Consider the following 56178-nt stretch of genomic DNA (forward strand, 5'->3'; position numbering starts at 1 on the left):
AAAAAGTACGGTGGCAAGAGCAAGAAGGAAACACCTGTAACCATGTCGAACACAGTAGTTAAGCTTCTTAACGCCGAGAGTAGTTGGTGGGAGACTGCCTGCGAGGGTAGGACGTTGCCGTGCTTTTTTAATATTCCGGCTTAGCTCAGTTGGTAGAGCGCTTGACTGTTAATCAAGATGTCGTCAGTTCGAGTCTGACAGCCGGAGCAAGTAGAGAGGGAGGACCACTGGTCCTCCCTTTTTTTGTTTATAAAAAAGCAAGTTTGGGTAGAGATACTGGCGACGAGACGGTTTGTTTGTGAAAAGACCACGCTTGTGTTTATATTAAGGCAATTGGTTGGAAGGAGGACCTTGAAATGAAAATAGATGTGAATAACTTGGAGTTTGGCATAGAAACTTTTGGTGACGTGGCATACAATAATGAGACACGCAAGCGTTTTACCGATGCTCAATCGCTGCGTGGTGTCATTAAGGAAGGAAAGTTAGCCGATGAGCTAAGAATTGACCATATCGCCTTTGGTGAACATCATAGGAGTGAGTTCTCGATTTCCAGTCCCGAGATTGTCTTGTCCAATTTGGCGGCAGTGACGAAGCAGATTAAACTTGGTACTGCGGTAACCGTACTCAGTACTGATGATCCCGTACGAGTTTTTGAACGCTTCTCTACTTTGCAGGCGCTGTCGAACGGTCGTGCAGAAGTGATGCTGGGACGGGGATCATTTACCGAATCTTTCCCCCTCTATGGGTATAAGCTCGAGGATTATGATGATTTGTTTGATGAAAAATTGATGCTATTTTCCGAGTTGCTTAAGGGCAAGCAAGTCACTTGGAAGGGCAAGCTGACCCAAAGTCTTAATAACGTCACAGTCTATCCAGAGCTGGATGAACCTCTGCCGGTTAAGATTGGTGTAGGTGGCACCCCGGCGTCGATTGTGCGGGCCGCTAACTTTGGCTTTCCGGTCGTATTGGCAATAATTGGCGGCGAACCGACTCGCTTTGCTCCATATGTGGAATTATACGAGCGTACGGCCAAAAAGCTGAACAAGCCGATTTATCCAGTTACCATGCACTCACATGGGATAATAACGGAAAACGATGATGATGCCAGACAATTGGCCTGGGATTATTTGAAGCCTTTTATGGATGAATTGGGAGTCGAACGAGGATGGCCAGAGATGAGCGAAGAGCACTTCAATGCAGAAATTGAGAGTGGTGCATTTTATGTGGGCACTCCCGAAATTGTGGCCCAAAAAATCGCCAAAATGATGCCTGCTGTTGGTACTCAGCGTTTTGATCTAGTCTATGGCGTGGGCGGACAATTACAGGCTGATCGTATTCGGACGATCAACCTTTACGCCGAGGAAGTTATTCCTAGAGTTAAAGAATTGTTGGGGGCCAGCTCGTGACGGCAGAAACAAGTTCAACGTTGTACCCTATCGTTGGCATCCTGGGCGTCGGTAAGTTGGGCAGCGTGTTGGGCCAGCTTGCAGTCCAGGCGGGCTACCCAGTACTAATGGCAAATGATAAGCCGGCAAGTGCAATTAAATTGATAGTAGAAACGATTGTTCCAGGAGCGAGGGCAGTTGAATCGAGCGACTTGTTTGCGAAGAGCAGCCTAGTGATACTGGCAATTCCGCTGAGCAAGTTTCAATCTATTCCAGCTACTTGGGCCCAACATACCATAATAGTTGATGCAATGAATTATTGGTGGGAAAAAGATGGACTCGACAACGTCTATTCGACTCGTGAGTATTCCTCATCAGAACGGGTCCAGCTGCACTTTAAGAAAAGCAATGTGGTCAAGGCTCTGAACCACATGGGTTACCATGACCTGCAGGCTGAAACTCGAAAGCCAAGTGATTCTGGCCGCAAGGCAATTGCGGTGGCAGGTGATAATCGGGAGGCTAATAAGGTCGTGACAGACCTGGTTGACCGTTTGGGCTTTGATCCACTGGATATTGGTCCACTAAAAAACGGTCGGATCTTGGAACCGGGATCGCCACTATTTGGCGCCGATCTACCGCGTAACAAACTGCAAGAACTGGTGGAAAAACAACTACACACACAGGGATAAAATTAGGTGTTTAAACATTTTAGCAAAAATATAATGAAGGAAACTGCTCAGTTTCCTTTTTGAGTTGCCCAAAAGGACAACTTCATTAGTCAACAGGTCGATTATGGCGTGACTTAGAGGCTTTTTAACGTTATAATAGCTACGGATATATTTTAATTAAAGGAGGAAATCTCATGGTAGGAATTGTATTAGCCAGCCATGGTGGTTTTGCCGACGGAATTGCGCAATCAGCGCATATGCTGTTCGGTGAACAAGAGAATTTTGCTCATGTTATCCTGACTCCTGAAGAAGGACCAGATGATATAAAGGGCAAGATGACACAAGCAATTGCTTCATTTGATAATCAAGATGAAGTATTATTGCTAGTCGACCTGTGGGGAGGAACACCATTCAATCAGGCTAATAGCTTGCTTGAGGAACATCCAGCTTGGGCTGTAGTGGCCGGAATGAACTTACCAATGGTAGTAGAAGCGTTAATGCAGCGCATGACTAATCCTGAATCTACTGCTCATCAGATTGCAACTGCAATTGTTGGGCCAGCTAAGGATGGGGTCAAAACTAAGCCATCTGATTTAATGCCTCAAAGTGAGGCTTCTTCTGCTTCAAAGACTGAAGAGTCAGGCAGCAAGAAGAGCATTCCAGAAGGCACGGTAGTTGGTGATGGCCATATTAAAATTGTATTGGCCCGGATTGATTCACGTCTGCTTCATGGTCAAGTTGCTACTGGATGGATTCCAACAATGCACCCTGACCGAGTAATTGTGGTTTCTGATAGTGTTGCCAAGGATGAAATGCGCAAGAGCATGATTCGTGAAGCTGCTCCAGCCGGCGTTAAGGCTCACACGGTACCAATCGATAAGATGGTTGAGATCGCCAAAGATCCACGTTTTGGCAATACGCATGCATTGCTGCTCTTTGAAAACCCAGAAGATGTTTTAAGAGTGGTTAAGGCTGGTGTTGAGATTAAGACGGTTAACGTAGGCTCAATGTCTTACCAAGTCGGCGATGTTAATGCCAACAACGTCTTGTCGATGAACCAAGAAGATGTTGACACTTTCCATGAACTCGAAAAGATGGGCGTCAAGTTTGATGTTCGGAAAGTTCCGACTGACAAGTCAGGCAACATGGACGGAATTTTGGCCAAGGCTCAAAGTTTACTAGACGAACAAAAGAAATAATAGGATAGGAGCAAAAAAATGAATGCTATTCAAATGATTTTAGTTGTTCTCTTTGCCTTCTTAGCAGGTATGGAAGGCATCTTGGATCAATGGGAATTTCACCAACCACTAGTTGCCTGTACACTGATTGGACTGGTTACGGGACACCTGGACCTGGGCGTCATCTTAGGCGGACAGCTGCAAATGATCGCCCTTGGTTGGGCCAACATTGGTGCTGCGGTTGCACCTGATGCAGCGCTGGCTTCAGTGGCCTCAGCCATCATCTTGGTTCAAAGTAACCAGGGTACTAAGGGTATTGGTATGGCTACTGGTATTGCGATGCCACTGGCTGTTGCCGGTCTGTTTTTGACCATGATTGTGCGGACCATTTCAACTGGTATCGTGCACATTATGGACGCTGATGCCAAAAAGGGCAACTGGCGCAAGATTAACATGTGGCAGTGGCTTGATGTCTGTCTGCAAGGATTGCGAATTGCCATTCCTGCCGCCTTATTGCTGGCTATTCCGGCCTCAACTGTTCAGTATTGGCTAGGTCTTATGCCTGCATGGCTGACTGAAGGCATGCAGATTGGTGGTGCCATGGTTGTCGCCGTTGGTTACGCAATGGTAATCAACATGATGGCTAGCCGTGAAGTCTGGCCGTTCTTTACCATCGGTTTTGCCCTGGCAGCAATTCAAGACTTGACCCTAATCGCACTGGGTGCAATCGGCCTGGCAATGGCTGTGATGTACCTGGCCCTAGAGTCAAATGGCGGCAGCAGCAGTTCTAGTTCAGACAATGAAGGTACCGGCGACCCACTCGGCGATATCATTGATGACTATTAAAGTGATATTTAAGAGGAGGATTTTATTATGGCTGATCAAAAAATCAAATTAACTAAAACCGACCGCTTCAAAGTTATGTGGCACTCACAATTCTTGCAGGCTTCATGGAACTATGAAAGAATGCAGAATGGTGGTTTCGCATACTCGATGATTCCAGCGCTGCGCAAGCTCTATCCCAACAAGGATGACATGGCAGCAGCCCTTGAGCGGCACCTGGTGTTCTTCAACGTTCACCCCTACCTGGTTTCACCAATATTGGGTGTTACTCTGGCTTTGGAAGAAGACAAGGCTAACGGCACTGAAGTTGAAGACGAGGCCATCCAAGGTGTTAAGGTCGGAATGATGGGACCACTCGCCGGTGTCGGCGACCCGGTCTTCTGGTACACGGTGCGGCCAATCGTTGGTGCGCTCGGTGCCTCAATGGCGATTCAGGGCAACGTTCTGGGGCCAATTCTGTTCTTTGTTATCTGGAATGCAATTAGACTTGCATTTATGTGGTACACGCAAGAATTTGGCTACCGTGCCGGGTCTGCCATCACTAACGACATGTCTGGCGGACTTCTGCAGAAGGTAACCCGGGGCGCTTCCATGATGGGGATGTTCGTTTTAGGTTCACTGATTGAACGCTGGGTTAACATCCAGTTTACGCCAATCGTTTCAAGGACCCCGGTCCAAAGGGGTGGCTACATCGACTGGAGCAAGCTTCCAGAGGGTGCTAAGGGTATTCAACAAGCCTTAATTGACCAGAGCAACGGTCTGTCTCTGACCAAGTTCAAGGTGACGACGCTGCAAAACAACCTGGATAGTTTGATCCCGGGTCTTGCTGGTCTCTTGTTAACCTTCTTCTGCATGTGGCTCTTAAAGAAGAAAGTTTCACCAATTGTCATCATCATCGGTATCTTCATTGTTGGTGTCGTTCTGCACGTATTGCACGTTCTTTAAAGCAAAATGGTTGAATCAAGCAATACCAAATTTGACTTAACGACCTCTGCCACCTGGTTTCGCGGGATTGCGACCTACGGCAAGGTGATGGTTGGCAATAAGGCGTTTGAGTTTTATAATGACCGCAATATTGCCGACTACGTTCAAATACCGTGGACGGAAGTTACGTATGTCGTAGCTGATGTGCACTTTGGTGGCCGCTACATTCCCCGCTTTGAGCTGCGCACGCGGACCAGTGGCACGTTCATCTTTACAACGCGCAACAACAAGAAGACGCTGCACGCCATGCGTTCTTATGTGCCGGCCGATCATATGCGGCAGGCGCTGGGATTGTGGCAGAAGATTAAGCGCAAGTTTATTCGCAAGTAAAAAAGCAGAAAAAAAGTCTTAGATCATTTTATGGTCTAAGGCTTTTTGCTTAGTTGAGCTCTTTGCGCCGTATTTTGGTCAAAACCGATAGGACAACGAAGATGGCAATGGCTGCAATCATCGCTACCCGGTTGGCTGGCAGGACCAGCAGGAGGACAATCATCAAGATAAAGAACAATAGGGTGATGTAGTCCGAAAACGGGAAGGCGGGCATTTGAAAGTCCGTCAGGTCTTGGGCCCTGGTCTTCTTGCGGTAGGCGATGTGGGTCAGCAGCATCAGGCACCAGATGATAAGGAACATGCTGGTCGAAGTGGACGAGATGAAGTTGAAGGCATTGTCACCAATGATGATAATAACAAGAGGCGCCAGCGCCATCAATCCAGCCGACAGGATCAAAGCATTCTGGGGAAGCTGCCTGCGCAAGTGACCGAAGGTTTGGTTCCACTTGCCCGGGCCGTTGAAGGTCACGGAAAAGAGTAGCCTGCCTGAACTGTAAAGGAAGCTGTTGGTGGAGGAGACGGCCGCAGAAATTACCACGAAGTTGATGATTGAGCCTGCGCTGCGAATGCCGGTAGCTGCCAGCGTTTGGACGAAGGGGCTGGAATTTGTGGAGATTTGGTACCAGGGGATGACCAGCAAAATGGCCACAATCGTCAGGACATAGAAGAGGATAATCCGCACTGGCACCTGGTTGATGGCCTTTTTAATAATCACCTTGGGGTTCTTGGCTTCAGCGGCAGTTAAGCCGACTAGTTCCACGCCAACGAAGCTGAAGATAACCATCTGAAAACCGGCAAAGAAACCACCAGCACCTTCGGCAAAAAAGCCCCCGTGGACAGTTAGGTTGGCCAAGGTAACGGGGCCGACTTGGGTGCGCCCGCCCGTTGCCAGCAGGTAGCCAACCAGCAGGACGAAGGCAATGACCGTCACGATTTTGATAATGGCGAAGCTGAACTCTAGGTTGCCGAAAAGCCTAGCCGACAGCAGGTTGATGAAGAGCAGTACCGGGATAGTAACAAGACCCGGCAGCCAGGTAGGCAGGTGAGGAAACCAGTACTGAAAGTAAATGCCCAGTGCGGTCATTTCCGCCATGCCCAGGCTCACCCAACTGATCCAGTAGAGGTAGCCGGTAATGAAGCCGATGTCCTTGCCCAGGTACTTTTTGATGAAGTCAATGTAGGTGTGCTTGGACAGGTCGGAGACAATCAGTTCGCCGAGGGCGCGCATTAATAAGAATAAAAAGACGCCGACAATGATGTAAATCAGGATGACGCTGGGACCGGCCCGTCTGATGCTGTTGCCCACGCCCAGGAACAGACCCGTTCCGATCGTTCCGCCCAGTGCAATTAACTGGATGTGGGCATTGGACAGTGTGCGCTCGTAGCCGGCGCCTTTTTTATTACTTTCTTCACTCATTAAATCACTCCAAAATCTAATTTTCATATTGAAACTGCATTATTCGATTATAGCATTTGTCCAATATGTTTGACTTATTAACTTACCAAAAATTTATTAATTATAATGCAAGTGTAGATGAAAATGATTAATAAAGTGTAGTATGATAATTGTTGATAAAGGAGGCTCATATGTTTACGAGTGCAAAATTTACGGTTAATGGCTTGAAGGTGGAGTTGGTCTTGCCAGAGCTCAGTCACGCCCAGGCGCTTTTCGAGCTGGTTGCCGGCGACCGCGCCGCCTTGGCCCGCTTTCTGCCCTGGGCAAACGCAATCTCTTCGGTAGAGGACGAGCTTGATTTCATCAAACAGATGCGGCTTGAGACGGCCCGCTACCAGAAGCTGGCCCTGGTCATACTAGTTGATGGCCAAGCGGCCGGGATGGTTGACCTGCACAATATTAGTCTGAAAAATGAGTGCGGTGAAATTGGCTACTGGCTGGGGCGGAAATACCAGGGGAAGGGTATTATGACCCAGGCGGTGAAGCGGTTAGTTGACCTTTCCTTTAGTCAGCTGGGCCTGCACCGTCTCAACCTGCTGGCCGACCGTGAAAATCGCGCCAGCCAGGTAGTCGCAGAGCGCCTGCACTTTAGCCATGTGGCGCTTCTGCTCGTTTTTATTTAATCATCGTAGCCATTGGGGTGGGTCTGGTGCCACTTCCATGCGGTGGCAATGACGTCGTGGACATTTTCATGCTTAGGCGACCATTTGAGGATTGTTCTAGCCTTGGTTGAGTTGGCAACCAGGCTGTCGGGATCACCGCCGCGCCTTGGCCCCATCGTGTAAGGGATGTTGATGCCGGTGACTTCGCGCGCGGCCTGCAGGATTTCCAGGTTGGAGTAGCCGTGTGCGGTGCCTAGGTTGAAGACGTCGGACTTGTTGGTGGTCATGAGGTGGTCAAGTGCCAGAATGTGGGCGTCAATCAGGTCGCTGATTTCAACATAATCGCGGACATTGGTGCCGTCCTTGGTGTCGTAGTCGTCGCCAAAGATGGTTAGCTTGCCGTCGCCGCTGGCCGCACTCTTCAAGATGTTCGGAATCAAGTGGGTTTCAGGTGCGTGGTCCTCGCCGGTGTTGCCATCGCTTGAAGCACCCGCGACGTTGAAGTAGCGCAAGGCAATTGACTTGATGCCGTCGGCTTCATCGGCCCAGTGCATGATTTTTTCCATCATTATCTTGGTCTCGCCGTAGGGGTTGATTGGATTAAGCGGGGAGTCTTCCGTGATTGGCAGCTTCTCGGGCACACCATAGGTGGCCGCGCTGGACGAGAAGACCAGGTAGTTGACGCCCGCATCTTTCATTGCTTCCAGCAGGGAAATCATGCCAGACACGTTGTTGTCGTAGTACTTGAGCGGCTTTTTAACTGATTCGGGCACGAGTGAATAGGCTGCAAAGTGCATGACCGCGTCAATCTTTTCCTTGCGCAGGATTTGACTGACCAGGAACTTGTCCTCGATGTCGCCTTGGTAGAACTTGGCCTTGGGGTCGACAGCCTTTCTGTGACCTGTGTAGAGCGCGTCCAGGACGACCACATTGTTGCCCTGCTCAACTAACTTCTTGACCGCGTTGGAGCCGATGTAGCCCGCGCCGCCCACAACTAATATGCGCATAATTGCCTCCATTTTAAATAGTTCTAGTTAAGTAAATTTTAGCACAAGCGCGTGCACAGGAGGCAATCTTTTTTCTGCTATAATGGATTAGTGGAACTGGTATAGTCAGTTAATAGAAAGAAGTAATTAGATGATTCATAATTCAACAGTCGACCAGCAAGTTGACCACAGGTCGATCCGCAAGTTCAAGGATGAAAGTCTGAATAAGGAGCAACTGGCCACCCTGCAAGCCGTTTTCCAGCATACGGCCACCAGCATGTTCATGCAGAACGCCACGCTCTTGCACGTTACGGATGAAGCCAAGCGGGCCAAGATTAGGGAGTTTTGCGGGCAAAAGTACGTGGGCGCAGAAGGCGACTTGTTTATCTTTATCGTTGACCTCTACCGCAACCAGCAGATTCGCAAGCAGCTGGGCAAGGATGACGGCCGCGTGCACACGACGGATATCTTCTTCCAGGGCATGGACGACACGCTCCTAGCCTGGCAGAATGTGGCTAACGCTGTGGAAAGCATGGGGCTTGGTTATGTGCCGCTAGGTACGATTAATGACCACCCCTTGGCAATGGTAGATGCGCTGGACCTGCCGCCGCTGACCTTTCCGGCACTGGGGATGCAAGTCGGCGTGCCCGACCAGGAGCCCCAGCTCAAGCCCCGTCTGCCGCTGGAATTCACCACTTTTGAAAATGACTATCCGCGCGACTTTAAGGTTGATGACCTCAAGGATTACGACCAGGTTGTAACCACCTATTATGACTTGCGCGATGCCAACCGCCGTATCGACTCCTTTACTAAGCAAATTACGGGCGACAAGTTGAACAACAAGTCCATCGACCGCGACCAGCTGCCAGAGCTGCTCCACAAGCAGGGGCTGTGTCTGGACTGGAAATAGAATAAGATAATGCTGTAAGTAAAAAGGGTCCTGAAAGTTGTTAATTTCAACTTTCAGGACCCTTTTAATTTCAAATATTATTTACCAATACAAAAATCCCTTGTAATGATGCTGTGCCATTTTTTTAGCTACTTTTCGTGAATGGTAGTTTTGGTAGGTAACGCATATTTTTTTACCGTCTACAGTCTTTGCAACTGATAATACTTGATGACCATTGATTTTGGAAACATTGTAAAAAACGCCAGCACGTTGTCCGGTATTAATCTCAGGCGGATCGTTCCATAATTGGATATTAATCCAATTAAGTTTCTTAAACTTTCGATAACCTTTAATATGTTCCTGATGGCTACCCTCAAAATCGGGTTTATCGTGTGGCACATATTTCTTTAATTTCATGACTGCACTAGTGTGTCCATTGTAATCATAATAAATATGGTTATTCTTGGTAAAAGTCATCTTTTGAAAATAACTATCATGTCCATTATTATGGTATGCATACCAAGTGCCACGCATCTTTTTTGGGTAAACGGGTGTGTTGTTTTTGGCTTGAACTGGGCTTGTTGTGTTGCTTGCAACTCCGCTGGCTGCGCCTAAGGTCACCAGTGCTCCGAATGCAATAATTACTTTCTTTAATTTCATTTTTTCTCCTAACTTTCAATTTATCTAAAGTTGACTTTGTATTAGATTAACGGGCATTCACTGCACGAATATAGCGGTTCTTGCCAATCCGGTAGTAGAGCTTATTCTTAATGGAGTAGAGGGCGTTTTTGATCTTAATGGTCGTTCCCTTTTTGAGCTTGCGTTTAGACACGCGCTTGCCCTTGTGATTGTAGCGGTAAGAAGCCTTGCGCAACTTAATCTTGCGCTTTTTACGGATTTTTTTTGGCTTAGGAGCAGTATTTTTATCACTGCTTGGTTTAGAGGCGCTATTATCATTGACATCTATATTGCCAGTCTTTTTAAAGTGCTCTAATGAGGCTCTCAATTTAGCGGTTACTTGGTCAACAAATGACTGTGTTACGCCTACTCCACAAGCTCGATGATATTCAGCCATTAATTTATCGGACACCTTTACATCATTTGCATTATGTGGATCGCCAGCAGTTCCAAATACCCAATCATGATAAGCCTGTTTTAATTCGGTTAAATCAGCATTAACTACATCCTGATTACTGCTATCAACAGGATGAAAATCACTTGAATCTAAATCAGTCATATCAGATGAGCTCTGAACAATGTCCATGCCTTTATCTCTGTCAGGATCACCAACTTGTTGCCATTCACCCGCATTTACATAGGTCTCGGCAATTCGTCCACCACCAAATTGCAAATTTAAATCGCCATTTCCTGCAAGCATTAATGTTAACAAAAATGGCTTACCCGGTTGAGATTTAGCCGGTGTGGTAATGTCACCTGAATATCTAGCAACTTTAGTACCAGCTGGATATACTTTGCCAGATGGTCCCTTCAGTGCATACTTTAATGTGCCATATTGAATCCAGTTGTTATAACCAGCATGGCTAGCACTGGCATTAGCTACCTGGGTGCTGTCATTGACAACCGCAGTTACTCCAACGCTTGTTAAAGCAACAGCGCATAATGCGATTGCGATTTCTTTTTTAATTTCATTTTTTCTCCTAACTGTTAATATGCAAAGCCAGCATAATGACGGTTTTTTAGTTTTTTGGCAAGTTTGGCTGAGTGGTACCAATGCTCGGAACTCCAGAACCCTGCTCCGCCAGCATTAGTTAAAACCCAATGTCCCTTAAGTTTAGAGACATTATAGTGGGCTCCAGCGCCTGCGGTTTGATCCCAGGCATACTGAGTGACCCAGTTGCGACCGCGAACTCGCACCATGGGCTCAAGGAAAGTCCAGTTCCTGGTTTTTTTAGTAGTTTTAACTAGTGCAGGCCTATACTTTGGCTTGCGATGCAAGTAAAGATAAGACTTTTTGCCATTGTTGTCATAAAATATTTCTTTCTTTTTGGTGATAGTCCATTTTTTAACACGATTGGCATCCTTATCAAATTGATACCAAGTTCCGCGCATCTTCTTAGGAAAGACAGCAGGGGCAGCCTTTGCCTGCACGTTAGTGCTGGTTTCGCCCATGATTGCTCCTAGACTGACTAGGGCAATTAGAGCGACCAGAATCTTTTTGATTTTCATTTGTTTTTCTCCACGAATTAGTGTCTTTGGCACTCTTTGTTAGTCTTCGCTCTCTTCAATGCCAATGATTTTGACTTTGGTAGTGTCAAGACCATCAAACATAGAGTCTGAAGTAGACCCAACACCCCAGCCTGTAATATTAATTTCAGTAAGAGACTTAGCACCAGAAAACATGTCAAGCCAGGACTCTGAATCACTTACATCCCAAGAACTTAAGTCTAATGTCTTTAAGCTCTTATCTTTGGCAAACAGATAATCTAAGTACCCAGCTTCGCTACTGTCAACATTGCTAAGACCTGTGATGTCTTCGAGATTGTATAATTTTGAAAACAAATAATCAGACCTCCATGGTAGAGCTATCTCGTTATCGATACTGATGTGCTTAATGTCGCTTGGCTTAAAAATGCGTCTTTTGGAAATATGTTTTTTTGCCTTGTGGATTGCTTGGTATATTGGAGTTTGTCCTAGTACATTATCATTTTTGCCTTCCTTGATATGTAAAGTCTTTGTTTTGACATCGAACTTCAGAATACAATTATTGTCTTCAGAGTATTTACTGATGTTGATGGTCTTCTTACTCTTGGCCTCAACGGTTTGGAGCGTGCCAGACTGCGCGGAAAACGCGGTGGTTGAGACGCCAACCATTGTGACAGCCAGTGCTGCACTGATTATTAATTTACCTACTTTGTGACTATTTTTCATTTTTCTCTCCTTATCAGTATTGCTTTTCCTATACTTGTTGTCTTGATGCAATAATAATTCCCCCTTAAGCTTGAGTACTATGCTGATATTATTATGCATTTTGCATTTCTTTTTATATCATAAATTTTATTGCATTATGCAATGCATATTTATCATCAAATGCTCCATATAATTAACTTGCAGGAGGTGATGAATTTGGCATTCAGAATTAGACCAAATCATAGGGAAACAGAAAACAAGACAGTAAGGTTTCCCCTTAAACTCATTCAACGAATTGAGCAAGCAATCAAAGGTAAAGATGTAACTTTTTCTGGCTTTGTAATTCAGGCATGCGAATATGCGCTTAACAATATGGAAGAAACGCCAAAAGAAAAATAATAATATCACTGTTGCTACATCTTTATTGTACAATTTGTATTGCAATTTGCAATGCAAATTTGATATATAGTATAAAATGAATTGCTTGTGATATAAGCAGTACCTGCCCGGATAAAATCGTCCAGATACGTGGACAAAGATGCTGTTTCAAAATGCTAGTCCCCAAATTAAGCAAAGAGAAAATCATGCATTTGATTGCATGATTTTTCTACTTCTGCTATAATTTAAATGTTGCAAAAAAGCTGATTTAGCTCAGTTGGTAGAGCGTTTCCCTCGTAAAGAAAAGGTCGCCAGTTCGATTCTGGCAATCAGCATAATTTAGATATATTCTTAACCAAGTTAAAGAAACAAATGTTGATATAACAACGTTTAGCTAAAGTAAATAACAACGAATGAATGTTAATTACTTTAAAAAGATGTTTGTCCGACACATGAGTGACACACAAAAAGTGATTGTGTGTCAGAGTTTAATTTCATGATGGACATAAAAGCTGATAGGATAGTGTTTTTAGCTACTTTTATGTGTGTCGGATCAATGATTTTTTAGCTTTACTAAAAGTATTAGTCCCGCTTTGGTAACCTAAAACTAACTGTTTACAATAGGGCTAGTCTATCCTATTGAAGCTGATAATTATAAGCGGTATCATATATGTACCTGCTCAATATCATTGTTTCTCAATAGTAAGAAAAAACCAGTAGTTAACTACTGGCTCATTATTATAGATATTTAATCAATATTTTTGTGAAGGAGAGCAAAATTGAAGCTCAGAAAAGTTACTATTATAAACTAAACTCACAAAACAACAAAATTTTGTTTATAAACTAAACTCATAAAATTTGTCCTTTATTGGAAAAACAAATCCCGGTCTAATAACATTTGTTTAGTGTGTTCCCCGCGTATGCGGGGGTGATCCTCAGTTTAATTGAAAATTTAGATGGGTACGGGAGTGTTCCCCGCGTATGCGGGGGTGATCCTCCTGCGACTAAGACACAATCCGCTTGAAAGAGGTGTTCCCCGCGTATGCGGGGGTGATCCTTTGCTCAAAAATTAGGGTATTCAGTTAATAGAACTCTGCCTGAAGCCGACTACAGTAATACTTTTGGAATTGCAAAGGGAGTCACTGTACCTGCAAAAAAGGAAATATACCTCAATCCTAGCAATACTGGGAGCGAAATGACGACTACTTTAATGCACGAATTAGGGCATGCCCAATTGCACGGCCTGCCTGGTTCTAAAACCAAAGATTTATCACGGCCACTACAAGAGCTACAAGCTCAAATGACTTCTTATTTAGTGGCCCAAAACTATGGCATTGATAATCGGGAGTACACTGTAGACTACATTGCTGGCTGGACAGACAACGGGAAAAAGCTTGACCAATTAAATCCAGAAATGCAAGCAAAAATTCTTTCAAATACCACTAAGGCTGCCGATAGCATGATCAATTTCATCGAAGAGCAGGAAATTGAAAAGAATATTGAGAAGCATACGACATCACAACCACTTTCTCAACTAGAATTGACAACAATATATAATCAATATAAAGGAGGACAAGAGAAAGAAGAAGAGTTAGAGCTTTAATCTATTTTGTTTAACTTTGCCTTGCCTGTACCAATATTTTTTATTTATAATAATTAAATTAAAAAAATATTGACTTTTAATTAGATACATATCATAATATTGGACATACTACATTATTGGAGGTTAATAAAATGGAAAAAAGAAAAGTTATTACTTTAATGTCAAGTATGATGTTATCAGCAGTTTTCCTCACTGCCGCTAAAACGCAAACTGTAGCTGCCGATTCTGTTGAATCTGCTAATAGTGAAAAAGTTACTGATAACACAGTACAAGCTTCTAATAAAGGAGCAGAAGCAAAACAGGCTGCTATAAACACGGCACAAGCTTCTAATAAAGAAGTTAAAGTAAAACAGGATATTAAAGCTGGACAAGTTCCTGATGAAGCCGTTAACCCATTATTACGCTCGATGGCACATACAGCAAGTACAGGATATTTTCCAAAAGAAAAAGAAAAATGGCGCGTATTAGATACAACTACTGGTTCTAATGGATACTTAATGCAAAGCAATAAAGGGCATTATAGATACGTTGTAACTAGATCTCCCACACAAACAGTTTTACATGTAATGAAACAAGGTTGGGGAGATGCTATGAGTAAGGGTTTTGGATTTGGGCATAACTGATGAAAGTGGTTTTATATGAACAAAGAAAAAAGTGAAACTATTTTATTTAATGAAATAAATTATTGTTTACAAGACCTCATTACGACAAAAGAAAGAAAAATATTTCTTAATATAAAAAAGCGTTTAGAAAAAAAAGAATATTTTCCTGCTATAGTTAATTCTCTCAAAATGGAACTAACTCCTCTTGCTATTCGACAAGAGTTATCAGATAACGGAAGAAAGATTTATCGATTATTACTTGATCCACAATTCCCTGCAGACAAGGGATTGGGCATAGGATTAGCAACAATTTTTGGTGGACATGTAGGCTAAGTATTATCATTTATTGTATAAACAGAATATCAACGATTGAAACCTAACAAAAGTTAGGTTTTTTGCTTGGCTAAAAAATGCTCTATTTTGAGACATTTTACCGAAACTTTAGGCAATTTTAGCAGTTTCATTAATTTAATTCTCTGTTGTTCTGAGAAAAATAGCTACGATATTGTAGCAATATGCAATTATTTATTGGGGTCAAGGATCCTCAAAAGTTGTCGATTAGAACAAGAACCAATGACCCAAAAGCAGTTGGCAGCTATGTACGCTAAACAGCAAGACATAATTCAAGATGAAGGTCTAGAACTTTAACAGATATACGCTTCGCATTAAGACACTTCCATAAATGGAATAAATGTTTCCAAATATGGTATAATATATTTAGGAAATAATTTTAGAAATGAGCATTTTAAAATGAGCGCAACAATTACAAAACTACTGAATAATAAACACGTTTCGGTAAGGGAAGTTGCCGAAAAGAGTCACGTTTCAGAAAGTACACTAAGAAAAGCAATTGCTAGGCCTATTGAAGCTTGGTCAATCAGAATTCTTGACGCCTTTGCGGTCGGTTTAGATAAAAGAGCGGGTGATTTATTAAATATGTTAAAACCACAATCATATAATTTAGAAATTGATGATGACGCGCAGACCATTCAGGGCGTCTTTATACCAGATAAAGAAATGTATTTTGAAATCCGGGGAGTAGTAGAAGCTAGTCATTTAGAGGGCTGGAACCCCACTAAGGAGGATATTCAAGCCGTTCTGGACGGAGTTGTAAATCCTGATCCAGAAGAAGTTAAGGAAATTGCTGCAATTTGGGATAGTAACAATGAGTGACTGGATACAAGAAACGTTGTATCCCAACGGCGTTTTAAAAAACAGATATCATATTCGAAATCAACAAAAGCTTGAACAAATAGAGTATTTGGAAGCGACGCGGAGAGCAGCAATTTTTCTCCACTCTAAGCCCCAAATTAAAAATATTCAGGATATTAAAAAGGTTCATAAAATCATGTTTGGCCATTTATATGATTGGGCTGGAAAATACAGACCGGGCAATTTCCAAAAAAACGGCTATGACTTTTTTGACCATTCAAGATTTGGATATGCGGAAAAAAATATTAATAATATTATGCACAATCTGCCAAAAAAGAAAGCCTTAGCTGCTGAGGATTACGCTAAACTATTGGACGAAATCAACTTTATGCACCCGTTTAGAGAGGGGAACGGGCGGAGCTGTAAAGTTTTTCTTTCTGCCTATGCAGCAAACCATGGCCAAGTAATCGACTATCCTCGAAAAAACGAAGAGATGATTAAAGCGCAAATGGACGCTGATGTGGGACGAATTTCAAAATTAATTAAGGTTCAAAATCTTCCTAGCCGGGAGACTGCTTTTACAATATTGGCTAACAAGTATAATAAAGAGCAACAAATATCAGAACAAGATGAAGGACTTGAACTTTAGTTAATCAAAAATATTAGACCTAACGAAAGTTCGGTCTTTTTTACGTAAAATCAATGATAATTACTATCGAATTGAATAAGCATTATGCTGAGAGCGCAATTCTATGGTCAAGTTCATTGATATAACAAGAAATTCTACTAAACAAGTTGACAATAGATTGATTGATTTTTGAAGGACAGCACAGGCTGTCCTTTTTATTTTAGAAAGGAACACCTTGAAATATTTAATACTAACTGAAAAGCCTTCTGCTGCTCGGCACTTTGCGGAAGCTTTAGGAGGTCTTAGCGGCTTTATAAATTTAATACCAGGCGGCTCCGGAACAGACAGCTACGATATTATCGCAGCACACGGACACTTATTGGAACTAAAAGAACCTCATGAAATGGTAGCACCGGAGCTGGTGGGTAAATACAAAAACTGGACTGATTTAGGAAATTTTCCATGGAATCCCAATGATTTCACTTGGGAAAAACATTCAAAAAAAGGCGCCCAAGAGACGCTTAGTCAAATTAAAAAGGCAGCAAATGGTCATGACGCAATAATTATTGCCACTGATGACGATCCTTCGGGAGAAGGTGACGTTTTGGGCCAAGAAATAGTCGATTATATAGGTTGGCATAAGACAGTCCTGCGTGCCTGCTTTGCAGACGAATCGCCGAATTCAGTTAAAAAGGCTCTGGCCACACTTACTGATGTCAGCAATAAAGCAACGTATGGCCAATATCAAAAAGGTCTGGCGCGTGAAAGATTTGATTTCTTATCGATGCAGCTTTCCAGAATTGCATTGATTGCTGAAAGGACTGCCGATTATAATGTTAAAACGCAAAAATTAGGACGGCTTAAGTCAGTCATTATCGGCTTAATCAATTATCAGCTTGAAGCGCGGAAAAACTATGTCAAAAAGCCGTTCTATGAGGTGCGTTTTAAGGATACTGCTAATCATATTTTTAAAAATCCGGATGGCCAACATTATGAGCAACAAGCCCTTGCTAAGCAGGCAACAGCTACCTTGAACTCTTCTGCTATTCAAATTACCAGCGAAACCTCAAAACACCAGACACCACCACAATTACTTGACCTCAGTCACTTATCAGTTATTGTCGGTAAACAAGGCTTTAAGTCTCAACAAGTCCTTAATACCTATCAAAAAATGTATCAAGATAATGTTGTTTCTTACCCTAGGACAGCAGACCGAAAAATTACCCAGGAAGACTTTAATGAATTGCTGCCCCTTGCTCCCCAAATTGCTAAAGCAGTCAACATTGATCCGCAGTTACTAACTCAAACAACCTGTCGGGCAAAGTTTTTAAGTGTTCCCCGCGTATGCGGGGGTGATCCTATGACGGGAAACTTGGAAAATACTATGAGTATGTGTTCCCCGCGTATGCGGGGGGCGATCTCGTTATGAGCTTTTGTTTACCTGTGTTTGTCGATATAGGTCAACAAGACAATGATAAATGAGGCAAATACCAGTGCCACTGCAATCCTTTAAAAAAATCAGTTCCACCAACAGCGATTTTTATTCTAATCAGTTAATTGGTTAACGTTGGGTGCTTTATAAAGTAGATAAAAAAGTCGGTAAAAATATGCTTGCTGTAGTCACTGAATGATTAGTCCTGGAAAATTTAAGCAATAATTAGCAATTGCTAGAATTATTCTCTATCATAGATTTTGAACAATCTAAATTTGCTAAGAAAAAAATGACTTTTAGTTGAGGAGCATGACTTTTGGTTAATTATGATAACGTCTACCGCGAAATGTTAGCACTTTATGGCGCGCAGCACTGGTGGCCGGCAGAAAACGAATATGAAATTATTATTGGGGCCATCCTGGTCCAGAACACGAATTGGCGCAACGTGGATCGTTCATTAGACAATCTGCGCCAACAGGTCGGTTTTAAACCGCAAGCCATCTTGAATCTTTCGCTTGACCAATTAAAAACCATGATTCGGCCCAGCGGTTTTTATAATGCTAAAGCCCAGACAATCCATGCGACGCTGCACTTTATGGCGCAATATGATTTTGACATTGAGCAGATAAATGCAGCTCTGCCAGGGGCTAAATTGCGCAGTAGCCTGCTTCAAATTAAGGGTATTGGCAATGAGACCGCCGATGACATGCTGCTATATGTGTTTGGCAGAGCAGCCTTTATTGCAGATGCTTATGCACGTAAGCTGATCTCGACTTTAGAGCAGCGCGATATTAGCAGGCTTAAATATATGGAAATTAAGGAATACATGGAAGAGCAGTTGACAGAATTTTCTGTGTATGACTTCCAAGAATTTCACGCCTTGATTGATGCTCACAGTGAAGACTATCTGGTGGACCAAAATAAAGGTGTTCAGACTAAGTTGTAAATTATCATTCTCCTGCTAAAAGCCCGCCATACCGGATAAGTATGACGGGCTTTTTGAATATACTTTTTAATTAACTACATTTAGCTTTTGACCATTTAAGAAAGCTTGCAAGTTAGCAATCACAATGCCCAGCAGGCGGTTGCGCGTTTCGCGGGGTGCCCAGGCAATGTGGGGCGTGATGTAGCAGTTCTGGGCCTGAAGCAGTGGGCTGTCTGCTGCTATTGGCTCTTTTTGGGCAACATCAACGCCAGCAGCTTTGATTTTTCTTGCGTTCAAAGCTTGGGCGACATCAATTTCGCTGATAAGGCCGCCGCGAGCTGTGTTAAGCAGGATTACCCCATCCCTCATTTGACTAATTGATTTTTGGTTGATCATTTCAGTTGTTTCAGGCGTCTGGGGCACGTGCAGGCTGATAATATCAGACCGTTGATATAGTTCATCGAGGGTGACTTGCTCTACATATTCAGGAAGGTTGTTTTTTGGCCGGTGATTATAAAAGATCACATTCATTGAAAAAGCGTGACCAATCTCTGCCACCTTTTGAGCAATATTGCCAAAGCCAATGAGTCCCAGTGTCTTGCCCGACAATTCCATTAATGGTTTTGCCCAGAAGGTAAAGTCAGGGTTGCTTGACCATTTTCCTTGGTGGACTATGTCATTATGCAACCCAACGTGGCTAGTAATTTCTAGTAGCAGTGCAAAGGTGAACTGCGCAACGGCTTCGGTGCCGTAAGTCGGAATGTTGGTGACGGGGATGCCAGCTGCGCGAGCAGCCGCTGTGTCAATTACATTGTAGCCAGTGGCAGTTACCCCAATGTATTTCAGGTTTGGTGCCTTAGTGATCACATTCTGCTTAAGCGGTGTCTTGTTGGTCAAGACAATTTCAGCATCGCCAATCCGCTTTAAGATTTCGGCATCATCGTCAACTGGTGTTCGGTCATAAAAAGTACAATCGCCTAACGCTTTAAGACCTGACCAATCCAGATCACCAGGATTGAGCGCATAGCTGTCCAAATTAACTATTTTCATTTTGATAACCTCATTTAGATATTATTATCTTTTATAACAACTAGTTTACTATAATTCTATGTGAAAAAGCATAAAATTATGGTGCTATTTGACAGGCTTTTTGAATAATTTTACAATTAGCAAGTATTCTGTTTTTATTTACAATTAATAAATAGAGAAATGAAAAGTAACAATTTATTGTTTTTAGCAGATATTAAAATAATATCTGCTAGTAGAAGGAGTTATGAATGAAAAAGTGTCCTAAGTGTGGTTCCGCAATGGGAAGCAATGTTAACTTTTGTACAGCTTGTGGGACTGATCTGCGTAAAATAAGTGTGGGTCAAGAATCAGAATATGCACAAAGCAGGCAGAAAGAACCTGGTCAAGTTCAGTCCGGGATGCCCCAATGGTCTGAAGTTAGTCAAAACAATGTTCAAGAGGGGACCAGTCAAAGTAGTCTCAGTAGTTATTGGCAATGGTGCCTTGATTCCTGGAAGAGCCCAGCTAAAAACACAATGCAAGCTGAAAGGTGGTATGGTTGGGTAACTATCTTGATTGAAGATTTATTGATTGTTTTAGGCTTGTATTTCTGTGCTAACACTATTCTTCACGCAGCAATGAGTTTTAGCAATACTTTTGAGCAAGCTGGCCGAGCATTGGATCTAATGGGCTTTTCTTTTAGTATTGTGTTTAAAGTACTGTTTTTTATTTTGCTGTATGAAGCAATTATTATCGGTAGCTATTACCTGGCTCACAAGTTTATTTATAATCGAAATGTAGAATTTTTCGACTTTATTAATCGCGGTGTGCATGCTAGCAACTTAAACCTAATTTTTTCAATAATCTTCTTTTTATTAATGTTGATGGGACCAGGCAGTGTTGCGTTAGCATTAGTTCTATTAGTTCTAATATCATTATTGTTCTCAATGGGACAACAAGTGGTATTACTTGGAGACATGGATGCAAAACGCGACAAAGTTTATGGCTTTTTAATTGCTTTTGGTATTAATCTCGCAGGTATGTTAATTTTGTTTTCACTTCTTTATCAAACTGTTATTGGGCAGATGATGTCCTATAGAGGAATCTAAAAAGGGGGAAAAGAGAATGAGTAAAAGTCAATTTTGTCCCAATTGTGGTCAAAAGATCGATATTAACGCGGAATTTTGTCCTAATTGTGGTAAGCAATTAGCTAAAGCCCAAGCTCCTAAGCAGGAGCGGCGCACCCAAAGAGCCCAAACAGCTAAAGTTCAGCCAGTTGCCACTCAACAAGCTGTTCTTGTTAATAAGAAACCGCCAATGAAGAAGAAAAATAAAATTATACTGAGCTGCGTGGCTGCTTTAGTGGTGATTTTCATTGTCTTTTATGTCTGGGGATCAAACCACTACCAACGCAATAATCAGATTACGCAGATTAATGCTGCACTGAAAAATCCGCGGCAGGGCTTAGCTCAGTATGTTACTTCTGACAATCCTAACGTTCACGTAACTGATGCAGCACTAAGACCTACGCAGAATTATTACGCTGACCATTATGAAGATGCAAACCAAATGGCGGATGCCTTTAAGTACGGCAATGAGTATAAAGACGTAACTTTGGTTAAAAGTGGTAACTACATGTTATTTTTCCCGAAGTACAAGTTGCAGTTCAAAACATATACACCGCAAATTAAGACCAACCATTCTAATTCCAGTATTTATGTGAATGGCCAAAAGTTTGGCGGCATTGATGGTAGCGGTGGGGAATATTATAAGAAGACTACACCACTTTTCCCAGGTAAGTACCACATTGTGGTTAAGTCGATAGCATCAGGCCATGAATTATCGGCTGATAAGAGTATAACGATTAATTCTAATCAGGCCATCAACATGGATATCAAGACTGTGAACTTCGTAGTTAAGAGTATGCCTGGAGCGGCTGTCTATATCAACGACAAGCGGGTTGGAATATTGAACAAGAAAGGTATTAAAACTTTTAAAGAATATCCAGTTACTGAGAATATGAAGATTTTTGTGGAAGCCCAGGTCGATGGCAAAACCATTAAGTCAGATACGGTGGACTACGATAATCTAGGCTTTGATGATGACGATGATAGTAGCAGCAACGTGGTTAGTCCCAAGTGGCCTGGTTTAATTGAAAAAGATGACGCAGAAAGTATTTTGCAAGACAACTTCAATTCTCCAGATGAAGATGCTTTTATCGGTGGGGCTGAGAATAAGGGTTACCAAGACCTGCATACACAAGAAGCTAAATTTAGAAATAGTGATGATATTAATGACTTTTCAATGGAATGTAGTATTGTCTCAATTGCGCCTGCTCCGAATAATTGCAGCAGTGTTACTTATAAGATTACTTATACCTTTGAACATGATGACTATGAACATAAGCAGGTCTTGCTGTATTCAGGTGGATTATTCCACCAAGTTGGTGACGGTGATGACGGTGCCCAGAAGATTAAGTCCATTGGTAACGGTAAAGTAATTAGCGATAAGAAGTATGATAATTAGGAATAATTTTTGATTTTATCGCCCTTATATTGTTAACTTGAAAGAAGAGAAAAGTAGTCAAATGACTTAATACTTTGTTAACTAGCTTTTTTATAGTGATTTTGTATGTTTGAAGTCATTATTTCAAAAAAATTAATAGATCCCGCAGCTATAATTAAGGCACGCGTTTTAGTACAAATGGCAACATCAATCAAACAGTAATGCGACAAAGAACGGCAAGCAGGAAAGTTTAACAACTACCTTTTTAAAAGCATGATAGCTCTTACAGATTTTGCTTTTTACTCGAGCCTCATGTTGGTATAGTGAGTTTAATAAGATTAAGCAATCAGGAGGCTTATCATGATTCTGCACAGTCAGCAAAAGTCTAATGGATTATTTACCAAGTGCCAAGAAAGCCAGGAGGAAATTTTCGGCAAGAGTGGTGCTAACTGGGAGGCTATGCCAGACAGTACAACCTATCATTTTGCACTTAAGAATGGAACTAGGCTCGACGTCACCCACTATTCTGAACTTAAGCAGCTGGGTTAATGGATTCAGCCGACCGGTCCAATTTGGGTGTCTTGTCCCAAATGAGCCAGCCTGAATTGGCTTAGAAGTTTAGTGCCATCACCGGTGTCACGCCAGATTATTATGACCTGGGTGCGGTTTCTGGTGCGTAGCACCTGTGGTCTTCTGAAGATGGTCGTGCGCAGGAATGAGTCGCACGATAATTATGATGCTTTTTTCAAAACTGTGTTTTAGCCTTGGTTAAATTTTTACTCAAAAAGTGCTTTTATTGTGTATGGCATTATGCTATCATCTAATAGATTATTTGAGCAAAGAAAGGAAGCTAACTTCATGTACAACAAAGCTACTAGTATAGAGACTTTATCGTGTGTGGATGTGTTTTCTTTTTTTCATTTCAAAGAGTCGCTTCAATTTATAGTTATATGATTAATAAAAGATTTAATGGTTATCACTTATGTGTTAGTCATTAAGTCTTTTTTATTGGTCAGGGGTTTTTGTTTGATTTGGGAGGAAAAATGAAGAAACTTAGAAAAATTCTGATAGCCGCCACTGCGGTTCTGGGAACAGTGCTATTGGCAGGATGCGCAAATTCAAATAAAAAGAGCGAAGGTGGCACGCCTAAGTCACTGAACGTGCAGTTTGTTCCAAGTGTAGCGGCAGATAAGATGGAAGGCCGGGCCAAGCCAATTGAAAAGATGCTGTCCAAGCGTCTTGGCATTCCAGTTCACGTCACAGTGTCAACGGACAATAATGCGGTGATTGAAGCGATGAAGTCTAAAAAAGTTGACGTTGGCTTCTTGCCAGCTGATGCTTATGTTCAGGCTCACAAGCAACATGCCGCTGATGTGCTGCTGCAATCGGAACGCTATGGCCTAAAAGCTCCTAGTGGTACCTGGGCCAAGGAATTGGTACACACGCTGCGCTCGGAAATTTTGGTCAGAAAAGGTTCTCCAATTAAGAGTTGGAAAGATCTAAAAGGCAAGTCGATTTCGATTCAGAGCCCCACTTCGACTACCGGCTACATCTTCCCCATTGCTGAGTTAAAGCAGAAGGGTTTTGACGTTAAGCGTAATTGCAAGTTGGTTACCGTTACAGGTCATGACCAGGGTGTGCTCAACGTTTTGAACAAGGATGCCGACGCTGCCTTTGTCTTCGAGGATGCCCGCAACAACGTCTTGAAGGACAATCCCAAGATTAAGTCGCAGGTTGTGCCGATTTACTACACGCGCCCTATTCCAAACGACACCATTTCGGTTTTGCCAAGCATGTCCAAATCATTCCGGGATAAATTGGCCAAGGCCTTCATTGCCATTGGCAAGTCTAAAGAAGGCAAGAAGGTAATTGAGAGTGTCTATGACCAAGAAGGCTACATTAGAGCCAAGGATAGTGACTACAACATTGTCCGCAAGTACCAAAAGATTGCCGAAGAAGTTAAGAAGTAGAAAAAGCTAGTTGCTCTTTTAATTTAGCAATGGATATATCACTGAACGCACTAGTTTGCCAGAAAAGCCAAGCTAGCCGCTGGTATCAGTAATGACGTTGAAAATAGTTTGCCGGCTAAATCGCGCCAGCCTAGTTCTTATAACCCAGCTGATATTCTTACTACAGATAATATTAAAGTTGGTGTTGATGTAGCTAATCGTGATGAAGCCCTTAAGTACTTAGCCGATCTAGCAGTTAAAAATAATTTAGCTGGCGACCGAGATCTGGTTTTGACAGCTTATTTAAAGCGAGAAAAAGAAAGTACAACAGGAATGACTGATGGCTTCGCCATTCCTCATGCACAATCATCTACAATTACTAATTCAGCCATGTTAGTACTAAAACTTAAAAATCCAGTTGAATGGAATTCACTAGATGGACAAAAGATTGATACAGTAATTTCATTTTTAATTCCGCAAGTAGATAGTAATGAGCACTTAAAGTATCTTTCTAATACTGCTAAGTTGCTAACGCATTCAGACTTTATGGCTAAATTAAAAGCGGCTCAAACGCCGCAGGCAATTAAGACTCTATTTGCAGAGCAGTAACATAAAAGAGACCACAATGTGATATAACTTCCAATTTTAGGGGCATAGCTCAGCTAGGTCTCTTTTTTTATTTGAAACGGTAATTTTCAATATGCTGCATATATTTTTGCCGGCGTGGCAGTTTAGACACAGTGATTCCACCAAAGTGCAGCCAGTGTCGATCTTTCATGCCCAATTGTTTCAGAGTTTGGTTGATAAAGATACGCTTGATTGCATTACCATTGAATAAACGAATATAAAATTTAGGCGACGTAGAAGTGGTTAGCACATAGGTATGCATAATATTGGTCAGTTCACCATGAACACCTCTGATGGAAGTGGTATGCGACAAGCCTTCGCCTTCTTTCATCACCTTATCGATAAAACCTTTAAGCATGCCGGGAATACTATTCCACCACAAAGGAGTAATAAAAATCACGGTAGATGCTCTTTGGAGAAGCTGCAAGTATTTTTTGACTAAGGGGTCGTGGGTGCCACCAGTGTGGAATAAACGGAGTTCCTCCTTGTCATAAATGGGATTGAAATTTTCTTCATATAAGTCAATCACATGATAAGGTCTATGCTGTTTTTGTAAACTAGCTTCAACTCTTTGTAGAATGGCATGGTTAAAGCTTTTTTCGTAAGGATGGCAATAAATTATTAAGGTATTCATTTTTGTTATGCTCTCTTCATCATTTGCAGTAGTGTTGTTCGAACTAGGTCTTGGTCGTAAGTTGTAACTTTATTCTTAATTAAGAACGAATATCCTTGGATAAAAGACCAGATTTGCGTAAAAAAGTCTTGACTGCTTAAACTAGACTGGTAATCGATTTGGTTGATAATTATTCGGATCTTTACCAAAAAAGGTGAGTTGCTGTCGGCTTCTTTTAAGATGGCACTAGCCTGATCATTAAAGAAAAGAAAGTCCATAATATTGGGGTGGAGTTGTACTTCTTTGACAAAATAATCAGCAACTTGTAAAAGTTGCTGTTCGGGTATATTTACAGTCAAGGTCATTTTATCTGCGAACTCTTGTGATAATTTTGCCGTCACTTTTTGGAAGAGTTCTTCTTTACTCGCAAAATGCTTGTAAAATGCACCGGTAGTTAATCCAATTGCCTTGGTCAACTTGCGCAATGATAAATTGTGATAATTTTGCTGATCAATAACCGTAATGGCTTTTTTAATCAATTGTTCTTCTGTTTGTTCCATCCTATTCCCTTTCAGATAACGGTGTTCTCTTTTTATGATAACACCGTTACCTGAAAAGTCAAATTTTTCCAAACAAAAAGCCTCCCAGTATGGAGGCCAAGGATAGCTACTTATTTTTCAATCTTTTTGGCTGCATTCATTGCTGCCATAATAGAAGGGTTTTTAGAATGGCAGTCCTTGATCATTTGCAGGTCTTTTTCATCCAATTTAACTTCATATTTAGTCATTATAAACATCCTTTCTGCAAAAATATAATTTTACTATAGCACTTTTTGCTGAAATAAAAGATAAAAGTGACAAATCATTATTTCATTTATGTTACAGAACATTCTTCAGTCTAGACCATTTGCACAATGCAAACAAGCGTTCTTGTATAAGACAAAGATTGTCAAAAGCATTGCTGTTATGCTATTTAAACGTTTAGACTTTTTGCCTGCTCACATATTACAAGTGTGACATACCAAGTGAGAGTAGTAATCTTTTCTTAAAGGTTGAGTGACCTTTCTGTTATGGTTCTGCAACTTTAACGCTGTAGTATGTAGGCAATCGAATTGATTAGAAGCTTGATGTTTTTTTATTTGAATTGCACAGGCACTGATTTTTATTAAGGAGAGAATTTTTTGAAGGTAAAATCTATCTTAGGTGAAGTAGCAACGGTGGCAGCATTATCTGCTTCAGGCGTTGCGGTTATCAACAGTGTTAAGACAAATACAGTCCACGCGGCAACAATGGAAAATGACGCAGCAGTTGTAACTGTAAATTACGTTGATGGCAACGCAATTCGTGTCTGGGACAGCTATAAGCAACCCCAAGCTACTGGGCAAGTTTTACCAAGTAATTCTTCTTGGAAAGTCATTAAAACCGCTTATGACAAGAAGGGCCACAAGTGGTACGACTTGGGTAAAAACCAATGGGTTAAGGCTAAATATGTTAACAAGGGTTACCATGCAGCCAATGAAGCAACTGCTTCAGAATCTGACGGTGTAGAAGCTGCTGCTAACAATGTAGAAGCTACCGCTACTAACCAAAATTATGCAGCTGTCTCTACTGATTCAGAATCAGGTGCTAAGGCTTGGATTGCTAGTCATGAATCTGGTGGCTCATACAGTGCACAAAATGGCCAATACATCGGAAAATACCAGCTGTCATCTTCCTACCTAAACGGTGATTATTCTGCTGCTAATCAAGAACGAGTTGCGGATAATTATGTTGCAGGTCGCTATGGCTCATGGGCTGCTGCCAAGCAATTTTGGCAAGCTAATGGCTGGTACTAACCTAACCATTAAAATAAATAACAAGATAATATTCAAAAAGGGGCACTGGCGGTCTACGTCAGTGCCCCTTTTTCCTAGGTTGCTAATTAAAGTGGCATTAATTGTTAATAAGCTTTAAAATTAGAGATGAATTTATCAAAAACATTTAATAAAAATTACCCTTGGGGAAGAACAATGAAAAAAAGCAAATTAAAGCTATTCATCATTACCACAATCATGCTGTTTGCCATTCCTGTATCTACTATTAACGAACCTAATCAGGTTGTTGCTGCTGCTAATCAGGGCTATGTTAAAGTGCAGGCCAGTAAAAAGGTGCGACTGTACAAGCGTTCAGGTAAGCACTCCAACTTTTATGCTGTGCCTAAACATCGTTATCAATATAGCGCCAAGAAAAAAATTGGTAAAAAGCAGCGACTGGCTTATAAGATTGGCAACAATTCCCACTGGATTTTGGCTAAAGACGTTAAGGTGCTTGGCGTTCCCAAGTCTAAGACATACGTTCGAGCTCAATTAAAATTACCTGCAGGCTATACCCGGGCAGAATTGCTTAATGCCTATCAAGGCAAGCCGAGCAAGGCTTTTGTTAAGGCTGCAATGCAGGGGATGCAAAACAACAAGTTTAGTCGTATTAAGAGTGGCGAGAGCAAGTCCGATGATACGGAACAAGTTGACTTGAGCAACGTTACCTCCGAGCAGATAGATGCTTTGTCGACTTTTGCCTTGCGCTTGATCAATGAAGCCAGAAACGATTTGAATTTGTCGCCGTGGGTCCAAAGTGCCGGTACGCGCAAGTTGGCTGCCGATATTGCTTTGGAGTATGCCAAAGATAATAAGACAATTAAGGATGGGCACTATGTGCCGGGCATTGTGCGTGCGTGCAAGCAGAACGGATTAGTCCTTGATGACAACTATGTTGAAGACATGGCAGGTTTTTATAACCAAAATCCCACCATGTCAATGACAGAATTAAAGAAGAGCGTTTACTTTGGCCTAAAACAGATGATTTTTGGCTACACGGGAAGTGGTGAAGAGGGTCGCCGTAATCGGGATTATTATCTGGAATGGGAGCATGCAGGCGACCTGTTCAATACGCAGGGCACCTTGCATGATGGCGACTACAACTACTTTGGCTTTAGCCTGTCTCATACCAATAATATTTGTTCTTTGCACTTCATCAGTGTGCCTACCTATATCGTTAAGAATAAAAAATATATCGCAGGCTTTAAGCCATAATAGCTGGGAAGACATAAAAACTTAATTTGCAAGAAAAATATTTTCCTCTTGACTTGGGCTGCGTAATTTTTTATACTATTTTATGTTGAGCAATCAAGTAAAAGCTTAAATGGAATTGGGTTATAGCCAAGTGGTAAGGCACTAGTTTTTGGTACTAGTATGCGCTGGTTCGAATCCAGCTAACCCAATTGTTCTAGCGAACACCCAACCCGAAATAAGGCAGCTCTTATGAGTTGCCTTATTTTTATGCATTATTTGTGCAGATTTTAAAGTTAAAGTGAATTAGGAGACAATTAATCAGCCTTTTCTATTTGAAAAGTGGATAAATAGGGTTAAGATATCCACTATAATTACTTTTACATGTTGATAATTTAGTCGAGGTTTTAACAACAAAACTATGAAAAATAGTAACAATAAAACAGTCGTGTTTGGGCATCGAGGCTATCCAGCCAGGTATGCGGAGAACTCGCTTGAAGGTTTTCGCAGTGCCGTCACAAATGGTGCAGAAGGCATCGAGTTTGACGTTCATTTAACCCGTGATGGAATCCCCGTAGTCATGCATGACGAGCGGGTTGACCGTACGACTGATGGCACAGGCTACATTAAAGATTTCACTTTAAAAGACTTGCGGCAGCTGCACCTAGCAAATGGTGAACCAGTACCACAGTTGAGGGAACTGCTGGCCTTGCTTGAGGATCAGGATATCATAATTAATTTAGAATTTAAGACGGGCATTATCCATTATCCTAGAATTGAGCAAACCGTTTTAACCATGGTCAAAGAATTTCACTTTAAACACCCGCTTATTTTTTCTTCTTTTGATTATGTCACACTTAAAAACTGCCAGGAACTTGCGCCAGACCAGATCTATTGCTACTTGACGGATGAAGACGTGTCCAATTCAGCCAAGCTGATCAAGGAAAATCATTTTGCCGGTATTCATCCGGGCAAGCTGCTCTCCTCGCAAGAACCGATTACTCAGCGCATTTGGACAGTTGACGATCCGCAAGTAGCACGGCAATACTTTGAACAGCACGTTGCTGGCATCTTTACCAACAACTTTCCTGAAATGATCAAATTACGCAACCAAGTGCAGGGTTAATTGGACTTGGTTATAGATTAATCATTAATTAAAAAAAGATTGTAGAAAAACTTTTCCAGTCAGGGTATAATTGGGTAACAAATGGAAGGTTTGGTGAAAATATGGTTGATTTAAGTAAGTATATGAAGAAGGGTCTTGCAGATGCCCCTTCTAATCCGATTTTAAAGTTTGCTGATTATGCCAGCAAAATCCCTGATGTTGTTAAGTTTACTCTGGGCGAGCCAGACTTTAATACTCCGGACCACATTAAAGAGGCGGCCAAAAAGTCGGTTGATGCCAACCACTCACACTATGCTCCGTCTAATGGGACCATGGAGTTGCGGAAAGCTGCCAGTGACTTTTTAGACCGGAAGTATGGGCAAAAGTATGATCCAGCAACCGAGGTCTTGGTGACTAATGGTGTGACAGAATCAATTTTTGATACAGTCATGGCAGCTCTAAACCCAGGGGACATAATGGTAGTGCCAACACCGGTGTTTCCACTCTATATGGGTGACGCCCGCTTGATCAATGCGGGCGTTAAGGTCGTTGAGGTGGACACTTCAGCAGACCAATTTAAACTGACACCTGCAAAACTAGAAAAAGTACTTGATCAGTATGGTGATCGGGTACGCATGCTAGTGATGAACTATCCTACTAACCCGACTGGTACTATGTACCGTCAAGATGAACTAAATGCCTTGGCTGACGTCATCCGGAACAAGCCAATTTTTGTCGTGTGTGATGAAATATATAGCGAACTCAACTATGACCTGCCACATGCTTCAATGGAGAAGACCCTGCACGAGCAAGTGATTTTGATGAATGGAGTTTCCAAGGCCTGGGCAATGACGGGCTACCGGATTGGAATTGTGTGTGCACCGCAAGATATCTTGGCACAAATTGCCAAGGTCCACCAGGCTGCTGTTACGACTGAACCAACGCCAATGCAAGATGCAGCAACTGAAGCCTTTAAACAGGGAATAGACGATGCTTTGCCAATGAAGGCAGAGTTCAAGAAACGGCGCGACGTCCTGTATACTGGCTTGAGTAAGCTAGGCTTTGACTGTGTTAAGCCCCAGGGAGCATTTTATATTTTTGCTGAAATACCAGCTGGTCTTGAGCAAGATGATAGCAAGTTTATTTATGACCTGGTTGACAAGGCACATGTTGCTGTCACGGCTGGCTCTAACTTTGCCAAAGGCGGGGAAGGCTACATTAGATTTTCTTACGCCGTTTCAATGGCGGAAATCGAAGAGGGACTGCGACGATTAAGGCAATATGTGCAAAAAAATCAGCAGTAATTTTGCGTAAATTTAGTCTTGCAATTATGCACGTTTTTGGGTAAGATAATTAACGTGCGTAACGGAGGAGTAGCGAAGTGGCTAAACGCGGCGGTCTGTAAAACCGCTCTCTCTGAGTTCGGCGGTTCGAATCCACCCTCCTCCATTATCATTGGGTTATAGCCAAGCGGTAAGGCACTAGTTTTTGGTACTAGTATGCGCTGGTTCGAATCCAGCTAACCCAATTAAATATAAATAAAAATTTAAGACAGTTGAACCAGCTGTCTTTTTTTGTTTATTTAGGCAGAAGTTGTATTTTGCTGATACAATTAGTTCACTAGTCTAATCTTATGATGAAGCTCCCATGACAAGAGAGGTCACATTTTTTCAAGCTTTAAGTTAGGTTCAGTTTTAACTATTAAGTGCAGAATGGGAGTACAATAGTAGCTAGTTTGCTTTTCAGTGAGAAGGGAAGATTATGGCGAGACTAATTAAGGTAGGAGCCGGTGGCGGAGAAATCAGTTGGTACAAGGCGCTCAAAGATCTGCGTGCTGACGACGTCCTGTCGCTCGAACCAGGATTTTATGAACTGCCACAGGGCCACAACTTTTCTGATATTACGATTAAGGGTACAGGTAGTCTGCCTGAAGACACCACAATCTTAGGCTACCTCAACGTTGATTCAGGTAGCCAGTTTGTTAATTTAGAAAACTTGTGTATCAACACCAATGATGATGCGAACAGCCTTTTTGTGCCAGCCGAGGCCAATACCTATCTAACGTTGCGCAATTGCGTGGTTAAAGGCTTTGGCGGTGACACGGCAGCCATCGCTGCCAATGGCAAAGTCACGCTTGAACTGTTTTCTACAATGGTTATTAATGGATCTGTCTCCTTATTTGCAGGTGCTGACTTTCGTCTGGAAATGAACGACTCGTCAATTGAAAATGTTTCTGATGACTTTGGTGCTTTGGCACTTGAAGGACATGGGACTGCAATTATTAACAATTCACGCATTCATGGCAGTATCGACACTTTCAACAAGACCAACGCTGAAATCGACCTCAATAATTCACGGGTTGACTCACTCCTGCTTCAGGGTCAAGTCTGGCTAAATATGCTTAACAGCCAGGTCCTATCTAGTGATGACACCTGTTTGTACTGTACAGATAACACCTGGGTCAATATAGTTGGCAGCAACTTTAAGGGCGGCGTCTACCTGGATAAAAAGCCACATGTGATTATCCAAAATAGTCAGCTCAACCGTTTGATTGCCGTGGATGAGGCTAAGATAACAATTGTTAATTCAATTATGGTCAACCATGCCGACTTCCAGGAAAATGTTGAGTGTACTGCTCGCCGCGTGACCTTTAATGGCGGCAGCGACTACCGCTACTTTTTGGCACTCAGCGATCAAGCACATTTAACGGGTCACGATCTTATTTTTAATTCCAATGGAGCTGACCTGGCGGTGAAAAACCAAGCTCGACTGCAGGCGAGCGTGATTGCCAGCAGCGACCAGTCGATTGCTGTTGAATGCAGTCGGGAGGCGCGGATTAATCTTTTGGGAATGAAGTGGACCGTTAAGAAGATTTAGGACAAAATGTCTAGTCTCTTTTGCTTGTGCAAATTAGACCAATTTAGATTATAATTAAGGGCATGTGGGAGGTGCACTATGAAAGAGCCAATGTACATCAAAATTCATAATCAAATTAAGCGTGATATTGAACATCATGTCTATCAAGTTGGTAGCCGGATTCCGTCCGAGCGGCAACTAGCTCAAAAATTTGGGGTTTCGCGTATGACCCTGCGTCAGGCCATTAAGACTTTGGAAGACGAAGGGATTCTGGAACAACGCTTGGGTAGCGGTACTTATGTCGCCAACCAGAAAGTCCAAGAGCGGATGTCTGGTATTATGTCCTTTACTGAAATCACCCATGCTAATGGTCAGATACCATCAAGCAAGCTAATTTCATACCGAGTTGGTCAACCTTCACTGTCTGAAACAGAGCGCCTGAAGCTAGGTGAAGGTGAAGAGGTTTTGCGCATGGAGCGTATTCGCTATGCTGATGAAGTTCCGATTTGTTATGAAGTTGTTAGCATCCCCCACCAACTTATTATGAATATGTCCAAGGCTGATATTTCTGCCCACTTATACCAAACTTTAGCCCGAAACGGCTACAAAATTGGCCGTGTGACCGAGCATATTTCAGCGGCTGTAGCTAATGAAAATGCAGCTCGCTTGCTCAATGCCAAAAAAGGCGAGGCCTTGATCACCCGCTTGCAGGTAACCGAGCTTTTAACTGGTGAACCATTCGAATATACGCGGGCCAGCTACGTAGCCGACCGCTTTGAATTCACCTTTTCTAAGTAAAAAACTCTGAATTAACTATTAAACAGTTGATTCAGAGTTTTTATTTGAGATCATTTTTAATTTTGGTAGTGGAGACCCCGGGTGTGCGCTCGAGGTAGATGACCTTGCAGTATGGCTTCAAGAAGTCGAACTTGCCCTGCCAGTCGTTGCCCATCACGAAGGTATCAATGTGATATTTTTCAATATCTGTCTTCTTTTGTTCCCAATTTTCTTCAGGAATGACTTCGTCAACATACCGGATTGCTTCCAGGATGTATTTACGATCGGCATAGCTGTTGTATGATTCCTTGTGCTTTTGCAGCTCGTTGAATTCATCTGTTGACAGTCCCACAATCAGATAGTCGCCCAGTTCTTTAGCGCGCTTAAGCAGACGCACGTGCCCATAATGCAGTAAATCAAATGTTCCGTAGGTGATTACTTTTTTCATTTAGCCATACTCCCTGATATTTAGTTAATAATATCATATTTATAGAAAAGGTTAAACATCTCCCGTGGCGGCCGATAGTTTGCTAAAATAAGAATATCAAGCACAAGGGGAGATTATCATGAACAAAGTGAAGGTTTTAGGCGTTGATTTTGATAACAAAAATTTTCAGCAGTTCCAAGCTGAATTTATTGCTCGAATTAATGCCCATCGTTCAACTCTTGTTGTTACTGCTAACCCGGAAATTGTAATGGCAGCTAATGAAAATCCAGAATTCATGAAAATTCTTAACTATCTGGCAGACTATATCACGCCTGATGGGATTGGCATTGTTAAGGGTGCCCGAATACTGAAAACGCCACTTAAGGAGCGTGTAACCGGCTATGACTTATTTAGCTGGTTAATGCAGCTCGCTGATGAACGCAAATTACGCGTTTATCTTATCGGCGCTAAGCCTAAGGTGATGGCAGCTGTCAAAGAGAAGGTTAAGCAGCAATATGGCAACATTCAGTTAGTCGGAGCAGAAGACGGCTATTTTAAAGAAGACTTGGAAGTCATTGCCTATCAGATTGAGCGCACAGCTCCTGACTTAGTATTTGCAGCTTTGGGTTCACCGCGCCAAGAACAGCTTTTGGCTCTTTTGCGCAAGGATAAATTAGCAGCCCTGATGATGGGCGTAGGCGGTAGCTTTGACGTTTTTGCAGGGGTGGTTAAGCGAGCACCAGAATTTTGGCAAAAGGCCCATCTGGAATGGCTATACCGCTTGCTGAAGAATCCTAGCCGTTTTAAACGAATGTTAGTGTTGCCTAAGTTTATAGCAGAAGTATACCGTTCAAAGAGGGAAAAAAGATAGCCATGAAAGTTTTGCATGTCAATGCCGGCCTTGAGGCTGGTGGCGGACTGACACATATTATCAACTTGCTGACCCAAGCCCAGCGTGCAGGTGAAGACTTTACCTTGCTCTGTCTTGCGGAAGGTCCAGTAGCTGAGGCCGCCAGAAAGGCCCATTTACGTGTACACGTTTTGGGAACGGCATCTCGCTATGACTTAACTGGGCTCAGCCAGCTGACTAGCTTTATTAACCACGGGAACTTTGATATCGTGCACACGCATGGTGCACGGGCCAACTTGTTTTTGGCATTAATCAAGCACAAGCTCAAGGCAAAGTGGTGCGTGACCGTCCATTCCGATCCCTACCTGGATTTTGCCGGTCGCGGTCTTTTGGGTCGCATTTTTACGGCTATTAATGTACATGCATTGAAAAAAGCAGACTGTGTCTTTGCTGTGACTAAGAGATTTGCACGGTTAGTTACGACCAAGGCTCAAGTTGATCCTAGTCGCGTGCACGTAATTTATAACGGCACTTTTTTTCATTCTAACAGTGAAATTCCGCTCAAGACTGAGCATCTGCATTTCAACCTAGTCAATGTTGCTCGCGCAGAAAAGGTAAAGGGCCAAGACTTGCTCTTGCAAGCACTAAAAAAACTTAACAACGCCAATGTCCACCTTTATATTGCTGGCGATGGCCCGCAGCTGCAATACTTGCGAGACTTATCGCAAGAGCTAGGGTTGGGTCCGCAGGTAAACTTGCAGGGCTTTTTAACGCAGACGCAGTTGACTGACCTGTACCAGAAGATGGATCTGGCCGTTTTGACATCGTATTCTGAAAGCTTTCCCTTGGTCTTATTAGAGGCTAGTGATAACCTATTGCCGCTCTTATCAACTAATGTAGGCGATATTGAAGTAATGATTCCAGATGACCAGCATGGCCTTGTTGCCCAAGTTGGCAGTGTTGATTCTATTGTCGCTGCACTGGAGAAGGCGACTGCCATGCCACAATCCGAATTACAGGCAATGTCCCTATGTGAAAAAAGTTACGTTGCCAAGCATTTTTCACTGGACCAACAGTTGACTAGTATTATGCAGGTCTATGTGGGGCTTTGTGCAAGTTAACTAAATTGTCTAAGAAGGCCCAAGCGGTTATAATAAAACAAAATTAGTTGGAACTAAGTTAAGAGGATATCATGTTTTATCAAGAACTAGACCAGGATGATTCGTTAATCCTGCATACTGACCTGTACGAAATCAATATGATGTACACGTACTTTAAAAAGGGAATTGCAGACCGGCACGCTGTTTTTGAAGCCTATTACCGAACTGAACCTTTTGGTAATGGTTATTCGGTTTTTGCAGGGTTGGAGCATGTGATTTTGTACCTGCAGCGCCTTAAGTTTAAGGAAAGCGACTTGTCCTATTTAAAGGAAAAAGTTGGCTATGATGACGACTTCATTGAGTATCTGCGCAACTTTGAGATGAAGCTAACAGTGCGGTCAATGCGCGAGGGTGAAATTGTTTTTGCCAATGAGCCTTTAATTCAGGTAGAAGGCCCCCTGGCCCAGTGTCAACTGGTTGAAACAGCAATCTTAAACATTGTTAATTTTCAGACTTTATTGGCCACTAAGGCGGCACGCGTAAAATTGGCGGTACAAGATGACCAAGTCATGGAGTTTGGTACCAGACGGGCACAAGAGGCTGATGCAGCGTTGTGGGGTACGCGAGCTGCTTATATCGGCGGCTTTGACGCCACTAGCAATGTCCGAGCAGGCAAGCTCTTTGGCATTCCAGTTTCTGGAACGCATGCACACTCATTAGTTGAAGCCTTTGGCAGTGAGTATGACGCCTTTAAGGCATATGCGCAGACGCACCGCGATTGCGTTTTCCTGGTTGATACCTATGACACGATCAGGAGTGGCGTACCTAATGCCATCAAGGTTGCCGATGAAATGGGCGACAGGATTAACTTTCAAGGGGTGCGGGTTGATTCTGGCGACATGGCTTATATCTCCAAGCAGGTGCGCCGTGAACTTGATAATGCAGGTTATCCAAATGCTAAGATATACGCTTCAAATGATTTGGATGAAACGACCATCACGAGTTTGAAAATGCAGGGTGCCAAAATTGATGTGTGGGGAATTGGTACCAAGTATATTACAGCTTACGACCAACCTGCCCTTGGTGCTGTCTATAAGTTGGTATCGGTTGAAGGTGAAAACGGCCAAATGCGTGATACGCTAAAGATTTCGGCCAATGCGATTAAGGTCTCCACTCCAGGTAAAAAGCAAGTGTGGCGAATTTCGGCCAATACCCAAAAGAAGAATGAGGGAGACTGGATTGCACGCAGTGGTGTTGACCCACGCCAGTTTGATTCACTTTACATGTTTCATCCCCAGTATACCTATATCAATAAGGTGGTAACGGATTATACAGCTGAACCACTGTTAAAAGAAATCTTTCAAGATGGACAATTAGTTTATGACCAACCTAAGCTGGCTGACATTAAAAAGTTCTGTGCAGCCAATTTGGATGGCTTATGGGATGAGTACAAGCGCAGCCTGAATCCGCAAGAGTATCCAGTTGATCTGTCTCAGGACTTGTACGATAGCAAGATGGACTTAATTCAAGATATCCGGCGCAATATCAGGAAAAGAGGTTTTAATAAATGAGACCACTGCAAAAAGAAATAATAGCCTATGAGCACGTATTGACTGAAATTGATCCGCAAAAAGAAATAAGACGGTCAATTGACTTCTTAAAGGATTACCTAAAAGCAAATCCATTTTTAAAGTCTTATGTTTTAGGAATTTCAGGTGGGCAAGATTCAACCTTGACGGGTAAACTTTGTCAATTAGCAATTGCGGAAATGCGGCAAGAAACCGGTGATTCGACCTATCAATTTATTGCTGTTCGCCTGCCATATGGCGTGCAGGCTGATGCTCAAGATGCAGCTGATGCGGTAGCCTTTCAAGAGCCTGACCAAGACTTGGTTGTAAATATAAAACCAGCTGTTGATGCACTCGTTGACAGTCTAAAAGCGGCGGGAGAAGAAATTACCGACTTCAACAAGGGCAACATTAAGGCTCGTCAGCGTATGGTAGTCCAATACGCAATTGCAGGGGCCAATCAAGGGGCAGTTGTGGGCACGGACCATGCGGCGGAAAACTTCTCGGGCTTTTACACCAAGTATGGTGATGGAGCTGCTGACTTAACCCCGCTTTTTCGTTTAGACAAGCAGCAGGGCAAGCAGATGCTCAAGGAATTGGGCTGTCCTGCCCACCTCTACTTGAAGGCACCAACGGCAGATCTAGAAGAAGACCAACCGGATTTGCCAGATGAAGAAGCTTTAGGCGTGAGCTACCAAGACATCGATGCTTACCTTGAGGGCCATGAGGTACCGCAAGCTGCAGCTGAGCAGATCGAAGCCTTGTGGCAAAAGAGTAAGCACAAGCGTCACCTGCCAGTGACGGTCTTTGATGATTTTTACCGTAAATAAAGCTTAAAAGCCTAGTAAAATATTTTTCTGAATAAGTAAGAAAAACATTATGCTTGCTTATTCCTCTTGTTAGATTTCCAATTTATTTGATTAATAATACTTTGCTAAGTTAAAATAAAAATAGAATATTTTAATAAAACTATTGCTGTATGTTAAAATATAGCAATAGTTTTTTTATTTAATTGAAAGAGAAGCGCAATGACACTTAAGAGTCTTTTTAAAGTCAACCTTTTGCGGGGAAGTCTGTTGCTAATTATTTACCTTATATATTCTTATACAGGGACCGCAGCGGCATACCTCTTTAGGTATGCCTTAAACGCATTAACACATAAAGACCTGGCAACTTTTTTATACTGGTGCAGCGTTGAAATATTGGTTGCCATTGTGAGCAGCTTGCTCTTGGCTATTAGCACTTACCTGTTTAACAAGCAGATTCAACAATATATCCATGTCCTCAGAGACAAGATTCTCCATCATTATTATCACAATGGCGATGGAGAAGTTGCCGAAATGCAGAACATTTTAAATAATAACATGAAGATATTGACGGATGAATATGCCAAGCCGTGGATTCTTATCTTAAGCAGCAGCTTAATGCTTTTGATGTCTATCGGTGTGTTGTTTTCCATGCACTGGACGCTGGTCATAGCGACAGTCATCACTTGTGTCATAGTGCTTGCTCTGCCGCAATTGACCTCAAAAATCACCACACGTGCAACTAAGGCAGCTTCCCAGAAAAATGCCGTCTTTTTAAAGACGGTTGCTGATTGGTTCAGTGGACTGGGCGTGCTGCGCCGCTATCATGCAATCAACCGACTGCAGCGTGCACTTAAGCAGGATAGTTCTACTCTTGCCAATGCTAGCAAGAACAAGCAAAAAGCCCTGAGCATTGCAGACGGACTAAACGGATTAGGCAATTCAATTGGTCAAGTCGGCATTATCCTTTGGGGTGGGCTGCTTTTCTTTCACCACCAACTAGACCTAGGTGGTTGGCTTGTCGCGGGTAGTTTTGCCTCTTCCATTTTTGATGAGCTATGGGACGTAATTGACTCTGTTACTCAGATAAAGGCCACTAAAGACCTGCGCACCGAGCTGCACGCGTTGACTCTGGACACTGAAACAGATAATGAAGAGGACGCTTCTCCTGTTGCCATCAGCGTAAAGGGTTTGGTGATAAATTACGGGGACCACCAGATAAGGTATCCAGATTTTACAATTAAGGCTCGCGACAAAGTCCTGCTTAGTGGAGACTCGGGCACCGGCAAGTCGACCCTTTTTAAGGCCATCTTGGGCAAGTTGCGGCCTGCGGCGGGCGCCATTGAATATTACAATGAAAAAAGTGAATTGATTGCGCCCAATTACAGACAGATTGGTTATGTAGCCCAGGACGGCATTCTTTTCCCTGACACAATTGCAAATAACGTGACAATGTTTCGGCACTATCCCGAAAGTCAGCTAAATACGGTAATTGATTCGGTTGAACTAACTGACGATCTGGCCAAGTTTCCCCAAGGCGTAAACACGACTATCAACCTCGATACCCCCAACGTATCTGGCGGTCAAAGACAAAAAATTATTTTGGCAAGAGCCGAGTTAAAAAGACAAGATATATTGCTGCTAGACGAACCAACTAGTGCGATCGACAGCGAGGGTAGTACCAAGATTATCAAGTCACTGCTAAAAAGCGATCAGACCGTGGTCATGATTGGCCATAATTTGCGCCCGGACGTGCAGGAATTATTTGACTACCGGATTAACTTGAGCAGGTAAGCGGGAAGGAAATTTATGAAAATCAAAGATTTGGGGCATGTAAATCCGCTAAGTTTTATCAGTACCATAATAGTTAGACTGCTAGTCCCTGCTTTAGCCTTGTTAGACGCGCAGGTTGGAATATACCAGGTCAATGCTATTCAACAGGTTAATTTGCCCAAGTTTTTAAAGCTAACGGCTCTATCTTTTGTCTTGCTAGTGGTCAGTTACTTGGTAGAATATCTATTTGACTATATCTTAGCGAAGCAAAAAGAGCGCTATAAAATGGTTTTGAGGGCCAAAATAGTTGACCACCTCTGTTACACCAATCAGGAATATTCGATTGCCCAAGTACAGAACTTTTTGACAAACGACTTGGTCCAGGGTGAAGAGAACTATCTTGATGCTTTTTTCGATTTTGTTGGGGGCTTGGGCTACGTTGTTTCTGCTTTAGTTTTGCTGTTTACCATCCATTGGACCATGCTAGTTGTTATTTCTTTGATGGTAATCATATCATTGCTTTTGCCCAAGCTAATAGAAAAACCGCTGCAAAGAGCGATGATGGGCATTTCTGACAGCAACAAAAAATATCTTGATACAATAAGAAAATGGCTGACGGGAATAGATGAGCTACAACGATATTTTTCTGGCAGTCACCTTTTTGCAGTATTAAGCAAATCTTCGCAAAAATTAGAACAGGCTAATGTTAAGGAGGTTCAGGTCAATCAATGTCTCAGCTTTGTTAATGAAGTTATTGCACAACTTATGATGCTATTGCTATATGCTGTAACAGGCTATCTGATTGTATCTAAGCAAATAGCTTTTGGCGTGATTTCAATCGTTCGTGACCTTAAATATTATTTAAGCAGCGGTATTGAGGCGATTACCGCGGCCCGTGGGGCCATGGTTGGAGCCACCAGTCTTAATAGGCAGATTGAAAATTTGTGCTTGCCAATTGGTAGGCATGAAGAATCCGGTGCAGATTTAGGGGAAGTAGATGAAATTGCCACGGCTGGTTTGCAAATGGCTTTCCCGAATGGTGAGAGCATGCAGATGCCCGATATTAAAGTTAAACCTGGCCAAAAAATATTATTAACGGGTGAGTCGGGCGTAGGCAAATCAACCCTGCTTAAAATCCTGGCCGGTGAACTCACGCCCAGTTCTGGTCGCGTGATATATCGCGGGCGACAAGGCAGTCTAACGCATCCTGATTTAAGTACAATCGGATACTTGCCTCAAGACGCGATTCTGTTTCCCGCCAGCATAGTTGACAACATAACCATGTTTGACGAGCGCTTGGCCCCACTGGTGCCAGGATTGGTTGAAGACATGCAGCTGCAGCAAGACATTGAAGAGCAAAAGTTAAGTTTGCAAACAAAACTTGATTTAAATAAGACGAATATTTCTGGTGGACAAAGGCAAAAAATAGTTTTGGCACGTGCGCTAATTCATCAGAATAGAGTAATTTTGATTGATGAGGGAACCAGTGCGATTGACGCACAGGCAACTATAAAAATCTTACATAAAATTATGATGACAGACACCAGTGTGGTCTTCATTGCACATAATTTAAATCAAGAAATGAAACAACTCTTTGATTGCGAATTCCATTTACTAAAAAATAATAGTAAAAATTTAAGTCTGACCGTGAAATCATTGACTCGTGAAAACGATGGCTTTTCACCTCAAAGCAGTTAACAAACTTGTGTTTTGTATTTAAGGCATGGGCAAACTTTTAGGCGAGCCCGTGCTTCAACCATGTAATTTGGGGCTAAGGCCCCGCGTTGGCAATGGACATCATTGAAAGTGGTTAACGCAAAGGAGAACGAACATAATGATTAGAAAATGCAAGACGACTGACGCTGGCGTCATTCAGCGCCTCAACCAAAAAGAGCTGGGCTACGATTATTCTCCGGCCAAGACCGCTGAGAATTTAGCCAGATTGCTGAAGGATGAAGCACACCACACAATCCTGGTTTATGTGGATGATGCTGCAGGCAAGGTGGCCGGGTACGTGCACGCTGCGCTGTACGAGGAGACGTATTTTGCCCCGATGATTAACATCATGGCCCTGGCAGTCGACAGTGCCTATCAAAAGCGTGGCATCGGTTCTAAATTGATGCTTGAAGTGGAGCGCTTGGCCCGGGCGGCGGGGATTAGCGCAATCAGGCTCAATTCGGGCGAAAGGCGTACTGGAGCACACTGGTTTTACGAGCACTTGGGCTATGTCAGCAGCAAGAAGCAAAAAAGATTTGGCAAGGAATTGATTTAGCAATCAAAATTGTGGTCTAAGGCCCCGCGGCACCCGTTATAGCAACTTAATTATTGACAAAGCTGGTGCAAGTAGTAAAATTACTCTTGACTTAAGACATGTTTTTTAAGCAGATAGTTCACAGAAAGAGCCAGGCGTTGAGAAGGCTTATTGTCACTTAAAAAATGCTCCTTAGGGTTAAGATTAAGATAATTAAGAGGTAACAAACACTGTTGCAATTGAGGTGGTACCGCGTTTCGAAGCGTCCTTAAGTAAAGCAATGGTGTTTTTTATTTTGATCAAAAGGAGAAATAGTGATGAAGAAACTGACGAGTTCAGAATTTAGACAAATGTTTTTGGACTTCTTCAAAGAACACGACCACATGGTCCTGCCGAGCCAGTCCCTGATTCCGCAGGATGATCCGACGCTGCTCTGGATCAACTCGGGCGTGGCGACGATGAAGAAGTACTTTGACGGATCTGTTGTGCCCCAAAATCACCGCATTGCCAGTTCGCAGAAGTCAATCCGAACTAATGATATTGAAAATGTTGGCAAGACTGCTCGTCACCAGACCTTTTTTGAAATGTTGGGCAATTTTTCTGTTGGCGACTACTTTAAAAAAGAAGCTATTGCATGGGCGTGGGAATTTTTAACTAGTCCCAAATGGCTTGACCTAGACCAAGAAAAACTCTATTGTACGGTCTATCCTAAGGATACCGAAGCACAGAAAATCTGGCTTGAAGTGGGCATGCCTGAAGACCACATCGTTAAATTAGAAGAAAACTTCTGGGATATTGGTGAGGGTCCATGTGGTCCCGATTCTGAAATTTTTTATGATCGCGGCCAAGAAAATAACGACGTAGCAGAGGATGACCCGGAAAACTTCCCTGGTGGTGAAAATGCCCGTTACCTAGAAATTTGGAACATTGTCTTTTCCCAATATAACCACTTGGCAAATGGCAAGTATGTTGACCAGCCCCACAAAAACATTGATACGGGAATGGGTCTTGAGCGCGTTTTGTCGATTCTGCAGGATGCACCGACCAATTTTGAAACCGACCTCTTCTTGCCAATTATCCATGCCACCGAAAAGATGACTAAAAACAAGACCTATGGCACAGATGCGGCTGCTACAACAGCCTTCAAAATTATTGCTGATCATGTGCGGACAGTCAGCTTTGCAATTGCGGATGGCGCACTGCCATCTAACACAGGTCGTGGGTACGTGCTGCGCCGTCTGATTCGCCGAGCCGACTTAAACGGTCAACGCCTAGGTATCAAGGGCTCTTTCCTCTATCAGTTAGTGCCAGTGGTGGGTGAAATTATGGCCAGTCACTACCCAGAAGTAACCAAGCAGAAGGACTTTATTGCCAAGGTTATAAAAAATGAGGAGGAGCGCTTCCAAGAGACACTTGATTCGGGATTGACTCTACTAGATGACTTGATTAGTGCTGCTCAAGAATCAAGCAGCAAGACCATTGCAGGCAAGGATGCTTTCAAACTCTTTGATACATATGGTTTTCCATATGAATTGACCTTTGAAACAGCCCAGGATGCTGGCCTAAAGGTTGATCAAGAGGGCTTTAAAGCTGAAATGAAGGCCCAAAAAGAGCGTGCTCGAAACGCCCGGGGCAACCTGCAGTCAATGGGTGCCCAAGACGAAACATTGATGAGCATAAAGGACAAGTCGGAATTTGAATACGGGGTATACGAAGAAAAGCACGCCCAATTGGTTGACATTATTGTAGATGACAAACTGGTTGACCGTGCTGACGGTGACCAAGCTACTTTGATCTTTGACAAGACGCCATTTTATGCTGAACGTGGTGGCCAGGTGGCTGATCAGGGCAACATCTATAATCAAGAGGGTGACTTGGTTGCTCAGGTTGTGGACGTCCAACACGCGCCTAACGACCAGAATATGCACTTTGTAGACGTGGTTTTACCACTCCAAAAGGGTGAGGAATACACACTCAAAATCGATCGGTCACGCCGAGAAGGCAACCGTCACTCTCATACAGCCACGCACTTGCTGCATGCAGCCTTGCGGTCAGTTTTGGGTGAGCATACGCATCAAGCCGGCAGTTTGGTTGAACCTGATTATTTGCGCTTTGACTTTACTGCAATAGAGCCACTGACTGCTAAGGAAATTAAGTCAGTTGAGCAACTAGTTAACCAAAAAATTTGGGCTGCAATTGACGTTGAAACGACCATCACTGATCCTGAAAGCGGGAAAAAGATGGGCGGATTAGCCTTGTTTGATGGCAAATATGGCGATAAGGTCCGTGTGGTCCAGATGGGCGACTTTTCAAGCGAGTTTTGTGGTGGTACCCACTGCAGCAATACCAACCAAGTAGGTATTTTTAAGATTATTTCCGAGTCCGCTATTGGTGCAGGCCTGAGAAGAATTGAAGCAGTTGTTTCGAAGAGAGCATATGAGTATTTGGCAGATCGGTCTGAATTGCTAGATCAGATTCAGGCTGAAGTCAAGTCAACCAAGCCTGAAGATATTACCGTAAAAGTAGAAAGTTTGGAGCAAGACTTGCATGCCAGCCAAAAACAAGTTGAAGATTTGAACCGCAAGATTAATCAAATCAAGGCGGGCTCAATTTTTGCTAATGTGCAGCAAGCTGGTAACTTGTCGATTATTGCCCAAAAAGTTGATGTTAATGGGATGAATGATTTGCGTGAACTGGCAGATACCTGGAAGGGTTCAGCCAAGTCGGATGTTTTGGCTTTAGCTGCTGCAAATGACGGCAAGGCCAATATGATTATCAGCTTGAATGATAAGGCCTTGGCTACAGGTCTAAAGGCTGGTGACCTGATTAAGCAGGTTGCGCCGCTCTTTGGCGGTGGCGGCGGCGGTCGCCCCAACCTGGCACAAGCCGGTGGAAAGAATCCTGCAGGTCTTGACCAAGCTATTGCAGCCGTTGTTGCAGCTGTTACCAAGAATTAATTAATTGAGTTTGTGCTGTTTTTCAAGTAGAATTGTGCTAGGAGGAATAATTATGAGTTCGCTAGATAAGACAATGCATTTTGAATTTAATGAGAATAAAAACAAGAACGTTTATGATACTCTTCAAGATGTTTACAATGCCCTTGAAGAAAAGGGCTATAACCCAGTCAATCAGATTGTCGGCTATTTACTGTCTGGCGATCCAGCATATATTCCGCGGCATAATGATGCCCGCAACTTGATCTTAAAGCATGAGCGTGACGAGATTATTGAGGAACTGGTAAAAAGCTACCTCGGTAAAGATAAATAATGCGGCTAATAGGTTTAGATGTTGGATCAAAAACAGTAGGCGTTGCGATCAGTGATGAATTAGGCATAACTGCGCAGAAGCTGGAGACAATCTCAATTGACGAGGAAAGCTACAATTTTGGCATGCGTCCTCTTAAAAAGATTGTCCGCAAATATCATCCCGATGGTTTTGTTCTGGGCTTACCCAAAAATATGGATGGCACTTCTGGAAAGTCAGTGGCGCGTAGCAAGGCATACGGCGACCGACTAATAGCCAAGTTTGACTTGCCTGTTTATTACTCGGATGAGCGCCTTACCACGGTTGAATCACGTCGCATTTTAGTTGAAGAGGCTGGGATGCATAATCGGCACCAGCGTAAGGAAGTTATTGACCAAATGGCTGCTGTTTTGATTTTGCAGAATTATTTGGACCTAAACCGAAAGGATTAACATGACACAAGAAGTACAAGGCGATGCCCGCCAAATTACCCTGGTAGATGAAAAGGGTAATGAAGAATTATATGAAATTTTATTTACTTTCCATTCTGATGATTATGACAAGTCATATATCTTGCTTTATCCAGCTGCAGTCGGTGACGATGAAGAAGTTGAGGTTCTTGCATTTAGCTATGATACCGATGCTGCTGGCGATGTGACCAGTAGCGATTTGCATGAAATTGAAGCAGATGAAGAATGGAACATGGTTCAAGGCGTACTGAACACGTTTTTGGACGATGACCGGTTGAGTGGTGAATAAGAAGAGAGACTGGCTGAGCCAGCCTTTTTTATTAAAAGAGAAAAATTGTAAGAATGAATGATAAGATACTGACAACTTTAGAATTTGCCAAAATAAGAGAAGAATTGCAGCAACTAGCAGTAACTTTACCGGCTAAAAGAAAAGCAGCGGCTCTTACGCCAAGCAGCAACTTTGAACGAGTAGAGTTGGCCCTGAAGCAAACACTGACTGGCAGCAATCTATTGCGGATAAAAGGGCAACTTCCCTTAGTTAATTTTTTAGACGTGGCCCCCAGCACCAAGCGACTGCGGATCAAGGCTAACCTGAATGCTCAAGAATTGGGCAACATATTGCTAATCTTGACACTGGCTAGTGATGTCAACAACTATTTAGACGATGTCGATGAAAACGACATCGACTTGTCAGCAATTAAAGATATTTTGACTGACTTAGCAGTTCCAGGTCCACTTTTTAGCGAGCTCAAAAAGTCATTGGACTTTGATGGCGAAATATTGGATACTGCTTCAAGCGCTTTGACACGCTTACGCCGTGAGTTGAAAAGCAATGATGAAGAGGTTAAGCGTCGTATGGACGACTACCTCAAGGGTGGCAGCAGCAAGTACCTTTCAGAGCAGATAATTACTGTTCGTGATGAGCGCTATGTTATTCCAGTAAAGCATGAGTACCGCAACAAGTTTGGCGGGGTAGTGCATGACCAAAGTGCCAGTGGACAGACGCTTTTCATTGAGCCTAGTGCTGTACTTAACCTGAATAACCGCCAGCAAAATTTACTTGCTGAAGAAAGGCGAGAGATTCACCAGATTTTGCGGCACCTGTCTGATACAGCGCGAGTAGAAGTAGATACTCTTGATGCAATTGCTTCTGCCTTGAGTGCGCTTGATTTTGTCCAAGCCAAGGCCAAACTTGCACGCCAAATGCAGGCTACAGAACCCAAACTAACAAGGGATTGTTCTTTGGCATTCATCAAGGCTCGTCATCCTCTGATCGATGTTAAGGAGGTTGTAGCTAACGATATTCGGCTGGGCGAAGACTTTGACACAATATTGATCACGGGACCAAACACTGGAGGAAAGACAATCACGCTAAAGACAGTAGGCTTGCTTCAATTAATGGCGCAGTCTGGTCTCTTTATTCCAGCAGCAGAGGGCAGCAGAGCCGCTGTTTTTGAGGATATCAGTGCTGATGTGGGTGATGAACAGTCAATCGAACAGTCCCTCAGTACTTTTTCTTCGCATATCAACAGCATTATCAAGATGATAAAACGGGTTAATGACAAGACCCTGGTTTTAATCGATGAAATCGGTGCTGGAACAGATCCAGAAGAAGGAGCCAGTTTAGCCATTAGCATCTTGGATTTTTTGCGTCGTCAAAAAGCCAAGATCATCGTGACTACACACTACCCGGAATTAAAGCTGTATGGCTACAACCGCCCCCGAACGACTAATGCTTCAATGGAATTTGATGTGGCCACTTTATCCCCTACCTACCGCTTGCAGATGGGTATTCCTGGTCACAGCAATGCCTTTGCCATTGCTCGTCGCTTGGGAATGCGGGAAGATGTGGTCAAAAATGCTCAAAACTTAATGTCAAATGAGAATGTTGATATTAACCAGATGATTGAAGAACTGACTAAACAAACAAAGGCAGCAATGGATGCTCGTATCCATCTGCAAACCAGTTTAGATCGTGGTCGAAAGCTGGAAGAGAAACTGCAGCAAGCGCTTGATTGGTACAACCAACGCGTACAAAAGCAGCTTGAGTTTGCCCAGGAAAGGGCTAATGAAGTAGTAGCCAAGAGCCGCAAAAAAGCAGAAAAGATTATTGACCAGCTTGAGCAACAAAAGGGCAATGTTAAGCAAAATGAGCTTATTGCAGCCAAGGGTGAGCTGAATCAGCTGGAACGGCAAAATGCTAGTTTAGCTCACAATAAAGTTTTGCAACGTGAAAAAAAGCGGCACCATGTTCAGGTGGGTGACCGGGTTAAGGTGCTGTCATACGGGCAAGTAGGAACAATTACGAAGAAATTGGCAGACCACCAGTATGAAATTCAATTAGGCATCATGAAGGTTAAAGTTAGCGATCGTGATGTCGAAAAAATCGGTGCAACGAAAGATGCAAAGCCGCAAGCAAATGTGCGTGCAGTCAGTGCTAGCAGACGTAGTAGTGCCAAAAGCGAGCTGGACTTGCGCGGGCAGCGCTATGATGAGGCAATGACCAACCTCGACCGCTATATTGATTCTGTCTTGTTGGCTGGGCTTGATGTGGTGACTATTATTCATGGCATCGGTACCGGTGCGATTAGAAAGGGCGTCTGGCAGTATTTGCGCTCCAGCAGCCACGTTAAGAGCTACAATTATGCACCAGCAAATGAGGGCGGAAATGGCGCAACAATTGTCCATTTAAAGTAGGAACAATCTACTTGTAAAAAGTAAGCTTGCTTGCTATAATTAAGCCAATCATAAGAAATAGATTTAATTGGGAGGTATATTCATGGTTGAGGAACTTACGGATCAGAACTTTGCGGAACAAACCAAAGATGGCGTTGTTTTAACTGACTTTTGGGCAACCTGGTGTGGACCGTGCAAGATGCAATCACCTGTTGTCGATGAGCTTGCCGAAGAACGCCAAGACGTCAAATTTACTAAAATGGATGTTGACCAGAACAAGGAAATTCCTAGTTCACTAGGCGTGATGGCAATACCAACGTTATTGATCAAGAAAAATGGTGAAGTTGTTGACCGTATTACCGGTTACACGCCTAAGGCTAAGCTTGACCAGATTTTAAACCAATACACTGATTAACCAAAAAAGACTTCCTCTTGTGGAAGTCTTTTTTATTATTCTTTTGCCTTTAATAAGTCGCGAATTTCTTTTAGGTAATCTTCGCTCGTTGGCCCAGGTGCTTGTTCTTTTTTCTCATTGCTCTTTGTAACCTTGTTGACCGCTTTGACAAGCAAGAAAACGATGAAAGCAATAATCAAGAAGTTGATCACCGTATTAATAAATTCACCGTACTGGAAAGTAGTGCCACCAACTTTAAGTACAAGGTTGGACAAGTTAATGCGACCAACAAACAAGCCAATTAGTGGGTTGATTAGGTTTGTAACCAATGAATTGACAATATTGGTAAAAGCCCCACCAATGATGACACCAACAGCCAAGTCTATTACATTGCCCCGTTCGATAAATTGTTTGAATTCCTTAAGCATTTATTCTCCTCCATTCACTCCTTAATCATATTGCAAAAGTAGTGAAGAATTCAATTGATATACTCAACAAGTTTAATCAAATTTAGCCGTCAACTGGACGGTTTTCTTTTTGTCGTTGATACTTAATTCGCATTCAGTTGTGCGACTAGTTTCCTTTTGGATTGCGGCAGCGATAATACCCGCTTCAAGAGTAAATTCACGATTGCCGCTGCTGAGACGGTCAGCCACGTTTTGCCCGCTTAATTCAAAAACAAGTTCGCTGCGGCGCTTTTTGTTTTCAGTTAAGGTTCCAAATTCAGCTGTCGCAAAAAAACTGGCTGTATCTTCGAATGAGGATAATTCATATTTCTGGGCGATTCTTTTTCCGCCCCAGTAGAGAATTTCCTCAGTATCCTTACCCAAAATTGTGGGCAAAAGGAAGTCACGGTATAGCTGGTTAATAAAATATACATGTTCACTTTCTTGATTATTGTCTTGCATAAAGAATTCATCCCTTTTATTTTCCCTTATTTTACATTAAAATTGGTAGAAATAGAAAGCTTTTAGGGGGATTGGTATTATGGATATGAAGCCGATAGGTCTTTTGGATTCCGGTGTTGGCGGGTTGACAGTAGTTAAAAGGGTTATTGCAAAGATGCCGCACGAGTCAACTATTTTTATTGGAGATAACGCCCATATTCCTTATGGTGATAAGTCCAAAGAGAAAATCATTGCCTTGACCCAACAAAGTGTTGACTTTTTACTGAGTAAGAACGTTAAATTGATAATTTTTGCCTGCAACACGGCAACGGCTGTGGCAATGGATATCATTCAAAAGCAGGTAGCCCCCCAAATTATTGGCGTAATTCAATCAGGAGCCCTGGCTGCAACGCGCACAAGCAAGAGCAAGAAGATTGCAGTTGTAGCAACGCAAATGACCACGGCCCTGCATGCTTATCAAAAAGAAATTGCCCTGCGTGATCCCCAAATTTCCGTGACTGAACTAGCTGCCCCTGAACTTGTTCCCTTGATTGAGGCCAACGCTGGTCATAATGCTTATGTGTCAGCCCTTAAAGAGGTACTGCTTCCCCTTCAAGGCCAGGACTTTGACACATTGATTCTGGGATGCACGCACTATCCAATTATTAGTGAAGAATTTACCCAATGTGTCAAAGCAGGTACCCATATTGTCGATCCGGCCGACCAAGTGGCCCAGTATACCTTTAATGTGATGAAACGTGACCACTTATTTACTAGCAGCAAGTCGGCTGGAAAACATGAATACTATACTACGGGAGACGTCAAGCTGGTAGATGAGTTAGGCCGCGTGGTGCTAGCAGATCCTACTTTTAAGGCTACACACTTATAGAAGGAGCAACAAATGGTCAGAAAAATTTTATTTGCGACAACAAATCAAGGCAAGGTGCGAGAATTAAGCCAGGCTTTTAAAAAAGCAAATGTAGCTGTTCAAGTTATCAGCAACCAGGACCTGGTTAATCCGCCCATCGTTGAGGAATATGGACGCACCTTTGAACAAAATGCCAAGTTAAAAGCCCATGCACTCTGTGATTTTAGCCAGTTGCTGACAATTGCAGACGATTCTGGGCTAATGGTCGATGCGCTTGATGGAGCACCTGGGGTCCATTCTGCTCGTTATGCTGGCGAAGAACATAATGATCAAAAAAACAATGCTAAGTTATTGGCTGCGCTTGGCGGTATTCCACCCGAAAAGCGGACGGCAAGTTTTACCACCACGATTGTGGCTTCGATGCCTGGTGCGTATGAAAATGATTTAGTGGTTTCAGGCCAATGCAAGGGCCGGATTTTGACCGTACCCCGAGGGGAAGATGGTTTTGGCTATGACCCATTATTCTATATAGATGAAAAGGGCAAGACCTTTGCCCAGATGTCTCTGGCAGAGAAAAACAGTCTGTCACATCGAGGTCAAGCAGTTGCCAAACTGCTTGCAGTCTTTCCCAAGTGGCTTGCTCAATTTGAATAAAGTAAAAAACTGCTTTATTTGATTTTTGCTTTATTGTGCCAATGCGATGCCATTATCTTGGAGCACTTTAAGGTATTGGGTTAGATATTGGTCCTGAACATTTTGTTCATAGCCCGGTTGTACTTGAAAGTGGACGGCATAAGTGACAGTCTGGGCCGTTTGCATTGTTATGCCAACTATCTGTGGTGCTTGGACGAGCCAGCTATTCTTATTGGCCAGTTCTTGGTTGACTTGTGCAACTAACTGCTGCACTTTGGTGAAGTCGTTATCGACCTTAAGCTGGATATTAACATCTACGCCAATTCCGATGTGGGCCAGGTTTTGCACAATTGAAATATTGCGATTGGGAATATAAATAATTGAGCCATCTGCAGCCTTGAGGCGGGTAGTCCTAAGTCCGAGCTGAATGACGGTGCCCAGTTGCCCGTTAAGCTGGACAATGTCGCCAACATCGAACTGGTCTTCACTTAGGATGAAGAAACCATTTACTAGGTCGCTGACAAAGCCCTGGGCTCCCATCCCTACAGCCAGAGAAAAGATTCCTGCACTGGCTAAAAGCGTGCCAATTGGAACGCCCAGAATCGATAAGACAGCAAACAAGTAAAAGAAAATCACGGTGTACTCAAAAATACTATTAACAAGTGAAGTAATAGTTTGAGTACGTTTGTTTTGGGGACGCCTGCTCCGCTTTACATAATGTTCGATGATTTTCTTACCAAAGTGGTCAATCAGATAAAAAACAATAGTAGAAATCAGAAGCTGCCACAAGGTAGAAAGAACTTGTTCGCTTAAGCGATCCCAGTTAAATTTTAAGACATTTTGGTTAATTTGAAATATTTTATTCATGACTTTCCCCTTTCTGCATATATATTAACTATATCAAATTATCACATATAGATTGAGATTAAAGTGTTTTCATGCTAGACTTTTTCTAGGTAAAGAATTGGAGGTAGAAGATGAAATTTACTTATGGTGCACTGGCAGGGTTAATTGCTGCGATTGCATTATTAATTTTAGTACTATTCACAATTCCTGTGCTCATTCGTGTTGCAAAGGCGACTAAAGAAGCAGACAAAACCATTGAAATTGCTAATGAATCAATTCAACAAGTTGCAAAAGATGTTGATGAATTGCTCCACCAAAGCAGTGAGCTGCTTGATAAGACTAATGTCTTAGTAGCTGATGTTAATGTCAAGATGAAGACCATTGACCCACTTGTGCAGGCAGCTGCGGATTTAGGTGAAAGCGTATCAGACGTTAATGCTTCCTCGCGCAAGATGGCAAAGCGCGTCAGCAATTTCCACTTGAACCGCGGTAGTCTTGTGTCATCAGCTTTAGCAACAATGTTTGCAAGACGCAGGCGCCGTAAAGGTGAAGATTAAATAAAAGGAGTTTCTTGATGAAAAAGATTACAGGATTTATATTAGGTACAATTGTTGGTAGCGCAGCTGGTTTTCTTGCTGGTTCATTATTGGTCAGCGATAACCAAGTTGATGAATTGAAGAAAAAGGTTAAGAACAATGAAACAGTTCAAGATCTAAAGAAAAAATATGACAATGGAACGGAAATAGTTAAAAACCAACTTGCTTCTTTCCCTAAGAGTGTCGAAGATGATTCTGAATTAAAGGATTTTGATGATATTGTCATCGATAATTCAAAAGATGATGATTTGCTTTCAAAAGATCATGCTGAAAGTTCTGTTGACGACTTACATCATGCAGAGGCTCCACACGCCCCTAATGATGGAGAATCCCACCCTCCTACAAACGCGCCGGAAGGTCCACTTTCAAGACCATAAAGCTTAACTATAAAATGCACTGGTATTCATACCAGTGCATTTTTTAGTTTAAGAAATTAAAAATAGGTCAATATTAATCTTTCAACGGTAAAACCTTAAGTTTCTTGTCTGTGTGGGTGAAGGGTTGGTAGCCGTCTTTAGTGACGACACCGCAGTCTTCAATTCTAACGCCAGCAACACCTGGGATATAAATACCAGGTTCAATTGAAAAGCACATGCCTTCTTCAATGATTAAGTCATTGCCCTGAACAATCGATGGATATTCATGCACTTCCTTGCCGATACCATGGCCTAGGCGATGGATAAAGTATTCCCCGAAGCCAGCCTTGCTGATGACGTCACGGGCAATGCTGTCTAGTTCAGAAGCAGTCATACCAGGCTTAACAGCGTCGATGGCGGCTTGTTGAGCTTCGCGGTCAATTTCATAAATTTCGCGCTGCTTGGCAGTTGGTTCACCGTAGGCAACTGTTCTGCTTGAATCTGATGCGTAACCATTGTGCATGGTTCCCAGGTCAAACAGTACAAGTTCATTGGGCTGCACCTTGTTCATTGTTGGGCCGAGGTGGGGGTTGGCCGCATTAGCGCCTGCCTGTACAATTGTTTCAAAACTGACATGCATTACGCCCTTTTGGACCTTCAATTGGTATTCTATCTGACCTGCAATGTAGCGTTCAGTTACGCCAGTTTTAATAGCATCAAAGCCGATTTGAAAAGCAAAGTCAGCTTCGCGACCGGCTGCCTGCAATTCTTTGATTTCAGCTGGAGTCTTATAGAGGCGAATCTTGGCAATAAAACTGGAAACATCACCAGCGAAGTCAGCATCGGGAAATTGCTGGTGGATAAGTTGGTAATGAGCTACAGACAAGTTGTTTTTTTCCAAAGCCCACTTCTTGTAGTCGTGTGTGCGGTTCTTGACCTTGTCTGCAATAATTGACCAGGGATCTTCTGAATCCAAATAGCCAAAAACATCACCATTCCAGGCAGAATTCTTGGCCTCTTCGACATTAAGTGCAGGGACGAAGACAAACGGTTCTTGCTCTTTGAAGACTAAAAGGCAGAAGATGCGCTCATGCGGCTCCATTTCATAGCCGGTAAAGTAGGCAATCGTTGTTGGATCAGAAATGTAGGCTAGGTCGTTGCCCGAACTTTGTAGCCATTCTTGTAATTTGGTTAAATTCATTTGCTGTTTCCTTTCAAAAATCTTTAATTAATGCCAGTATATCATGTTCTTGACTTGAAAAAATGAAAGAATACCTGTAACCGTTTGCAATTTTTCAAAAATCGTGCTAAATTGTATACTAGTATTTTTTAGATAGGGGAAACAAAAATGCGAAAACAAGATATTACGATTTATGATGTGGCTCGTGAGGCCAAGGTGTCGATGGCCACAGTTTCACGAGTTGTTAACGGCAATACCAATGTGCGTAAGGACACGCGTGAACGGGTAATGAAGGTAATAAACCGGCTACATTACCAGCCCAACGCAGTAGCCCAGGGACTAGCTTCAAAGAGAACAACGACAGTGGGGCTGATTGTGCCAGACTTGACCAACCTGTACTTTGCTGAATTGTCCAAGGGAATCGATGATATTGCTTTACTATACAAGTACAATATCATCATTACTACCATTGAAAACCGCTTGATGCGAGAAGATCAGGCGATCCAAGGATTGCTCAACAAACAAGTTGACGGCATGATTTACATGTCTGACAGTTTGCCAGAAGAAGCTGTTCAAGCCTTTAACCGGACCGATACTCCAGTTGTTTTGGCTGGAACAAAGGATAGTCACAAGGAATTCCCGTCTGTTGCAATTGATTACAAGAAGGCAGACACAGAAGCACTTAACCTGCTTTATAATGATGGCAAGAAAAATCTTGCCTTAGTTGTGGGTGATCCTAACACAGTAGTCAATGTTGAAGAAAGGATTCCAGCCTACAACAAGTTTATGCAAGAGCATAATCTTGGCCAAGGTCATGTGTATGCTAATATCAAAGATCATTCTGACGGATACAACCTCTATACTCAATTACAACAAGATAAGATTGATGGTGTCGTTGTTACTCGTGATATTACGGCTGTAGGTATCCTTAATTCGGCCCTTGATGCAGGTAATAAGGTACCAGAAGACATCGAGATCATTACGGCCAGTTCAACTCAAATTGCATCGATTGTGCGGCCAGCTTTGACGGCAATTCGCCAGCCTTTATATGATATTGGAGCAGTGGCAATGAGGATGCTGACAAAGCTGATGATGAACAATGAAGAAGTTGTTGAAAAGCAGATAGAGCTTCCATATGAGCTACTGAAGAAGCAGAGTACGACTAACAACTAAAATTTTGCTGACAATAAAAGCGATTCACTAATTAGTGAATCGCTTTTTTGGTAATTATCTGGTTTATCCCTACTAGTTGTTGGGGAATCGTCTTGATGCGGGGTGCCTGCAAAGGTTGGTAGGGTGTCAATGCCAGGTTGGTATAGCGGCTCATGCGGGGCAGAAGGCAATAATTTTGCCAGCTTGCCTGGTCAAAGAAACCGTAGAATAAGATGTCACGTGCTTTGACCCAGCCAAGAGAAGTATATAGCCACATGCTTTTAGGGCTGCCGTTAAAGTTGCGAATTTTGAATAGCGTGTTGGCTGGCAATTTTTTCTTGGTTTTGTCCTGGTTATCAGGAGAGCTATATATGGGAACCTCTTTTTGCGGTTTACTCAAGATCTGCTTATCATGATAGGGAGCAATATCTTCTGGCTTTAAATCAAGAGTAACGAATTCTGCAGAAATGAAGGTTTGGTTAGCAATTTGGTAGTAAAGCCCCTTCTGTGTTCGCACCCCATACATAACATTTAGCTTCTGTCCCGGATGCACGTACTTTTTTTGCTTGACCTGCACATAGGGATTCATCACGGTTGCAGCCCTTCTTTTGCCAAAGTAGAGACCGCTGCGGTGGATGTCGTACTTTTTAGTACCCTCCTTGGCTAGTTTGTACTTAAATCCAGTACTTGGAAAGTTGGTAACAACCCCA

Annotated in this window: 60 protein-coding genes, 5 tRNA genes and 1 rRNA gene (1 of these 66 only partly in view); 51 read left to right on the forward strand and 15 right to left on the reverse strand. The window is 42.8% G+C overall.

The window, feature by feature from the left end; all coding sequences use genetic code 11:
* Positions 1–6 precede the first annotated feature (6 nt).
* From rrf to AC2JF7_RS07260, 8 genes are all read left to right on the forward strand, one after another.
* Positions 7–123 (forward strand): 5S ribosomal RNA (gene rrf / locus AC2JF7_RS07225).
* A gap of 11 nt (positions 124–134) precedes the next feature.
* Positions 135–207: transfer RNA gene (locus tag AC2JF7_RS07230), tRNA-Asn, on the forward strand.
* Positions 208–356: 149 nt separating this feature from the next.
* Positions 357–1406 carry an LLM class flavin-dependent oxidoreductase gene (locus AC2JF7_RS07235; RefSeq protein ID WP_500728019.1) on the forward strand — a complete coding sequence of 350 codons (1050 nt, stop codon included), beginning with the start codon at positions 357–359 and terminating at the stop codon, positions 1404–1406.
* Positions 1403–2074, forward strand: a complete 672-nt coding sequence (locus tag AC2JF7_RS07240) for an NADPH-dependent F420 reductase (protein WP_500728020.1) — start codon at positions 1403–1405, stop codon at positions 2072–2074. Before AC2JF7_RS07235 ends, AC2JF7_RS07240 begins: the two co-directional genes overlap by 4 nt.
* 173 nt (positions 2075–2247) lie before the next feature.
* Positions 2248–3252 carry a mannose/fructose/sorbose PTS transporter subunit IIA gene (locus AC2JF7_RS07245; protein ID WP_500728021.1) on the forward strand — a complete coding sequence of 335 codons (1005 nt, stop codon included), beginning with the start codon at positions 2248–2250 and terminating at the stop codon, positions 3250–3252.
* 18 nt (positions 3253–3270) lie between these two features.
* On the forward strand, positions 3271–4077 hold the full coding sequence (locus AC2JF7_RS07250) for a PTS mannose/fructose/sorbose transporter subunit IIC (protein ID WP_500728022.1): 807 nt from the start codon (positions 3271–3273) through the stop codon (positions 4075–4077).
* A gap of 27 nt (positions 4078–4104) precedes the next feature.
* Complete coding sequence (locus tag AC2JF7_RS07255; RefSeq protein ID WP_500728023.1) at positions 4105–5019, forward strand: PTS system mannose/fructose/sorbose family transporter subunit IID; 915 nt, start codon at positions 4105–4107, stop codon at positions 5017–5019.
* 6 nt (positions 5020–5025) lie between these two features.
* Complete coding sequence (locus AC2JF7_RS07260; RefSeq protein WP_500728024.1) at positions 5026–5388, forward strand: DUF956 family protein; 363 nt, start codon at positions 5026–5028, stop codon at positions 5386–5388.
* A 49-nt stretch (positions 5389–5437) separates the two neighbouring features.
* Here the strand turns inward: AC2JF7_RS07260 and AC2JF7_RS07265 are convergent, their stop codons facing one another.
* On the reverse strand, positions 5438–6805 hold the full coding sequence (locus AC2JF7_RS07265) for an amino acid permease (protein WP_500728025.1): 1368 nt from the start codon (positions 6803–6805) through the stop codon (positions 5438–5440).
* Positions 6806–6975: 170 nt separating this feature from the next.
* Here AC2JF7_RS07265 and AC2JF7_RS07270 point away from each other — a divergent pair, with 170 nt between their 5' ends.
* Positions 6976–7467, forward strand: a complete 492-nt coding sequence (locus AC2JF7_RS07270; RefSeq protein WP_500728026.1) for a GNAT family N-acetyltransferase — start codon at positions 6976–6978, stop codon at positions 7465–7467.
* Here AC2JF7_RS07270 and galE read toward each other — a convergent pair.
* A complete protein-coding gene (galE, locus tag AC2JF7_RS07275; RefSeq protein WP_500728027.1) occupies positions 7464–8453 on the reverse strand; it encodes a UDP-glucose 4-epimerase GalE in 990 nt (329 codons plus the stop codon). The two genes, AC2JF7_RS07270 and galE, sit on opposite strands and share 4 nt — an antisense overlap.
* A gap of 130 nt (positions 8454–8583) precedes the next feature.
* Between galE and AC2JF7_RS07280 the strand changes: the two genes are divergently transcribed.
* The gene (locus tag AC2JF7_RS07280) at positions 8584–9342 is read left to right on the forward strand and encodes an NADPH-dependent oxidoreductase (protein WP_500728028.1); all 759 of its coding nucleotides are present in this window, start codon (positions 8584–8586) and stop codon (positions 9340–9342) included.
* 81 nt (positions 9343–9423) lie between these two features.
* Here AC2JF7_RS07280 and AC2JF7_RS07285 read toward each other — a convergent pair whose 3' ends face one another.
* The 4 genes from AC2JF7_RS07285 to AC2JF7_RS07300 are packed head-to-tail and all read right to left on the reverse strand — an operon-like array spanning position 9424 to position 12210.
* Positions 9424–9981, reverse strand: a complete 558-nt coding sequence (locus AC2JF7_RS07285) for a hypothetical protein (RefSeq protein ID WP_500728029.1) — start codon at positions 9979–9981, stop codon at positions 9424–9426.
* A 46-nt stretch (positions 9982–10027) separates the two neighbouring features.
* Complete coding sequence (locus tag AC2JF7_RS07290; protein WP_500728030.1) at positions 10028–11053, reverse strand: SLAP domain-containing protein; 1026 nt, start codon at positions 11051–11053, stop codon at positions 10028–10030.
* The gene (locus AC2JF7_RS07295; protein WP_500728031.1) at positions 10987–11508 is read right to left on the reverse strand and encodes a hypothetical protein; all 522 of its coding nucleotides are present in this window, start codon (positions 11506–11508) and stop codon (positions 10987–10989) included. The genes AC2JF7_RS07290 and AC2JF7_RS07295 overlap by 67 nt, the downstream gene beginning before the upstream one ends.
* Positions 11509–11547: 39 nt before the next feature.
* Positions 11548–12210 carry a BspA family leucine-rich repeat surface protein gene (locus AC2JF7_RS07300; RefSeq protein ID WP_500728032.1) on the reverse strand — a complete coding sequence of 221 codons (663 nt, stop codon included), beginning with the start codon at positions 12208–12210 and terminating at the stop codon, positions 11548–11550.
* Between the two features lie 195 nt (positions 12211–12405).
* On the opposite strand from AC2JF7_RS07300, the gene AC2JF7_RS07305 reads away from it, so the two are divergent.
* The 9 genes from AC2JF7_RS07305 (at position 12406) to AC2JF7_RS07345 (ending at position 18930) form a co-directional block, all read left to right on the forward strand.
* Positions 12406–12588, forward strand: coding sequence for a YlcI/YnfO family protein (locus tag AC2JF7_RS07305; protein ID WP_500728033.1), 183 nt, complete (start codon positions 12406–12408; stop codon positions 12586–12588).
* 241 nt (positions 12589–12829) lie between these two features.
* Positions 12830–12902 (forward strand) — tRNA-Thr (locus tag AC2JF7_RS07310).
* A gap of 791 nt (positions 12903–13693) precedes the next feature.
* Positions 13694–14170 carry an ImmA/IrrE family metallo-endopeptidase gene (locus AC2JF7_RS07315; RefSeq protein WP_500728084.1) on the forward strand — a complete coding sequence of 159 codons (477 nt, stop codon included), beginning with the start codon at positions 13694–13696 and terminating at the stop codon, positions 14168–14170.
* A 131-nt stretch (positions 14171–14301) separates the two neighbouring features.
* Positions 14302–14793, forward strand: coding sequence for a garvicin Q family class II bacteriocin (locus AC2JF7_RS07320; protein ID WP_500728034.1), 492 nt, complete (start codon positions 14302–14304; stop codon positions 14791–14793).
* A 15-nt stretch (positions 14794–14808) separates the two neighbouring features.
* On the forward strand, positions 14809–15105 hold the full coding sequence (locus AC2JF7_RS07325; RefSeq protein ID WP_500728035.1) for a bacteriocin immunity family protein: 297 nt from the start codon (positions 14809–14811) through the stop codon (positions 15103–15105).
* 417 nt (positions 15106–15522) lie between these two features.
* Positions 15523–15945: a helix-turn-helix domain-containing protein gene (locus AC2JF7_RS07330; protein ID WP_090092101.1), complete on the forward strand. Its 423-nt coding sequence runs from the start codon at positions 15523–15525 to the stop codon at positions 15943–15945.
* Entirely contained in the window at positions 15938–16573 is a 636-nt protein-coding gene (locus tag AC2JF7_RS07335; RefSeq protein ID WP_500728036.1) for a Fic/DOC family protein, read from the forward strand. Before AC2JF7_RS07330 ends, AC2JF7_RS07335 begins: the two co-directional genes overlap by 8 nt.
* A gap of 214 nt (positions 16574–16787) precedes the next feature.
* Positions 16788–17981, forward strand: coding sequence for a DNA topoisomerase (locus tag AC2JF7_RS07340; protein WP_500728037.1), 1194 nt, complete (start codon positions 16788–16790; stop codon positions 17979–17981).
* 319 nt (positions 17982–18300) lie between these two features.
* Positions 18301–18930 carry an endonuclease III domain-containing protein gene (locus AC2JF7_RS07345; protein WP_500728038.1) on the forward strand — a complete coding sequence of 210 codons (630 nt, stop codon included), beginning with the start codon at positions 18301–18303 and terminating at the stop codon, positions 18928–18930.
* Positions 18931–18996: 66 nt separating this feature from the next.
* Here the strand turns inward: AC2JF7_RS07345 and AC2JF7_RS07350 are convergent, their stop codons facing one another.
* The gene (locus AC2JF7_RS07350) at positions 18997–19959 is read right to left on the reverse strand and encodes a D-2-hydroxyacid dehydrogenase (RefSeq protein ID WP_500728039.1); all 963 of its coding nucleotides are present in this window, start codon (positions 19957–19959) and stop codon (positions 18997–18999) included.
* 227 nt (positions 19960–20186) lie between these two features.
* On the opposite strand from AC2JF7_RS07350, the gene AC2JF7_RS07355 reads away from it, so the two are divergent.
* The 5 genes from AC2JF7_RS07355 (at position 20187) to AC2JF7_RS07375 (ending at position 24980) form a co-directional block, all read left to right on the forward strand.
* The gene (locus AC2JF7_RS07355) at positions 20187–21026 is read left to right on the forward strand and encodes a DUF6574 domain-containing protein (RefSeq protein ID WP_500728040.1); all 840 of its coding nucleotides are present in this window, start codon (positions 20187–20189) and stop codon (positions 21024–21026) included.
* A 16-nt stretch (positions 21027–21042) separates the two neighbouring features.
* Positions 21043–22443, forward strand: a complete 1401-nt coding sequence (locus AC2JF7_RS07360; RefSeq protein ID WP_500728041.1) for a zinc ribbon domain-containing protein — start codon at positions 21043–21045, stop codon at positions 22441–22443.
* A gap of 339 nt (positions 22444–22782) precedes the next feature.
* Positions 22783–22971 (forward strand): hypothetical protein, encoded by a 189-nt coding sequence (locus tag AC2JF7_RS07365; protein ID WP_500728042.1) that lies wholly within the window; start codon positions 22783–22785, stop codon positions 22969–22971.
* A gap of 494 nt (positions 22972–23465) precedes the next feature.
* Entirely contained in the window at positions 23466–24392 is a 927-nt protein-coding gene (locus AC2JF7_RS07370) for a phosphate/phosphite/phosphonate ABC transporter substrate-binding protein (protein WP_500728043.1), read from the forward strand.
* Between the two features lie 108 nt (positions 24393–24500).
* Positions 24501–24980, forward strand: a complete 480-nt coding sequence (locus AC2JF7_RS07375; RefSeq protein ID WP_500728044.1) for a PTS sugar transporter subunit IIA — start codon at positions 24501–24503, stop codon at positions 24978–24980.
* A 67-nt stretch (positions 24981–25047) separates the two neighbouring features.
* Here AC2JF7_RS07375 and AC2JF7_RS07380 read toward each other — a convergent pair whose 3' ends face one another.
* Entirely contained in the window at positions 25048–25632 is a 585-nt protein-coding gene (locus AC2JF7_RS07380) for an NAD(P)H-dependent oxidoreductase (protein WP_500728045.1), read from the reverse strand.
* 5 nt (positions 25633–25637) lie between these two features.
* Positions 25638–26243 (reverse strand): TetR/AcrR family transcriptional regulator, encoded by a 606-nt coding sequence (locus tag AC2JF7_RS07385; protein WP_500728046.1) that lies wholly within the window; start codon positions 26241–26243, stop codon positions 25638–25640.
* A 548-nt stretch (positions 26244–26791) separates the two neighbouring features.
* Between AC2JF7_RS07385 and apf the strand changes: the two genes are divergently transcribed.
* From apf to AC2JF7_RS07430, 9 genes are all read left to right on the forward strand, one after another.
* Positions 26792–27445 carry an aggregation-promoting factor gene (gene apf / locus AC2JF7_RS07390; RefSeq protein ID WP_500728047.1) on the forward strand — a complete coding sequence of 218 codons (654 nt, stop codon included), beginning with the start codon at positions 26792–26794 and terminating at the stop codon, positions 27443–27445.
* A gap of 174 nt (positions 27446–27619) precedes the next feature.
* Entirely contained in the window at positions 27620–28678 is a 1059-nt protein-coding gene (locus tag AC2JF7_RS07395; RefSeq protein WP_500728048.1) for an SEC10/PgrA surface exclusion domain-containing protein, read from the forward strand.
* 116 nt (positions 28679–28794) lie between these two features.
* Positions 28795–28866 (forward strand) — tRNA-Gln (locus tag AC2JF7_RS07400).
* A gap of 209 nt (positions 28867–29075) precedes the next feature.
* A complete protein-coding gene (locus tag AC2JF7_RS07405; RefSeq protein ID WP_500728049.1) occupies positions 29076–29780 on the forward strand; it encodes a glycerophosphodiester phosphodiesterase family protein in 705 nt (234 codons plus the stop codon).
* Positions 29781–29881: 101 nt separating this feature from the next.
* Positions 29882–31063 (forward strand): aminotransferase class I/II-fold pyridoxal phosphate-dependent enzyme, encoded by a 1182-nt coding sequence (locus AC2JF7_RS07410; RefSeq protein WP_500728050.1) that lies wholly within the window; start codon positions 29882–29884, stop codon positions 31061–31063.
* Between the two features lie 63 nt (positions 31064–31126).
* Positions 31127–31208 (forward strand) — tRNA-Tyr (locus AC2JF7_RS07415).
* 7 nt (positions 31209–31215) lie between these two features.
* A tRNA-Gln gene (locus AC2JF7_RS07420) sits at positions 31216–31287 on the forward strand.
* Between the two features lie 233 nt (positions 31288–31520).
* Positions 31521–32636: a hypothetical protein gene (locus AC2JF7_RS07425; protein WP_500728051.1), complete on the forward strand. Its 1116-nt coding sequence runs from the start codon at positions 31521–31523 to the stop codon at positions 32634–32636.
* Positions 32637–32714: 78 nt separating this feature from the next.
* The gene (locus AC2JF7_RS07430; RefSeq protein WP_500728052.1) at positions 32715–33413 is read left to right on the forward strand and encodes a GntR family transcriptional regulator; all 699 of its coding nucleotides are present in this window, start codon (positions 32715–32717) and stop codon (positions 33411–33413) included.
* 40 nt (positions 33414–33453) lie between these two features.
* Here AC2JF7_RS07430 and tagD read toward each other — a convergent pair whose 3' ends face one another.
* A complete protein-coding gene (tagD, locus tag AC2JF7_RS07435) occupies positions 33454–33840 on the reverse strand; it encodes a glycerol-3-phosphate cytidylyltransferase (protein ID WP_500728053.1) in 387 nt (128 codons plus the stop codon).
* 118 nt (positions 33841–33958) lie between these two features.
* Here tagD and AC2JF7_RS07440 point away from each other — a divergent pair, with 118 nt between their 5' ends.
* The 13 genes from AC2JF7_RS07440 (at position 33959) to trxA (ending at position 48971) form a co-directional block, all read left to right on the forward strand.
* A complete protein-coding gene (locus tag AC2JF7_RS07440) occupies positions 33959–34690 on the forward strand; it encodes a WecB/TagA/CpsF family glycosyltransferase (protein ID WP_500728054.1) in 732 nt (243 codons plus the stop codon).
* Between the two features lie 2 nt (positions 34691–34692).
* Positions 34693–35790, forward strand: a complete 1098-nt coding sequence (locus tag AC2JF7_RS07445) for a glycosyltransferase (RefSeq protein ID WP_500728055.1) — start codon at positions 34693–34695, stop codon at positions 35788–35790.
* A gap of 71 nt (positions 35791–35861) precedes the next feature.
* Positions 35862–37340 (forward strand): nicotinate phosphoribosyltransferase, encoded by a 1479-nt coding sequence (locus AC2JF7_RS07450; RefSeq protein ID WP_500728056.1) that lies wholly within the window; start codon positions 35862–35864, stop codon positions 37338–37340.
* Positions 37337–38167: an NAD(+) synthase gene (gene nadE, locus AC2JF7_RS07455; RefSeq protein WP_500728057.1), complete on the forward strand. Its 831-nt coding sequence runs from the start codon at positions 37337–37339 to the stop codon at positions 38165–38167. The genes AC2JF7_RS07450 and nadE overlap by 4 nt, the downstream gene beginning before the upstream one ends.
* 198 nt (positions 38168–38365) lie before the next feature.
* Positions 38366–39937 carry an ATP-binding cassette domain-containing protein gene (locus AC2JF7_RS07460; protein WP_500728058.1) on the forward strand — a complete coding sequence of 524 codons (1572 nt, stop codon included), beginning with the start codon at positions 38366–38368 and terminating at the stop codon, positions 39935–39937.
* Between the two features lie 15 nt (positions 39938–39952).
* Positions 39953–41614 (forward strand): ATP-binding cassette domain-containing protein, encoded by a 1662-nt coding sequence (locus AC2JF7_RS07465; protein WP_500728059.1) that lies wholly within the window; start codon positions 39953–39955, stop codon positions 41612–41614.
* A 136-nt stretch (positions 41615–41750) separates the two neighbouring features.
* A complete protein-coding gene (locus AC2JF7_RS07470; protein ID WP_500728060.1) occupies positions 41751–42188 on the forward strand; it encodes a GNAT family N-acetyltransferase in 438 nt (145 codons plus the stop codon).
* Between the two features lie 296 nt (positions 42189–42484).
* On the forward strand, positions 42485–45124 hold the full coding sequence (gene alaS / locus AC2JF7_RS07475) for an alanine--tRNA ligase (protein WP_500728061.1): 2640 nt from the start codon (positions 42485–42487) through the stop codon (positions 45122–45124).
* Positions 45125–45176: 52 nt separating this feature from the next.
* Positions 45177–45434 carry an IreB family regulatory phosphoprotein gene (locus AC2JF7_RS07480; RefSeq protein ID WP_500728062.1) on the forward strand — a complete coding sequence of 86 codons (258 nt, stop codon included), beginning with the start codon at positions 45177–45179 and terminating at the stop codon, positions 45432–45434.
* On the forward strand, positions 45434–45862 hold the full coding sequence (gene ruvX / locus AC2JF7_RS07485; protein WP_500728063.1) for a Holliday junction resolvase RuvX: 429 nt from the start codon (positions 45434–45436) through the stop codon (positions 45860–45862). Before AC2JF7_RS07480 ends, ruvX begins: the two co-directional genes overlap by 1 nt.
* Before the next feature lies 1 nt (position 45863).
* Complete coding sequence (locus tag AC2JF7_RS07490; protein WP_500728064.1) at positions 45864–46169, forward strand: DUF1292 domain-containing protein; 306 nt, start codon at positions 45864–45866, stop codon at positions 46167–46169.
* 53 nt (positions 46170–46222) lie between these two features.
* Positions 46223–48577: an endonuclease MutS2 gene (locus AC2JF7_RS07495; protein WP_500728065.1), complete on the forward strand. Its 2355-nt coding sequence runs from the start codon at positions 46223–46225 to the stop codon at positions 48575–48577.
* Positions 48578–48659: 82 nt separating this feature from the next.
* Positions 48660–48971 carry a thioredoxin gene (gene trxA / locus AC2JF7_RS07500; RefSeq protein WP_500728066.1) on the forward strand — a complete coding sequence of 104 codons (312 nt, stop codon included), beginning with the start codon at positions 48660–48662 and terminating at the stop codon, positions 48969–48971.
* 35 nt (positions 48972–49006) lie between these two features.
* On the opposite strand, the gene mscL is transcribed toward trxA, so the two are convergent.
* Together mscL and AC2JF7_RS07510 are read right to left on the reverse strand one after the other, a co-directional pair.
* Positions 49007–49378: a large-conductance mechanosensitive channel protein MscL gene (gene mscL, locus AC2JF7_RS07505; protein ID WP_500728067.1), complete on the reverse strand. Its 372-nt coding sequence runs from the start codon at positions 49376–49378 to the stop codon at positions 49007–49009.
* Between the two features lie 72 nt (positions 49379–49450).
* Positions 49451–49858 carry a YslB family protein gene (locus AC2JF7_RS07510; protein WP_500728068.1) on the reverse strand — a complete coding sequence of 136 codons (408 nt, stop codon included), beginning with the start codon at positions 49856–49858 and terminating at the stop codon, positions 49451–49453.
* 79 nt (positions 49859–49937) lie between these two features.
* Here AC2JF7_RS07510 and murI point away from each other — a divergent pair, with 79 nt between their 5' ends.
* Both murI and AC2JF7_RS07520 read left to right on the forward strand, forming a co-directional pair.
* Positions 49938–50726 carry a glutamate racemase gene (murI, locus tag AC2JF7_RS07515; RefSeq protein WP_500728069.1) on the forward strand — a complete coding sequence of 263 codons (789 nt, stop codon included), beginning with the start codon at positions 49938–49940 and terminating at the stop codon, positions 50724–50726.
* A gap of 12 nt (positions 50727–50738) precedes the next feature.
* Positions 50739–51359, forward strand: coding sequence for an XTP/dITP diphosphatase (locus tag AC2JF7_RS07520; protein WP_500728070.1), 621 nt, complete (start codon positions 50739–50741; stop codon positions 51357–51359).
* A 30-nt stretch (positions 51360–51389) separates the two neighbouring features.
* Here the strand turns inward: AC2JF7_RS07520 and AC2JF7_RS07525 are convergent, their stop codons facing one another.
* Positions 51390–52205, reverse strand: a complete 816-nt coding sequence (locus AC2JF7_RS07525; protein ID WP_500728071.1) for a mechanosensitive ion channel family protein — start codon at positions 52203–52205, stop codon at positions 51390–51392.
* Between the two features lie 110 nt (positions 52206–52315).
* On the opposite strand from AC2JF7_RS07525, the gene AC2JF7_RS07530 reads away from it, so the two are divergent.
* A complete protein-coding gene (locus AC2JF7_RS07530) occupies positions 52316–52741 on the forward strand; it encodes a DUF948 domain-containing protein (protein WP_500728072.1) in 426 nt (141 codons plus the stop codon).
* A gap of 17 nt (positions 52742–52758) precedes the next feature.
* Positions 52759–53157 (forward strand): DUF1269 domain-containing family protein, encoded by a 399-nt coding sequence (locus AC2JF7_RS07535; RefSeq protein ID WP_500728073.1) that lies wholly within the window; start codon positions 52759–52761, stop codon positions 53155–53157.
* 73 nt (positions 53158–53230) lie between these two features.
* Here the strand turns inward: AC2JF7_RS07535 and AC2JF7_RS07540 are convergent, their stop codons facing one another.
* Positions 53231–54337 (reverse strand): aminopeptidase P family protein, encoded by a 1107-nt coding sequence (locus AC2JF7_RS07540; protein WP_500728074.1) that lies wholly within the window; start codon positions 54335–54337, stop codon positions 53231–53233.
* 147 nt (positions 54338–54484) lie between these two features.
* Here AC2JF7_RS07540 and AC2JF7_RS07545 point away from each other — a divergent pair, with 147 nt between their 5' ends.
* Entirely contained in the window at positions 54485–55489 is a 1005-nt protein-coding gene (locus tag AC2JF7_RS07545) for a substrate-binding domain-containing protein (RefSeq protein WP_500728075.1), read from the forward strand.
* 31 nt (positions 55490–55520) lie between these two features.
* Here the strand turns inward: AC2JF7_RS07545 and AC2JF7_RS07550 are convergent, their stop codons facing one another.
* On the reverse strand, positions 55521–56178 hold the end of the coding sequence (locus AC2JF7_RS07550; protein WP_500728076.1) for a glycerophosphodiester phosphodiesterase. 728 nt of this gene lie beyond the right edge of the window; 658 of the gene's 1386 nt are visible here — the last part of the coding sequence; its start codon lies off the right edge, out of view; it ends in the stop codon at positions 55521–55523.

The organism is Lactobacillus sp. XV31L (assembly GCF_059900865.1).

What these genes read in the sequence shown, in the direction of transcription:
- AC2JF7_RS07320 (WP_500728034.1), top strand. Translation starts at nt 14,302, where the DNA reads ATGGAAAAAAGAAAAGTTATTACTTTAATGTCAAGTATGATGTTATCA.
- alaS (WP_500728061.1), top strand. Translation starts at nt 42,485, where the DNA reads ATGAAGAAACTGACGAGTTCAGAATTTAGACAAATGTTTTTGGACTTC.
- mscL (WP_500728067.1), bottom strand. Translation starts at nt 49,378, where the DNA reads ATGCTTAAGGAATTCAAACAATTTATCGAACGGGGCAATGTAATAGAC.
- AC2JF7_RS07495 (WP_500728065.1), top strand. Translation starts at nt 46,223, where the DNA reads ATGAATGATAAGATACTGACAACTTTAGAATTTGCCAAAATAAGAGAA.
- AC2JF7_RS07380 (WP_500728045.1), bottom strand. Translation starts at nt 25,632, where the DNA reads ATGAATACCTTAATAATTTATTGCCATCCTTACGAAAAAAGCTTTAAC.
- AC2JF7_RS07365 (WP_500728042.1), top strand. Translation starts at nt 22,783, where the DNA reads ATGATTCTGCACAGTCAGCAAAAGTCTAATGGATTATTTACCAAGTGC.
- AC2JF7_RS07270 (WP_500728026.1), top strand. Translation starts at nt 6,976, where the DNA reads ATGTTTACGAGTGCAAAATTTACGGTTAATGGCTTGAAGGTGGAGTTG.
- AC2JF7_RS07510 (WP_500728068.1), bottom strand. Translation starts at nt 49,858, where the DNA reads ATGCAAGACAATAATCAAGAAAGTGAACATGTATATTTTATTAACCAG.
- AC2JF7_RS07525 (WP_500728071.1), bottom strand. Translation starts at nt 52,205, where the DNA reads ATGAATAAAATATTTCAAATTAACCAAAATGTCTTAAAATTTAACTGG.
- AC2JF7_RS07440 (WP_500728054.1), top strand. Translation starts at nt 33,959, where the DNA reads ATGAACAAAGTGAAGGTTTTAGGCGTTGATTTTGATAACAAAAATTTT.
- AC2JF7_RS07255 (WP_500728023.1), top strand. Translation starts at nt 4,105, where the DNA reads ATGGCTGATCAAAAAATCAAATTAACTAAAACCGACCGCTTCAAAGTT.
- AC2JF7_RS07520 (WP_500728070.1), top strand. Translation starts at nt 50,739, where the DNA reads ATGGTCAGAAAAATTTTATTTGCGACAACAAATCAAGGCAAGGTGCGA.
- AC2JF7_RS07370 (WP_500728043.1), top strand. Translation starts at nt 23,466, where the DNA reads ATGAAGAAACTTAGAAAAATTCTGATAGCCGCCACTGCGGTTCTGGGA.
- AC2JF7_RS07250 (WP_500728022.1), top strand. Translation starts at nt 3,271, where the DNA reads ATGAATGCTATTCAAATGATTTTAGTTGTTCTCTTTGCCTTCTTAGCA.
- AC2JF7_RS07330 (WP_090092101.1), top strand. Translation starts at nt 15,523, where the DNA reads ATGAGCGCAACAATTACAAAACTACTGAATAATAAACACGTTTCGGTA.
- AC2JF7_RS07540 (WP_500728074.1), bottom strand. Translation starts at nt 54,337, where the DNA reads ATGAATTTAACCAAATTACAAGAATGGCTACAAAGTTCGGGCAACGAC.
- AC2JF7_RS07405 (WP_500728049.1), top strand. Translation starts at nt 29,076, where the DNA reads ATGAAAAATAGTAACAATAAAACAGTCGTGTTTGGGCATCGAGGCTAT.
- AC2JF7_RS07245 (WP_500728021.1), top strand. Translation starts at nt 2,248, where the DNA reads ATGGTAGGAATTGTATTAGCCAGCCATGGTGGTTTTGCCGACGGAATT.
- AC2JF7_RS07395 (WP_500728048.1), top strand. Translation starts at nt 27,620, where the DNA reads ATGAAAAAAAGCAAATTAAAGCTATTCATCATTACCACAATCATGCTG.
- AC2JF7_RS07325 (WP_500728035.1), top strand. Translation starts at nt 14,809, where the DNA reads ATGAACAAAGAAAAAAGTGAAACTATTTTATTTAATGAAATAAATTAT.
- AC2JF7_RS07425 (WP_500728051.1), top strand. Translation starts at nt 31,521, where the DNA reads ATGGCGAGACTAATTAAGGTAGGAGCCGGTGGCGGAGAAATCAGTTGG.
- AC2JF7_RS07355 (WP_500728040.1), top strand. Translation starts at nt 20,187, where the DNA reads ATGAAAAAGTGTCCTAAGTGTGGTTCCGCAATGGGAAGCAATGTTAAC.
- AC2JF7_RS07360 (WP_500728041.1), top strand. Translation starts at nt 21,043, where the DNA reads ATGAGTAAAAGTCAATTTTGTCCCAATTGTGGTCAAAAGATCGATATT.
- AC2JF7_RS07285 (WP_500728029.1), bottom strand. Translation starts at nt 9,981, where the DNA reads ATGAAATTAAAGAAAGTAATTATTGCATTCGGAGCACTGGTGACCTTA.
- AC2JF7_RS07260 (WP_500728024.1), top strand. Translation starts at nt 5,026, where the DNA reads ATGGTTGAATCAAGCAATACCAAATTTGACTTAACGACCTCTGCCACC.
- AC2JF7_RS07235 (WP_500728019.1), top strand. Translation starts at nt 357, where the DNA reads ATGAAAATAGATGTGAATAACTTGGAGTTTGGCATAGAAACTTTTGGT.
- AC2JF7_RS07480 (WP_500728062.1), top strand. Translation starts at nt 45,177, where the DNA reads ATGAGTTCGCTAGATAAGACAATGCATTTTGAATTTAATGAGAATAAA.
- AC2JF7_RS07265 (WP_500728025.1), bottom strand. Translation starts at nt 6,805, where the DNA reads ATGAGTGAAGAAAGTAATAAAAAAGGCGCCGGCTACGAGCGCACACTG.
- AC2JF7_RS07530 (WP_500728072.1), top strand. Translation starts at nt 52,316, where the DNA reads ATGAAATTTACTTATGGTGCACTGGCAGGGTTAATTGCTGCGATTGCA.
- AC2JF7_RS07335 (WP_500728036.1), top strand. Translation starts at nt 15,938, where the DNA reads ATGAGTGACTGGATACAAGAAACGTTGTATCCCAACGGCGTTTTAAAA.
- ruvX (WP_500728063.1), top strand. Translation starts at nt 45,434, where the DNA reads ATGCGGCTAATAGGTTTAGATGTTGGATCAAAAACAGTAGGCGTTGCG.
- AC2JF7_RS07430 (WP_500728052.1), top strand. Translation starts at nt 32,715, where the DNA reads ATGAAAGAGCCAATGTACATCAAAATTCATAATCAAATTAAGCGTGAT.
- AC2JF7_RS07535 (WP_500728073.1), top strand. Translation starts at nt 52,759, where the DNA reads ATGAAAAAGATTACAGGATTTATATTAGGTACAATTGTTGGTAGCGCA.
- murI (WP_500728069.1), top strand. Translation starts at nt 49,938, where the DNA reads ATGGATATGAAGCCGATAGGTCTTTTGGATTCCGGTGTTGGCGGGTTG.
- galE (WP_500728027.1), bottom strand. Translation starts at nt 8,453, where the DNA reads ATGCGCATATTAGTTGTGGGCGGCGCGGGCTACATCGGCTCCAACGCG.
- AC2JF7_RS07490 (WP_500728064.1), top strand. Translation starts at nt 45,864, where the DNA reads ATGACACAAGAAGTACAAGGCGATGCCCGCCAAATTACCCTGGTAGAT.
- AC2JF7_RS07470 (WP_500728060.1), top strand. Translation starts at nt 41,751, where the DNA reads ATGATTAGAAAATGCAAGACGACTGACGCTGGCGTCATTCAGCGCCTC.
- tagD (WP_500728053.1), bottom strand. Translation starts at nt 33,840, where the DNA reads ATGAAAAAAGTAATCACCTACGGAACATTTGATTTACTGCATTATGGG.
- AC2JF7_RS07445 (WP_500728055.1), top strand. Translation starts at nt 34,693, where the DNA reads ATGAAAGTTTTGCATGTCAATGCCGGCCTTGAGGCTGGTGGCGGACTG.
- AC2JF7_RS07465 (WP_500728059.1), top strand. Translation starts at nt 39,953, where the DNA reads ATGAAAATCAAAGATTTGGGGCATGTAAATCCGCTAAGTTTTATCAGT.
- AC2JF7_RS07295 (WP_500728031.1), bottom strand. Translation starts at nt 11,508, where the DNA reads ATGAAAATCAAAAAGATTCTGGTCGCTCTAATTGCCCTAGTCAGTCTA.
- AC2JF7_RS07280 (WP_500728028.1), top strand. Translation starts at nt 8,584, where the DNA reads ATGATTCATAATTCAACAGTCGACCAGCAAGTTGACCACAGGTCGATC.
- trxA (WP_500728066.1), top strand. Translation starts at nt 48,660, where the DNA reads ATGGTTGAGGAACTTACGGATCAGAACTTTGCGGAACAAACCAAAGAT.
- AC2JF7_RS07300 (WP_500728032.1), bottom strand. Translation starts at nt 12,210, where the DNA reads ATGAAAAATAGTCACAAAGTAGGTAAATTAATAATCAGTGCAGCACTG.
- AC2JF7_RS07350 (WP_500728039.1), bottom strand. Translation starts at nt 19,959, where the DNA reads ATGAAAATAGTTAATTTGGACAGCTATGCGCTCAATCCTGGTGATCTG.
- nadE (WP_500728057.1), top strand. Translation starts at nt 37,337, where the DNA reads ATGAGACCACTGCAAAAAGAAATAATAGCCTATGAGCACGTATTGACT.
- AC2JF7_RS07450 (WP_500728056.1), top strand. Translation starts at nt 35,862, where the DNA reads ATGTTTTATCAAGAACTAGACCAGGATGATTCGTTAATCCTGCATACT.
- AC2JF7_RS07410 (WP_500728050.1), top strand. Translation starts at nt 29,882, where the DNA reads ATGGTTGATTTAAGTAAGTATATGAAGAAGGGTCTTGCAGATGCCCCT.
- AC2JF7_RS07545 (WP_500728075.1), top strand. Translation starts at nt 54,485, where the DNA reads ATGCGAAAACAAGATATTACGATTTATGATGTGGCTCGTGAGGCCAAG.
- AC2JF7_RS07460 (WP_500728058.1), top strand. Translation starts at nt 38,366, where the DNA reads ATGACACTTAAGAGTCTTTTTAAAGTCAACCTTTTGCGGGGAAGTCTG.